At 62.9% G+C, this 55,421-nt stretch carries 56 protein-coding genes, 1 tRNA gene and 1 pseudogene (1 of these 58 running past the window's edge); 39 read left to right on the top strand and 19 right to left on the bottom strand.

What is annotated here, in order from left to right; all coding sequences use genetic code 11:
• Positions 1–47, top strand: partial view of a hypothetical protein gene (locus JQ558_RS13975; protein WP_249142459.1) — the 3' portion only. 211 nt of this gene lie to the left of the window's left edge; the window shows 47 of its 258 coding nt (coding positions 212–258); the start codon falls outside the window, past its left edge; it ends in the stop codon at positions 45–47.
• Here JQ558_RS13975 and JQ558_RS13970 read toward each other — a convergent pair.
• Positions 25–882 (bottom strand): LysR family transcriptional regulator, encoded by an 858-nt coding sequence (locus JQ558_RS13970; protein ID WP_212293969.1) that lies wholly within the window; start codon positions 880–882, stop codon positions 25–27. The genes JQ558_RS13975 and JQ558_RS13970 overlap by 23 nt on opposite strands.
• 110 nt (positions 883–992) lie before the next feature.
• Here JQ558_RS13970 and JQ558_RS13965 point away from each other — a divergent pair, with 110 nt between their 5' ends.
• The 5 genes from JQ558_RS13965 (at position 993) to JQ558_RS13945 (ending at position 5,803) form a co-directional block, all read left to right on the top strand.
• Positions 993–1,370 (top strand): tautomerase family protein, encoded by a 378-nt coding sequence (locus JQ558_RS13965; protein WP_212293968.1) that lies wholly within the window; start codon positions 993–995, stop codon positions 1,368–1,370.
• A gap of 126 nt (positions 1,371–1,496) precedes the next feature.
• Positions 1,497–1,784, top strand: a complete 288-nt coding sequence (locus JQ558_RS13960; protein WP_212294067.1) for a hypothetical protein — start codon at positions 1,497–1,499, stop codon at positions 1,782–1,784.
• A 56-nt stretch (positions 1,785–1,840) separates the two neighbouring features.
• A complete protein-coding gene (locus tag JQ558_RS13955) occupies positions 1,841–2,287 on the top strand; it encodes a PPC domain-containing DNA-binding protein (RefSeq protein ID WP_212293967.1) in 447 nt (148 codons plus the stop codon).
• Positions 2,288–2,310: 23 nt separating this feature from the next.
• On the top strand, positions 2,311–2,988 hold the full coding sequence (locus JQ558_RS13950) for a hypothetical protein (RefSeq protein WP_212293966.1): 678 nt from the start codon (positions 2,311–2,313) through the stop codon (positions 2,986–2,988).
• A 121-nt stretch (positions 2,989–3,109) separates the two neighbouring features.
• Positions 3,110–5,803: an EAL domain-containing protein gene (locus JQ558_RS13945; RefSeq protein WP_212293965.1), complete on the top strand. Its 2,694-nt coding sequence runs from the start codon at positions 3,110–3,112 to the stop codon at positions 5,801–5,803.
• A 16-nt stretch (positions 5,804–5,819) separates the two neighbouring features.
• Here the strand turns inward: JQ558_RS13945 and JQ558_RS13940 are convergent, their stop codons facing one another.
• Positions 5,820–8,273 (bottom strand): PAS domain-containing sensor histidine kinase, encoded by a 2,454-nt coding sequence (locus tag JQ558_RS13940; protein WP_249142458.1) that lies wholly within the window; start codon positions 8,271–8,273, stop codon positions 5,820–5,822.
• A gap of 67 nt (positions 8,274–8,340) precedes the next feature.
• A complete protein-coding gene (locus tag JQ558_RS13935) occupies positions 8,341–9,105 on the bottom strand; it encodes a thermonuclease family protein (RefSeq protein WP_212293963.1) in 765 nt (254 codons plus the stop codon).
• A 427-nt stretch (positions 9,106–9,532) separates the two neighbouring features.
• On the opposite strand from JQ558_RS13935, the gene JQ558_RS13930 reads away from it, so the two are divergent.
• The 5 genes from JQ558_RS13930 (at position 9,533) to JQ558_RS13910 (ending at position 13,439) form a co-directional block, all read left to right on the top strand.
• Entirely contained in the window at positions 9,533–9,742 is a 210-nt protein-coding gene (locus tag JQ558_RS13930; RefSeq protein WP_212272230.1) for a hypothetical protein, read from the top strand.
• A gap of 175 nt (positions 9,743–9,917) precedes the next feature.
• On the top strand, positions 9,918–11,933 hold the full coding sequence (locus JQ558_RS13925; RefSeq protein WP_212293962.1) for an acetyl/propionyl/methylcrotonyl-CoA carboxylase subunit alpha: 2,016 nt from the start codon (positions 9,918–9,920) through the stop codon (positions 11,931–11,933).
• A gap of 121 nt (positions 11,934–12,054) precedes the next feature.
• Positions 12,055–12,933, top strand: a complete 879-nt coding sequence (locus JQ558_RS13920; protein WP_212272232.1) for an oxaloacetate decarboxylase — start codon at positions 12,055–12,057, stop codon at positions 12,931–12,933.
• Positions 12,934–13,233, top strand: coding sequence for an acylphosphatase (locus JQ558_RS13915; protein ID WP_212208956.1), 300 nt, complete (start codon positions 12,934–12,936; stop codon positions 13,231–13,233). It abuts the gene before it with no gap.
• A gap of 65 nt (positions 13,234–13,298) precedes the next feature.
• A complete protein-coding gene (locus JQ558_RS13910) occupies positions 13,299–13,439 on the top strand; it encodes a hypothetical protein (protein WP_212034879.1) in 141 nt (46 codons plus the stop codon).
• A gap of 38 nt (positions 13,440–13,477) precedes the next feature.
• Here JQ558_RS13910 and JQ558_RS13905 read toward each other — a convergent pair whose 3' ends face one another.
• From JQ558_RS13905 to JQ558_RS13880, 6 genes are all read right to left on the bottom strand, one after another.
• Positions 13,478–14,293, bottom strand: a complete 816-nt coding sequence (locus JQ558_RS13905; RefSeq protein WP_212293961.1) for an RMD1 family protein — start codon at positions 14,291–14,293, stop codon at positions 13,478–13,480.
• 76 nt (positions 14,294–14,369) lie between these two features.
• Complete coding sequence (locus tag JQ558_RS13900; protein ID WP_212272234.1) at positions 14,370–14,594, bottom strand: MJ0042-type zinc finger domain-containing protein; 225 nt, start codon at positions 14,592–14,594, stop codon at positions 14,370–14,372.
• A gap of 190 nt (positions 14,595–14,784) precedes the next feature.
• Entirely contained in the window at positions 14,785–16,737 is a 1,953-nt protein-coding gene (locus JQ558_RS13895; protein WP_212293960.1) for a diguanylate cyclase, read from the bottom strand.
• Positions 16,738–16,909: 172 nt separating this feature from the next.
• A complete protein-coding gene (locus JQ558_RS13890) occupies positions 16,910–18,433 on the bottom strand; it encodes a PAS domain-containing sensor histidine kinase (protein ID WP_212208961.1) in 1,524 nt (507 codons plus the stop codon).
• A 145-nt stretch (positions 18,434–18,578) separates the two neighbouring features.
• The gene (locus JQ558_RS13885; RefSeq protein ID WP_212293959.1) at positions 18,579–18,863 is read right to left on the bottom strand and encodes a hypothetical protein; all 285 of its coding nucleotides are present in this window, start codon (positions 18,861–18,863) and stop codon (positions 18,579–18,581) included.
• Between the two features lie 32 nt (positions 18,864–18,895).
• Complete coding sequence (locus JQ558_RS13880; protein ID WP_212293958.1) at positions 18,896–19,039, bottom strand: peptidoglycan-binding protein; 144 nt, start codon at positions 19,037–19,039, stop codon at positions 18,896–18,898.
• A gap of 55 nt (positions 19,040–19,094) precedes the next feature.
• Between JQ558_RS13880 and JQ558_RS13875 the strand changes: the two genes are divergently transcribed.
• The 5 genes from JQ558_RS13875 to JQ558_RS13860 all read left to right on the top strand — a co-directional run bounded on the left by JQ558_RS13875 (position 19,095) and on the right by JQ558_RS13860 (position 22,886).
• Entirely contained in the window at positions 19,095–19,871 is a 777-nt protein-coding gene (locus tag JQ558_RS13875) for a bifunctional 2-polyprenyl-6-hydroxyphenol methylase/3-demethylubiquinol 3-O-methyltransferase UbiG (RefSeq protein ID WP_212293957.1), read from the top strand.
• A 39-nt stretch (positions 19,872–19,910) separates the two neighbouring features.
• Positions 19,911–20,045, top strand: coding sequence for a hypothetical protein (locus JQ558_RS37855; RefSeq protein ID WP_283814173.1), 135 nt, complete (start codon positions 19,911–19,913; stop codon positions 20,043–20,045).
• Positions 20,046–20,180: 135 nt separating this feature from the next.
• Positions 20,181–20,738, top strand: a complete 558-nt coding sequence (locus JQ558_RS13870; protein ID WP_212208962.1) for a GbsR/MarR family transcriptional regulator — start codon at positions 20,181–20,183, stop codon at positions 20,736–20,738.
• Positions 20,739–20,775: 37 nt separating this feature from the next.
• Positions 20,776–21,456, top strand: a complete 681-nt coding sequence (locus tag JQ558_RS13865; RefSeq protein WP_212293956.1) for a DUF4166 domain-containing protein — start codon at positions 20,776–20,778, stop codon at positions 21,454–21,456.
• Positions 21,453–22,886: a TIGR01777 family oxidoreductase gene (locus JQ558_RS13860; protein WP_212293955.1), complete on the top strand. Its 1,434-nt coding sequence runs from the start codon at positions 21,453–21,455 to the stop codon at positions 22,884–22,886. The genes JQ558_RS13865 and JQ558_RS13860 overlap by 4 nt, the downstream gene beginning before the upstream one ends.
• 13 nt (positions 22,887–22,899) lie before the next feature.
• Here JQ558_RS13860 and JQ558_RS13855 read toward each other — a convergent pair whose 3' ends face one another.
• The gene (locus JQ558_RS13855; protein WP_212272240.1) at positions 22,900–23,766 is read right to left on the bottom strand and encodes a LysR family transcriptional regulator; all 867 of its coding nucleotides are present in this window, start codon (positions 23,764–23,766) and stop codon (positions 22,900–22,902) included.
• Between the two features lie 106 nt (positions 23,767–23,872).
• Between JQ558_RS13855 and JQ558_RS13850 the strand changes: the two genes are divergently transcribed.
• Complete coding sequence (locus tag JQ558_RS13850; protein ID WP_212272241.1) at positions 23,873–24,301, top strand: 4-oxalocrotonate tautomerase family protein; 429 nt, start codon at positions 23,873–23,875, stop codon at positions 24,299–24,301.
• A gap of 8 nt (positions 24,302–24,309) precedes the next feature.
• On the opposite strand, the gene lipB is transcribed toward JQ558_RS13850, so the two are convergent.
• Positions 24,310–25,041 (bottom strand): lipoyl(octanoyl) transferase LipB, encoded by a 732-nt coding sequence (gene lipB, locus JQ558_RS13845; protein WP_212293954.1) that lies wholly within the window; start codon positions 25,039–25,041, stop codon positions 24,310–24,312.
• 74 nt (positions 25,042–25,115) lie between these two features.
• On the opposite strand from lipB, the gene JQ558_RS13840 reads away from it, so the two are divergent.
• From JQ558_RS13840 to JQ558_RS13825, 4 genes are all read left to right on the top strand, one after another.
• On the top strand, positions 25,116–25,358 hold the full coding sequence (locus JQ558_RS13840; protein ID WP_074276133.1) for a FliM/FliN family flagellar motor switch protein: 243 nt from the start codon (positions 25,116–25,118) through the stop codon (positions 25,356–25,358).
• 96 nt (positions 25,359–25,454) lie between these two features.
• Positions 25,455–25,539: transfer RNA gene (locus JQ558_RS13835), tRNA-Leu, on the top strand.
• 209 nt (positions 25,540–25,748) lie between these two features.
• Positions 25,749–26,135 (top strand): hypothetical protein, encoded by a 387-nt coding sequence (locus JQ558_RS13830; protein WP_212208967.1) that lies wholly within the window; start codon positions 25,749–25,751, stop codon positions 26,133–26,135.
• A gap of 74 nt (positions 26,136–26,209) precedes the next feature.
• Positions 26,210–27,616 carry an aspartate aminotransferase family protein gene (locus JQ558_RS13825; protein ID WP_212208968.1) on the top strand — a complete coding sequence of 469 codons (1,407 nt, stop codon included), beginning with the start codon at positions 26,210–26,212 and terminating at the stop codon, positions 27,614–27,616.
• Between the two features lie 96 nt (positions 27,617–27,712).
• Here JQ558_RS13825 and JQ558_RS13820 read toward each other — a convergent pair whose 3' ends face one another.
• Positions 27,713–28,927, bottom strand: coding sequence for a polysaccharide deacetylase family protein (locus JQ558_RS13820; protein ID WP_249142468.1), 1,215 nt, complete (start codon positions 28,925–28,927; stop codon positions 27,713–27,715).
• 226 nt (positions 28,928–29,153) lie between these two features.
• A complete protein-coding gene (locus JQ558_RS13815; RefSeq protein WP_212293952.1) occupies positions 29,154–29,957 on the bottom strand; it encodes a polysaccharide deacetylase family protein in 804 nt (267 codons plus the stop codon).
• A 102-nt stretch (positions 29,958–30,059) separates the two neighbouring features.
• Between JQ558_RS13815 and mgtE the strand changes: the two genes are divergently transcribed.
• A complete protein-coding gene (gene mgtE, locus JQ558_RS13810) occupies positions 30,060–31,493 on the top strand; it encodes a magnesium transporter (protein WP_212293951.1) in 1,434 nt (477 codons plus the stop codon).
• A 75-nt stretch (positions 31,494–31,568) separates the two neighbouring features.
• The gene (locus JQ558_RS13805) at positions 31,569–31,895 is read left to right on the top strand and encodes a DNA-binding transcriptional regulator (protein ID WP_212272246.1); all 327 of its coding nucleotides are present in this window, start codon (positions 31,569–31,571) and stop codon (positions 31,893–31,895) included.
• Here JQ558_RS13805 and JQ558_RS13800 read toward each other — a convergent pair.
• The gene (locus tag JQ558_RS13800) at positions 31,892–32,194 is read right to left on the bottom strand and encodes a DUF1127 domain-containing protein (RefSeq protein WP_212272247.1); all 303 of its coding nucleotides are present in this window, start codon (positions 32,192–32,194) and stop codon (positions 31,892–31,894) included. The two genes, JQ558_RS13805 and JQ558_RS13800, sit on opposite strands and share 4 nt — an antisense overlap.
• Positions 32,195–32,566: 372 nt before the next feature.
• On the opposite strand from JQ558_RS13800, the gene JQ558_RS13795 reads away from it, so the two are divergent.
• The 4 genes from JQ558_RS13795 to JQ558_RS13780 all read left to right on the top strand — a co-directional run bounded on the left by JQ558_RS13795 (position 32,567) and on the right by JQ558_RS13780 (position 36,161).
• Entirely contained in the window at positions 32,567–33,385 is an 819-nt protein-coding gene (locus tag JQ558_RS13795; RefSeq protein WP_212293950.1) for an aldo/keto reductase, read from the top strand.
• A gap of 64 nt (positions 33,386–33,449) precedes the next feature.
• Positions 33,450–34,256 (top strand): hypothetical protein, encoded by an 807-nt coding sequence (locus JQ558_RS13790; protein WP_212272249.1) that lies wholly within the window; start codon positions 33,450–33,452, stop codon positions 34,254–34,256.
• A gap of 98 nt (positions 34,257–34,354) precedes the next feature.
• Positions 34,355–35,176: a universal stress protein gene (locus JQ558_RS13785; protein ID WP_212272250.1), complete on the top strand. Its 822-nt coding sequence runs from the start codon at positions 34,355–34,357 to the stop codon at positions 35,174–35,176.
• Positions 35,177–35,483: 307 nt separating this feature from the next.
• Positions 35,484–36,161, top strand: coding sequence for a nitroreductase (locus tag JQ558_RS13780; RefSeq protein ID WP_212294058.1), 678 nt, complete (start codon positions 35,484–35,486; stop codon positions 36,159–36,161).
• Positions 36,162–36,170: 9 nt separating this feature from the next.
• Here the strand turns inward: JQ558_RS13780 and JQ558_RS13775 are convergent, their stop codons facing one another.
• Positions 36,171–36,836 (bottom strand): hypothetical protein, encoded by a 666-nt coding sequence (locus JQ558_RS13775; protein WP_212293949.1) that lies wholly within the window; start codon positions 36,834–36,836, stop codon positions 36,171–36,173.
• Positions 36,837–38,125: 1,289 nt separating this feature from the next.
• Positions 38,126–38,803, bottom strand: a complete 678-nt coding sequence (locus JQ558_RS13770; protein ID WP_212272253.1) for a DUF599 domain-containing protein — start codon at positions 38,801–38,803, stop codon at positions 38,126–38,128.
• A gap of 98 nt (positions 38,804–38,901) precedes the next feature.
• Here JQ558_RS13770 and JQ558_RS13765 point away from each other — a divergent pair, with 98 nt between their 5' ends.
• From JQ558_RS13765 to JQ558_RS13750, 4 genes are all read left to right on the top strand, one after another.
• Positions 38,902–39,558 (top strand): glutathione S-transferase family protein, encoded by a 657-nt coding sequence (locus tag JQ558_RS13765; RefSeq protein WP_212293948.1) that lies wholly within the window; start codon positions 38,902–38,904, stop codon positions 39,556–39,558.
• 275 nt (positions 39,559–39,833) lie between these two features.
• Positions 39,834–40,037 carry a hypothetical protein gene (locus tag JQ558_RS13760; RefSeq protein WP_192733742.1) on the top strand — a complete coding sequence of 68 codons (204 nt, stop codon included), beginning with the start codon at positions 39,834–39,836 and terminating at the stop codon, positions 40,035–40,037.
• A 200-nt stretch (positions 40,038–40,237) separates the two neighbouring features.
• The gene (locus tag JQ558_RS13755) at positions 40,238–41,266 is read left to right on the top strand and encodes a hypothetical protein (RefSeq protein ID WP_212293947.1); all 1,029 of its coding nucleotides are present in this window, start codon (positions 40,238–40,240) and stop codon (positions 41,264–41,266) included.
• A gap of 39 nt (positions 41,267–41,305) precedes the next feature.
• A complete protein-coding gene (locus JQ558_RS13750; RefSeq protein WP_212293946.1) occupies positions 41,306–41,743 on the top strand; it encodes a DUF1489 family protein in 438 nt (145 codons plus the stop codon).
• 6 nt (positions 41,744–41,749) lie between these two features.
• Here JQ558_RS13750 and panC read toward each other — a convergent pair whose 3' ends face one another.
• Complete coding sequence (panC, locus tag JQ558_RS13745) at positions 41,750–42,601, bottom strand: pantoate--beta-alanine ligase (protein WP_212293945.1); 852 nt, start codon at positions 42,599–42,601, stop codon at positions 41,750–41,752.
• 332 nt (positions 42,602–42,933) lie between these two features.
• Between panC and JQ558_RS13740 the strand changes: the two genes are divergently transcribed.
• The 5 genes and pseudogenes from JQ558_RS13740 to JQ558_RS13720 all read left to right on the top strand — a co-directional run bounded on the left by JQ558_RS13740 (position 42,934) and on the right by JQ558_RS13720 (position 47,434).
• Positions 42,934–43,857 (top strand): division plane positioning ATPase MipZ, encoded by a 924-nt coding sequence (locus JQ558_RS13740; protein ID WP_212293944.1) that lies wholly within the window; start codon positions 42,934–42,936, stop codon positions 43,855–43,857.
• A gap of 261 nt (positions 43,858–44,118) precedes the next feature.
• Positions 44,119–44,621: pseudogene (locus JQ558_RS13735) on the top strand (hypothetical protein).
• A gap of 258 nt (positions 44,622–44,879) precedes the next feature.
• Positions 44,880–45,764, top strand: a complete 885-nt coding sequence (locus JQ558_RS13730) for an alpha/beta fold hydrolase (RefSeq protein ID WP_212212425.1) — start codon at positions 44,880–44,882, stop codon at positions 45,762–45,764.
• Between the two features lie 109 nt (positions 45,765–45,873).
• Entirely contained in the window at positions 45,874–46,638 is a 765-nt protein-coding gene (locus tag JQ558_RS13725) for a VWA domain-containing protein (protein ID WP_212212423.1), read from the top strand.
• A 67-nt stretch (positions 46,639–46,705) separates the two neighbouring features.
• On the top strand, positions 46,706–47,434 hold the full coding sequence (locus tag JQ558_RS13720) for a DnaJ domain-containing protein (protein WP_212293943.1): 729 nt from the start codon (positions 46,706–46,708) through the stop codon (positions 47,432–47,434).
• 252 nt (positions 47,435–47,686) lie between these two features.
• Here JQ558_RS13720 and JQ558_RS13715 read toward each other — a convergent pair whose 3' ends face one another.
• Complete coding sequence (locus tag JQ558_RS13715; protein ID WP_212293942.1) at positions 47,687–49,534, bottom strand: D-alanyl-D-alanine carboxypeptidase; 1,848 nt, start codon at positions 49,532–49,534, stop codon at positions 47,687–47,689.
• A gap of 397 nt (positions 49,535–49,931) precedes the next feature.
• Between JQ558_RS13715 and JQ558_RS13710 the strand changes: the two genes are divergently transcribed.
• Positions 49,932–50,270 (top strand): phasin family protein, encoded by a 339-nt coding sequence (locus JQ558_RS13710; protein WP_212212413.1) that lies wholly within the window; start codon positions 49,932–49,934, stop codon positions 50,268–50,270.
• A 152-nt stretch (positions 50,271–50,422) separates the two neighbouring features.
• Here JQ558_RS13710 and JQ558_RS13705 read toward each other — a convergent pair whose 3' ends face one another.
• Complete coding sequence (locus JQ558_RS13705) at positions 50,423–51,781, bottom strand: pilus assembly protein (RefSeq protein WP_212212410.1); 1,359 nt, start codon at positions 51,779–51,781, stop codon at positions 50,423–50,425.
• Positions 51,782–52,278: 497 nt separating this feature from the next.
• On the opposite strand from JQ558_RS13705, the gene clpS reads away from it, so the two are divergent.
• Positions 52,279–52,611, top strand: a complete 333-nt coding sequence (gene clpS, locus JQ558_RS13700; protein ID WP_192733729.1) for an ATP-dependent Clp protease adapter ClpS — start codon at positions 52,279–52,281, stop codon at positions 52,609–52,611.
• 271 nt (positions 52,612–52,882) lie between these two features.
• Positions 52,883–55,297, top strand: a complete 2,415-nt coding sequence (gene clpA, locus JQ558_RS13695; RefSeq protein ID WP_212293941.1) for an ATP-dependent Clp protease ATP-binding subunit ClpA — start codon at positions 52,883–52,885, stop codon at positions 55,295–55,297.
• Positions 55,298–55,421 lie beyond the last annotated feature (124 nt).

Here is a 55,421-nt window from a genome sequence, read left to right as displayed (position 1 = left end):
TGCCCCATGAACCAGAGGCGTTGGCTAACCTCGGACCGCGCTCCTGAAGGCAGCCGAAAGCGCGGCAAGCGCATCGCGCGGCCGGCCGTCCTTGACCCTGGAGTGCAGCAAGACCGGCAAGCGCGGCAGATCGGGAAGCCCGAGCTTGGAGCCGACCTCAACGGCGCCGAATGGCAGCATGCGCGGCGCCAACGCCGCAACGCCGAGCCCGGCCATGACGGCGGCTGCGACCGCCGCAACGCCGCCGCCGACGAAGATTTCCGTCCAGGGCACGTTCGCCGCATCGAGCAGCCGCCCGGCCATTGCACGCACGCCGCAGGGCTCGGCCATCGTGGCAAGCGGCAAGGGCTCGCCCGCGCGGTACTGCCAGCCGGGTGCTGCGAACCAGCCGAATTTCTCTTCGGTAATAACTTCCCCGTCGTTCCGCCCGGCCTCGAGGCGGACGATCACCGTATCGAGCTCGCGCCGGTCGAAGCTTTGCAGCAGGTCGCCCGACGATCCGATCCGGATTTCGATCAACAGCTGCGGGTCTTGCGCGTTCATGCGTGCGATCAGCGCCGGGAGCTCCGGCCCCGCAACATGGTCGCTGATGCCGATGGTGAGGCGCTGCCGGGCACCGGCAAATACGGCGAGCGCACGATCGTGCACCGCCAGCAGTTCACGGGCGTGTTCGAGAAAGGCTGCGCCTTGCGTCGAAAGCTGCACGTAGCGGGGCGTCCGCTCGATGAGCCGGCAGCCGAACCTCTCCTCGAGCCGCTTCAGCTTCAGGCTGACCGCGGCCTGCGTCGTCCGCATGGCCTCAGCCGCGCGCGTGAAGCTGCCAAGTTCGGCGATGCGGACGAAAGCCCTGATGGCATCGAGGTCGAGGGGGCGTTCTGTCATTTCCAGCCATTATAGCTGATATCCGTATCCATAGCATATCAAAATAGTCCGGCGGCGTTTAGCGTTACGGCCAGTCCAAATGGACCAGCACGATATGGAAAGGATCAGCTGTGCCGCTGCTACACATCTCACTGCGCGCCGGAAAGCCGGAAGCCTACCGCCAGGCGATCTTCGACAGCCTTTATCGCGCGATGCGCGAAGCGTTGAACGTGCCCGAAGACGACCAGTTCATGACCATCACGGAGCATGACGCAGCGAACTTCCGTTACGGCGCTGCCTTTGGCGTCGTCCGGAGCGACGACCTCGTGTTTATCCAGATCACCGTGTTCGACAACCGCACCGCGGAACAGAAGAAAGTGCTGTTCCGGCGGATCGCGGAGTTGCTTGGCGAGCGCCCCGGCATACGGCCGGAGGATGTGTTCGTGAACGTGCTCGACGCCGCGAAGGAGAATTGGTCCGTCGGCCACGGGCTCGCGCAATTCGCTTGAGCAGAGGATCGTTAGTCAGCTCGGAACTGTCTCGTATGCAGACGGAACCCATTCGTATGCAGATCTTTGATCGGCTCCACCGGAAACTTTGCTGCTTTCAACCGTTCTCCATGAAAGGAGATTTGCATGAGCACCTTCAGAGAGAAAGCAGAGGCGCAAACCGAGCAGGTGATTGGACAGATGCTCGGCGATGAGTTGCTGGTGAGGGAAGGACAGTCGCGGTTGCGGAAAGCGGAGAGTGAGGCCGAACCCTCCGAGGATCGGGCCAAGGAACGAGACAAGGATCGTGCCAAGGGTGCGGATCAGGGCATTGTCCGTGATAAGCGCGGACAGGATCAGCCAAAGGACAAGGCGCGCGCCCAGCAGGTGAGCCGCGTGGATAAAGGCGGCGATCCGCCCGGCAAGAAGGCCTAGGCGATCGCTCGCCGATGAGAAGCCATGTACCGCGGCCGCAAACGCAGGATATCGATATGAAGAACCAGCTTGTTTCCGACGACCCCGGCGGGCGGATCCACGTCGTCATTCTGGAGTCCGGCGAAGAGGCGTTCGCGGCGCTGACGCGGTTTGCGAACGAGGCAAGGATGACGGCGGCGTCCGTGACGGCGATCGGCGCCTTCGAAAAGGCTGTCGTCGGCTGGTTCGATTTTGCAACGAAGACCTACAAGAAGATCGAGGTCAACGAACAATGCGAAGTGCTGAGCGCGCTCGGCGACGTTGCCGTCGGCGATGACGGCAAGGCCAGCCTTCACGTCCACATCGTGCTCGGACTGTCCGACGGATCGACGCGGGGCGGCCATTTGCTTTCCGGCACGGTGCGGCCGACACTCGAGGTGGTGCTGACCGAAGTCCCCGCCAGGCTGCGGCGGAAGAAGCGGGCGGATATCGGGATCGCGCTGATCGATATCGCTGCGGGCTAAGGCTAGCGCTTCAGTCGGAGGCGATGCTGCCCCGCGGCAAGGCGAGCCTGCGCCGACACCCCCGGCATCAACGAATCGTCACAAATGTTTGCCGCCGGACCCAGGCCGTAAGCAAACGTTTAGCCGAAGGCTATAAAATACCGGCGACCACGTCCTGTGTTAACCACCGGTTAATCATGCGCCTCCTGCCGATGAGCTCCGACAAGTCCTGGCGTTCGATCAAGGCGCAATGGAAGAAGGACGCTGAAAGCGTCGGCGAAGACTTTTCCACGTTTTCGAACGGTAGCTACGCGGCGTTCGACGCCCTGACCAAGGACGGCGACAACCCGACGCTGTATTGCCTTTCGGACGGAGAGAAGATTCACGCGGCTTGTCAGGTCAGCCGCCTGATGATGAGCAAATTTCCGACCCCGATCCTGCGCGCGCGCTTTGTCGTGGTCTCGCCGCTCTACGAACTCGGGGTCGCTACATCAGGCCAGTACGCGCAGACCATGGTCGCCCTGTTCTCCGGGATCGTATGGTTGTCGCGCGACACGCTGTCGGCGGGGCATGTCCGGTTCTTCCTCAAGAGCCCCGGCGATGCGCAGTTCTTCGCGGCGCTGCAGGTCGTGACGGAGCTTTCGCCATTCTCGGCATTCGCGATCGACGGGGCCTTGATCGAGTGCAGCTTGAAAGAGGCGGAAGTTCCGGAAATGGCCTGATCCGGGTGCGCGCTTTAACCCCGCAATAACTGATTTTGCTAACGCCCTCTTGGGTTGTCTTCCCGTACAAAAGCGACTGTGGGGGCGGACAAGAATGCCGGGTAGTGCATCGGATAGCGTCATGGCGGGGAGCCTGCGGTGGTCAATCGCCGGCGTGCTGTCCCGGATGCGCCTGGGCGTGGTGCAGTGGCTCATTCTGTGCGCCGCGGCGACGGTGATCGCGATCATGCTCGGCACCGGCTATTTCGCGCTGCAATTCCGCGAGCGTGCGCTGGACGTTGCCGAGCGCGAACTCAACAACACCGCGCTGCTGCTGTCGCGCCATTTCGACCAGCAGCTCAGCGATCTCCAGCACGTCCACGACGACGTCCTGAACTATATCCGGGCCGGTGGGGTCAACACACCAGACGAATTCGAAAGGAAAATGTCGACCTTGAGCGCGCATGAGATGGTGCGCACAAGGCTTGCGACGCTGCCGCATGTCGGCGCCCTGAACCTGTTCAATGCCAAGGGCTGGCTGATCAATACCTCCCAGATGTGGCCGGTGGGAGACGTGAACATTTCCGACCGGCGTTATTTCCAGGAATTCACCTCGGGAAAGCCGACGCCCGACGTGATCGTCGAACCGGTCGTCAGCAAGGTCACGAAAGTCTGGACCACGGTGTTTGCGCGCAAGATCGTCGGCCGCAATGGCGAGATCATCGGCTTTGCCAGCCGCGGCGTCGAGCCGTCGCATTTCGAAGCTTTTGTGGGCTCCCTGGCGCTGGACAGCGATACCGCGATTTCGATGATCCACCGCGACGGCACTATCATCGCCCGTTATCCGAAAGAAGCCAAGCTGCTCGGCGTGAACGTCGCCAAGTCGCCGTCGTTTCAGCGGGCGCTCGCCCTGAACGGCAACATCTCGGGACGCTTCACCAGCTCGTCGGAGAATGAGGACAAGGTTGGTGCGGTCCGCTCGCTCATGCATTTTCCGATCCTGATCGTTGCGACCACCAAGACCGAGACCGCGCTGGCCGATTGGCGGGCGCAGACCAAACTGCAGTTTTGCGCGGCGGCGCTCGCGATCATCGTCGTTGTCGTCATGATCTTCCTGATCGTGCGCCAGTTGCGCAGCCAGCATGCAGCAGCCCAGTACAAGCTGTCGGAAAAGACCCAGCATCTGGACGCCGCCATCAACAACATGACTCAAGGCCTGTTGCTGTTCGATTCCTCGGCCCGCCTCGTGGTCTGCAACCAGCAATATATCGACATGTTCGGCATATCACCCGAGATCGTCAAACCAGGTTGCCATTTGCGCGACATCATCCTGCATCGCCAGGAGCAGGGCTCCTTTGTCGGCGACGTCGACGCCTATTGCGCGAGATTTCTGAGCCCCACGGACGACGGCGTTCGGATCATCGAGACGACGACACCTGACGGGCGCACGATCCAGCTGATCTACCAGCGCTCGCCGGACGGCGGCTGGGCGACCACGCTGGAAGACGTGACCGAGAGGCGGCGCGTCCAGGCGAGGATCCAGCATCTCGCCCATTACGACGCGCTGACCAATCTGCCGAACCGCACGCTGTTCCAGCGCCATGCCGAAGCGCTGCTCGGGGAATCCGAAGCCGCGCAATTCGCGATCCTCTACATCGACATCGACGAGTTCAAGCGCATCAACGATTCGCTCGGGCATCTGATCGGCGACGAATTCCTCAAGGGCGTCGCGGATCGCCTGCGCCAGTCGGTCGGGCCCGAAGACTTCGTCGCCCGTCTCGGCGGCGATGAGTTCGCCGTCGTGCAGCGTCACGTCACGTGTGATAACGACGTCAGCATTCTGGTCGCGCGGATTTACGATCGGCTGCGGACGCCGTTCGATTGCAACGGCCATCGCCTTTCCAGCGACGCCAGCATCGGCGTCGCAGTCGCGCCGCGTCACGGCTCCGATCTGTTCGCGCTGCTGAAGAGCGCTGACCTGGCGATGTATGCGGCGAAGGCGGCGGGCCGCCGGACCTATCGCTTCTTCGAACCGAGCATGGAAAAGCAGGCCAATCGTCGCCGCGAGCTCGAGAGCGATATGCGCGCGGCGCTGGTCGATGGCGGATTCGAACTGCACTACCAGCCGCTGGTCGATTTGCGCAACGACGAGGTCAGGGGCTGCGAAGCTCTGCTGCGCTGGCGGCATCCGCTGCGCGGCATGGTTTCGCCCGCCGATTTCATTCCGGTGGCCGAGGAGACCGGCCTGATCGAGGAGATCGGACAGTGGGTGCTGCGGACCGCCTGCGCCGAAGCGACGACCTGGCCGGCGCATGTGCGCGTTGCCGTCAACGTCTCGCCGATCCAGTTCCGCTCGCAGTCGCTGTCGCTGAAGGTCGCCGCTGTACTCGCCGACACCGGGCTCGATCCACGCCGGCTGGAGCTTGAGATCACCGAAGCGGTCTTGATCGCGGACGATGACGCCGCGCTTGTGGCGCTAAATCAATTGCGCGCGCTTGGGGTTCATATCGCGCTCGACGATTTCGGAACCGGCTATTCCTCGCTGCAATATCTGCAGCGCTTCCCGTTCGACAAGATCAAGATCGACCGCAGCTTCGTCAAGGAAGTCACCTGCAATTCGAGTTCGGCCTCCATCATCAAGGCGGTGGTGAGCATCGCGGCCGACCGCGACATGATCACGACGGCCGAAGGTGTCGAGACCTTGCAGCAGCGCGAAACCGTGCAGAATCTGGGCTGCACCCAGATGCAGGGATACCTGTTCAGCGCGGCCCGGCCGGCGCATGAAATCCGCGCGCTGCTGGCCGCGTGCCCGACCGCGGTCGAGAATGCGGCGTAACGGCTGCCGATCGCCGCTAAAGCCGCGCGTCTGAAATCGCCTTCCGCAGGATGCGCGACAGCGACTCGACCGAATAGGGTTTCTGGATCAGCTCGAAGCCGCGATGGGCATTTTCCGCCAGTACGTTGCTGTAACCGCTGGTCAGCACCACGGGCAGGCCCGGATAACGTTCGCGAATGACACCGGCGAGCTCGACCCCGTTCATGCCGGGCATGATGACGTCGGAGAATACCAGATCGGCGGCAAACTCGTCCTCGGCCAGGATCGCCAGCGCGGTGTCGGCATTGTCGGCGCGGCGCACCATGTAGCCGAGGTCCTCCAACAGCTCGGTGGAGAACTGTCCGACATCGTCATTGTCCTCGACCACGAGAACGCGGTAGCCGCGTCCGCGCGGGCCGGGCTCCTGGCCAGCGGCCGCGGCTTCCGCCGCCTGGGTCGGCATCGCGGCCTGCGGCAGGTAGATGGTGAAGGTCGCGCCCTGTCCGGGCTCGCTGAGAACGGCGATATCGCCGCCGGATTGCTTGGCAAAGCCGAAGGCCTGGCTGAGGCCGAGCCCGGTTCCCTTGCCGACTTCCTTGGTGGTGAAGAACGGTTCGAAGATCGCCTCGATGTGCTCGGGGGTGATACCAAGGCCGGTGTCGGTCATGGCGATGGCGACGAAGTCGCCGCTGCGTGCGGTCTGGGCACGCAGGGCAGGGATGGAATGAGCCTTCCTGACGCTGATCGCGAGCCGGCCTTCGCCCTCCATGGCGTCGCGCGCGTTGACCGCAAGATTGATCAGCGCGGTCTCGAACTGCGCGATATCGGCAATCGCGAAGCAGTCGGGTGCTGATATATCGACCTCGATCCTGATCCTTGGGCCGACAAGCGGACGAACCAGCTGGGCGACGGCTTCGACCTGGGCACCGACATCGAACACCTGGGGCTTGAGCGGCTGCCGGCGGGCAAACGCCAGCAATTGCGCGGTCAGTTTCGAGGCGCGTTCCACGGTATCGGAAATCGCATCGATGTAACGCCGGCGTCGCTCATCCGGCAGGTCGCGGCGGCGCAGGAAGTCGGTGGCGGAACGGATGATGGTCAGGAGATTGTTGAAATCGTGCGCGACACCGCCGGTCAATTGGCCGACCGCTTCCATCTTCTGCGACTGCCGCAGCGCTTCCTCGCCCTTGCGGCGCTCGGTGATGTCGATGGCTTCCGGAACCGCACCGATGACGGCGCCGTGCTGGTCGCGCAAGGGGCGCATCGCGAAGTCGAAATAGCGCTCGCCGACCGGCAGATGCAGCCGCATCTCGGTCTTCACCTCGTCGCCCCTCATGACCGCGACGAAGGCATTGCGGACGGCGTCAGGCATGCCCTCGGTGGCGCCAAACCACGGCGTTTCCCAGAACGGCTTGCCAATGACGTCGGCGGCGTCGGCGCGAATGCCGTCCAGCGCCGTCTTGTTGGCGTAGAGCACATCGCCATGGGGATTGAGCAGCGCCTGGTACTGGTGGCTGGTCTCGAAAATCGCGCGCATCTGGGCTTCGTTGGATTCCAGTTGCGCCGTCCGCTCGGTAATCCGCAGTTCCAAGGTTTCGTTCAGTCTCCGCAGTTCGGTTTCGGCCTGCTTGGCGGCGGTGATGTCGTGGGCGACGCCGATGAAGCCGATGTGGTTTCCGGTCGGGTCCCAGCGCGGCTGGGATTCCGACCTCAGCCAGCGCCATTCGCCGTCTGCGCGCTTGTAGCGGGCCTCCAGCACGAACGGCTTCAGCGAGGCCTCGCCGGCAACCGATTCCTGCAGGATGCGCGGCAGGTCCTCCGGATGCAGCACCTTGCGCCAGTCGAACCCGATCGCCTGCTCGAACGGCAACCCGAGGAAATCGACATAGGCCTGGTTGGCGAAAGAGCGCGTGCGGTCGAGCTTGGTGACCCAGATCGGGACGGGGGCGCTGTCGGCGATCAGGCGGAAGCGCTCCTCGCTTTCGCGCAGCGTTTCCTGGGCCAGCATTTGACCTGACACGTCGAGATCGGCGCCGACCAGGCGCTGCGCGCGACCGTCGCGGCCGCGCTCGATCTTCGCAACGACGCGGATCCACCTGATGTTGCCGTCATTCGGCCGAATGATGCGGTATTCGGCCGAATAGTCCTCGCTCTCGCTCCGCAGCACGCCGAACAGATGTTTGACCGTCCGCTCGCGATCTTCGGGATGGATTCGACTAACCCAGTCCGAATAGGTCTCGCCGGCCGCCTCGGGCGGCAGCCCGTGAACGAGGAGGTATTCCGGAGAGCGGCGATTCTTGACGCCGTCGCGAAAATCGATCTCGAGGCCGCCGACACCGGCTATTCGCTGGATCCGCGCCAGCTCCGCCTCGCGTTCCTGCAGCGCGCGATGAGCCCGGTCGCGCTCGCGCGCGATTTCTTCGAGATGTTGACGCAGCCTTTCCGCAGCGGCTGCTTCAGGAAGTGGGTTGGAATGATCAGGAGGAGTCATACGCGCCCGCAAGCCTCTTGCCACACTCTCACACGAGAGGCGCAAGGTTTGCCAGCATCATTTGCTTTCATTTGCTCTTGGCGGGGGGCCGGCAATTATAGGCTCTGCGGAACCCGCCGGCCTGGGCGTCCTCTTCGGAACAAAACCACCGGTCCGGATTGGTCAGTCCCGGATAGCTGCGGCAGGCCTGCAGATGATAGATGCCGAAATTGCCGGTGACGCGGGCGCGCACCGCGAACTTGCCCTTAATGTTGCAGCCGGACGGCATCACGAAATCCTCGGGGAATAGGGCCTCGCGAATCTGGCGGTCGCGGTCGGCGCGGCATGCGGCGCCCAGCAGCGTGCCGTCCTTCAGGCCGCGGCGGAACTCTTGCGGCGCTGCGAAACAGCCTTTCCAAAGTCCCTGACGGTCGTCCCTGGCGCGGGCCTCGTCGGTCTTGAAACGCCCGGTTGCAGAGGCGTCGATATTCAGGGCGAAGCCCTGGCGGACCAGCAACTGGCTGAGGCTGGTGGTGTCGCCCTCGATCTTGCACACGCCGAGGCGCCGCTTTTTGAAGGTGGGATCGGGGCCGAGATCGTCGCAGCGGACCTGGCGGCCGCCGATCAGCTTGACCAGTTGATCGCGCGCCTCGATGCCGCAGGTCCAGCTGTCGGCATGTTCGTCGATGCAGAGCTGATCGAACGCCGGGGCGTCGATCCCGTCGAGCCGGTAGGTGACGTTGCCCAGTTGAAGCGTGCCGGCATCCTTGACGGTCGCCGTGGCGGCCCAAGCTTGGGATACGGGGGAGCATGTCACGAGCAGCATCGCGACAAAGAAAATCAGGAATCGCATTGTCTCACTTCAAATGCATTTCGGCGGGCACGACCTTCTAGCACGGGCCAGTGCTAGCGGAGGAATAACTATGGCACCTAGAAAAAGGCTGTGAGCAGCGCGTGAGGGTCGCAACTACACTGAAGAGCCAGGGAAAGCTGTACGCAGTCCAGCCGAATACTGCAGCGAGGAAAGCCGAAGGCAGCCATCCCAGCGCTAGGCCCAGGTGTGGTCGCTGCTGATCGCGACCGCATACATCGCCAAAAACACGATGACGGCCACCAGCCATCCGGTCCGCTTTCGAATCGGGGTCTTTCGCGATCTCGATATTCGGTTCCATTGGCCCCGGGGCCTCCCGGTGATTAGTCGGGGAAATCGTGGGCCGGTCGGGACTATCAGTTGACTTGTTTAGAACAAATAGAGAACATGGGGCTCAAGGATCATTTCCATGTCTTCTTCCTCCCAGCCAGCCACCGAACTGAATGACGAACTGGAAACGGCGGTGGATCAGGCCATTTCGGCCTGCGGCGGGGATATGCGCGCGACCGTCCGCGCGCTGGTCGTGGCCAATGAATATCTGGAAACCGAGGTCGGCGAACTGATGAAGGCGGTGTCGCACGCCTATGCGCGCGGCCGATTTCACAGCTATTCCGGCTGATGGGCTGCAGCGGGCCGCGGCCTGAGCAGGCGGCCTGAAACTGGACCGTTGCCTCGGTCGATTTTTGCTGTACGACGGGTTTGTTAGCCGCGTTCCCGCATGTCACATTGCGGGTGAGGATCCTGCCCCAAGCCTTAAAATCCAAGCCTTCAAGTAAAGCTCAAGCAAGAAGCACATGTTCAAACGAATTCTGATCGCAAATCGCGGCGAGATCGCCTGCCGGGTCATCAAGACTGCGCGGCGCATGGGGATCGAAACGGTAGCCGTATATTCCGAGGCCGACCGCGATGCGGTTCATGTCGAAATGGCCGATGAGGCGGTGCTGATCGGCCCGCCGGCCGCGGCCGAGAGTTACCTTGTGATCGAGAAGATCGTCGAGGCCTGCCGCAAGACCGGGGCGCAGGCGGTGCATCCCGGCTACGGCTTCCTGTCCGAGCGCGAATCCTTTCCGCGCGCGCTGGCCGAGGCGGGCGTCGTCTTCATCGGTCCGAACCCCGGCGCCATCGCCGCGATGGGCGACAAGATCGAATCCAAGAAGGCCGCCGCCAAGGCCAAGGTCTCAACGGTGCCGGGACATCTCGGCGTCATCGAGGACGAAAAGCATGCGGTCAAGATCGCCGACGAGATCGGCTATCCCGTGATGATCAAGGCGTCCGCCGGCGGTGGCGGCAAGGGCATGCGCATCGCGCATTCGAAATCCGAGGTCGCCGAAGGTTTCAACCTTGCCAAGGCCGAGGCCAAATCCTCGTTCGGCGACGACCGCGTCTTTATCGAGAAGTTCATCGTCGATCCCCGCCACATCGAAATCCAGGTGCTGGGCGACAAGCATGGCAACGTGATCTATCTCGGCGAGCGCGAATGTTCGATCCAGCGCCGCAATCAGAAGGTCATCGAGGAGGCGCCGTCGCCGCTGCTCGACGAGACCACCCGCCGCAAGATGGGCGAGCAGGCGGTCTCATTGGCCAAGGCCGTGAATTATGATTCCGCCGGCACGGTGGAATTCGTCGCCGGCCAGGACAAGAGCTTCTACTTCCTGGAAATGAATACCCGCCTGCAGGTCGAGCACCCCGTCACCGAACTGATCACCGGCATCGATCTGGTCGAGCAAATGATCCGCTCCGCTGCCGGCGAGAAGCTTATCATCGCGCAGAAGGACGTCACGCTGACCGGCTGGGCGGTGGAATCGCGCGTCTATGCCGAAGATCCGTTCCGCAATTTCCTGCCCTCGATCGGCCGGCTGGTGAAATACCGCCCGCCCGCGGAAGCGAGCCATGACGGCATCACGGTCCGCAACGACACCGGCGTGCAGGAGGGCGGCGAGATCTCGATCCATTACGATCCGATGATCGCCAAGCTCGTGACGCATGCGCCGTCGCGGGCGGCCGCAATCGAGGCGCAGTCGACGGCGCTGGATTCGTTCTATATCGACGGCATCCGACACAACATTCCGTTCCTCTCCGCGCTGATGAGCCATCCGCGCTGGCGCGAGGGCAATTTGTCCACCGGCTTCATCGCCGAGGAGTTCCCGAAGGGATTTGCAGCGCGGCCGCCCGAAGGCGAGATCGCGCGGCGGCTGGCTGCGGTCGGGGCTGCGATCGATCACGTGATCGGCGAACGCAAGCGACAGATTTCCGGCCAGTTGAACGGCCGGCTGGTGCAGCGCGAGCGCCGCCGCGCGGTGTGGCTCGACCGCGCGGAAATCGCGCTCGACGTCGCGCGCGAAGCCGATGGAATCGCGGTGCGCTTCATCGGCACCGACGATCTGCCGGGCAATCCGCATCAACTGGTCTCGAACTGGACTCCGGGCGAGCCGGTCTGGCAGGGCACCATCGATGGCCATTATGTGGCAATGCAGGTGCGCGCGATCCCGAACGGCATCCGCCTGGCGCATCAGGGCTTTGAAGTTCCGGTCAACGTCTTCACCGAGAGCGAGGCGGCGGCCGCCCGGCTGATGCCGGTGAACTCGGCGGCCGATACCGGCAAGAAGCTGCTGTGCCCGATGCCCGGTCTGGTGGTGTCGATCGCGGTTGCTGAAGGGCAGGAGGTCAAGGCCGGCGAAACGCTGGCCGTGGTCGAGGCGATGAAGATGCAGAATGTGCTGCGCGCCGAACGCGACGGCACCGTGAAGAAGATTCACGCCGCCGCCGGCGCCACGCTCGCGGTGGATGCGCTGATTTTGGAGTTTGCGTAACCCCCGGAGCAATCAAGCCGTCATTGCGAGCGCAGCGAAGCAATCCATAGAACAGCCAAGCAAGAATGGATTGCTTCGTCGCTAACGCTCCTCGCAATGACGAGACACGGAGGAAATCTCGATGGCCTTCCAACAACGCCGCGAAAAACTGCGGTCCATCCTCAACGGATCCGCCTGCATCCGCCCGGGTTCGGTTTACGATCCGGTTTCCGTCCGTATCGCCGAAGATCTCGGCTTTGAACTTGGCATGTTCGGCGGCTCGGTGGCCTCGCTGGCGGTGCTTGGCGATCCTGACATTGCGCTGATCACGCTCACCGAACTCGCCGAACAGATGCGCCGGATGTCGCGGGCCGCTTCATTGCCGGTGCTGGTCGACGCCGACCATGGTTACGGCAACGCGCTCAATGTCCGGCGCACCGTGCAGGAACTGGAAACCGCGGGTGCTGCGGGCCTCACCATCGAAGACACGCTGCTGCCGCAGGCTTTCGGCGTCTCGGAGCCGCAGCTAATCCCGCTCGAAGAGGGCGTCGGCAAGATGAAGGCGGCGCTGGACGGGCGCAGCGATCCCGCGCTGGTCATCATGGGCCGCACCGGAACACGCGGCGGTGGCCCGTCGGCGGCGAGCTTCGAGGAATGCCTGGTGCGCGCGAAGGCCTACAACGCCACCGGCGTCGATGCACTGTTCTTCACCGGGCTCACGACGCGCCGGGAAGTCGAGGCGATTGCCGCGGTGACGACGCTGCCAATCGTGCTCGGCAACCCCCAGGGCGAACTCGATGATGCGGCCTTTCTCGGAAGTCAGCGGGTGAAGATTGCGCTGCAGGGACACACGCCTTTCGCCGCCGCCACGCAGGCCGTCTACGAGACGCTGAAAGCACTGCGCGAGGGAGCCTCGCCGAAGAATCTCAAAGGCCTCGCATCGTCTGAGTTGACCGGCCGGGCCATGCGCGAAGCCGATGTGAAGGCGCGCAGCGCCGAATTTCTCGGGCTGAAGAAATAGATGACCGGCGCGATCCGCCATGTCACGGTCACGGGCCGGGTACAGGGCGTCGGCTACCGTGCCTGGGTCGCGGACGAGGCGATGACGCGTGATGTCGAGGGCTGGGTACGCAATCGCAGGGACGGCAGCGTCGAGGCGCTGTTCGCGGGGCCTGCGGATGTCGTCGCCGACATGATCGCAGCGTGCCGGCGCGGGCCGCCATTGGCGCGGGTCGACGCGGTAAGGGAAGAGGACGCCCATCCCGACGCGCTGAAACTGCTGCGGCCAGGGGAGCGGTTCTCGGTGTTGCCGACGATCTGACATTGGCGCGGATCAAGTTCGTTGCCATAGTCGCCACTGGCCGAAACCCGCCAACGAGGTGATCCATGAAACCGCCAACTTCCGAACGCGATTGGAGGCGTGTCCATCATTCGCCGATGTTCTGGGTCGGCCTCGTGCTGTGCCTGGCTGCGATCGCGATCTATCTGTGGTCGGATGATCTGTCGTGGCGGCCGGGGACGCGATAGCGTCCGCGCTGGCGAGGGGCGTGCGGCCAAGCCCGGGGTCAGTGACCCTTGCCCATGTAAAGCTGATAGATCGTGATGATGACTTCGAACGCGATCAGCCCGACGATGATGAGTTCGAGGCGCAGGGTTCGGCGCGTGTCGATGATATCGGCAAGGGTGTTGGCGGTCTCCGCGACCACGGCAAGCTTCCGGTTGAGGGCATCGAGGCGCTCCTTGAGTTCGTATTCGTCTTCAAGCCGGGCGTAAAGCCGCTCGAGGTCGGGACGATCCCACAGCACGTCAGGCTTCTCTCCGATCGCGACACGGCCGGATACCCTGTGCTGGACCAGCAGGGCGCTTCCGATCAGTTGCATGATCCCTTTTCGATCACGGCGGGTTCGTCCGTGATCTGCCAGCTCTTTGGCAAACGGTTCGATGATCTCGAATACCTTCGCCACTTCGCGTTCGTCGTGCGCCAGGACGACGCTCTTGGCCAGCACGTCGGCAACGACAAGGAACCTTGCCGGCGACATGTCGCGCAACTGTATGGGTCCGCCGGACTGGACCTGATCCTCGGCCTCGCCGGAAAAGGCGAGAATGGCGGCTTCCTCTTCGGGACGCGCCAGTTTGCCGTCGATCCGGCGTTTCAGCGTTTCCAGGAAGCGGCTGTGTTCTTCCGGCGCGAGGCCGATCAGCACCGCCACGCCGTAGCGAAACAGAACCGCGACGCCGCTCGTGCCAACCCTGATCGCGAGCGGGATCGCCGAGAGCGCCTCTTTTTCGAAGCCGATCGTATTGATGCGGTCGCCAACATGCAGCGCGTGCACCGTCACCCGCGTCCCGATTTCAGCGGGAATGAATTCGGGTTTGGTCATCTCGCCGTCTCCTCGAGGCCGATGCTGGCCGGCGGAGATTACGCGTGTTCGATGACAGGCGCGATGCGATATCGGCTTATGCGGTCGCGCGAATCGGAGAGGGCGGCGCATCGATGTGCCGGTACTTGTGTTCCGACGACATCACCAACCGATAGGCTCTCAGCTTGGGACCCTGCCAGGCATCGAGAAGCTGGCCGCAGGTCGTGCATTCAATCCGGCCCGGCCGTCCGATCGGTGAACTTGATTCCGCGACCTCATAAGCCGACGCGCAGGATGGGCAGGTGAAATCTGATATTTTCATGGGGAACCTGACAGTGTTTTCCGCAGCTGCGATTGTTCGGGATCAATGTGGCGCCACAAGGATTCAGCTTGACGCAAGCCGCATAAAATTTGGGCGCACGCGCTAAATCCGGCCGCTATGGCAGCAGGGCTGACATGCAGAACTATATGTGGATGGTCTCGCCAAAGACCTTGATGCGCACACGCGCGCGCTAATGCACCAGCTTCCGTTTGACGGGCGGCAGGTCTGGATCGTGCTGGATCGAACCGGTTTCGACATATCGCAGGTTCAGCGATGAATAGACGATGCTACGATTGCGGCCGAGACGCTTGGCTTCGTAAAGCGCGACGTCGGCTTCTCCGACCAGCGCAGCCTCACCAGGCGTCGAACCCGTCCGGCTGGCGATGCCGGCGCTGATGGTGACGAAGCCACGATTGGCGGCGGTGTTGGGAAGGCCGAGGGCGCGCACGGTCAGCCGGATCGATTCGGCGACTTTCAATGCATCGTCTTCGGAAATGTTCGGCAAAACGACGGCGAATTCCTCGCCGCCATAGCGCGCGGAGAGGCCCGATGTATTCGAGGTCGCATCGCCGATGGCGCGGGCAACGGCCTGCAGGCAGCGGTCGCCGGCCTGGTGTCCATAGGTGTCGTTGTAACCCTTGAAGTTGTCGATATCGAACAGCAGCACCGAAATCTCTTCGCAGGTCTCAAACTCGCGCGCCAGGAAGCCGTCGAAGGTGCGGCGATTGGTCAATCCGGTCAGACCGTCGGTGGCCGCAAGCCGGGTCAGGCGGCGGTTGAGCAGGTTCAGCTCATCTTCCATCCGCTTGCGTTCCGTGATGTCGCGCAGCACCCCGACAAACTCGGCCTCGGCGGGATTGTCGCGTTCCGATGCCTGCTTGAAGTTGCTTTCGACCCATACGATCGATCCGTCGGCACGGTAGGTCCGGAACTCGGTTGTGCTGACGGCGCCCGAACCGTTCAGCCGCGCGCTCGCGGCCATCACGCCTTGCTTGTCCTCGGCGTGAACCATGTCGAAGCAGGATTTGCCGACGAGGTCCTGCGGACGAACGCCCAGCATCTGTTCGACCGAGTGGGACACATAACGAAGCGTCCCGCGGCCATTGAGCAGGATCACGACGTCGGCGATATTGTTCGCCAGCAGGCGATAGTGCTGCTCGCTCTCCCGCAGCGCGCGTTCGGTCCTGACGCGAAAATTGAACTGCGCCGAGAGCAGGGCAGCGAGCAGGATGATCACGCACAGCAATACCACCGCCACGATCGCATCCGTGCGCAGGTCCATCGACCAACTGGCGAGCAGCCAGTCTTCGGACATCGCCACCGTGACGAGCAGCGGATAGCGCGGCGCCTGCTCGTAGCCGAAATACTTTACGATGCCGTCGAACGGTGACGTGATCTTGTAGTATCCGGCCGAGCTCCGTTTGAGGTGTGTCGTGAACAGGTCCAGTCTGGAAAGGTCGGTGCTCTGGTTCGAGAACGGCCAGCGGGACATGACGACGCCGTCATTTCGCAGCAGGCTGATGCCGCCGTCCGGGCCGAGCTGGAAGGCGCGGTAGAAGCCACTGAAATAGTCGCTTTCGATCGCGGCCGTCAGCACGCCGCCGAAACTGCCGTCCTCCTTGCTGATGCGCTTCGACAGCAGGATCGTCGGCCGCCCGGTGAGGCGCGACAGGATCGGTTCGCTGATGCGCAGCGTCCTGTCCGCACTGTCGCGATGATAGGCGAAGTAGCCTCGGTCGCTATTGTTATAGCGCGGCGTTTCCGGCAGCGACGAGTAGCGCCAATTGCCTTCGGTATCGAGGACGCCGATCTCGCGTATTTGCGGCAGCGCGGCCGCGGTGTCGGCCAGATGTTTGTTGAAACGTTCCGGCACCGGGTTTCGGTATTTGAGCAAGTCGACCATGCCGCTCATCGCGATGTCGACCGCCTGGATGGTGTGCCCGGCGTGCTCGGCCAGCGAGTGGGCGAGGTTTTGAATGTCGGTGGAGCCGCGCGACAGCGCCGCCGACTTGGCTTCGAGCGCCTTCCAGACCACGACGCCCAGGATGCATGCCGTCATGACCAGTGCAAAGAACACCACGACCATCCCCGGCGTGATCCGCCGCAGGAGGCCGCTTTGGTTTGCGAGGTGTCGGTCGGGCATCTTCCGCCTTGATGGGGGAGTGCCAAATCATTCTGACCGGCAAGCTAAATGCGTGGCCGGAATCTAGCGGCCAATAGGTGGCGATGCGGTTAATAAGCCGGTCAGGAAAACAACGGAGAAGCCGGCATTTCGGCCGGGATGCCGGTGGAACCGGGACGGCGCGGCCCGCCGGTCACCGCGGCAATTTTGCGATCGCCTGGCTCAATTGATGGATCTCATATGGCTTGCGGAGGATGGGAAAATCGCCGCGCACGTTCAAGGCGGCATCGCTATAGCCGGTCGCCAGCAGAATGGGCAGCTGGGGCCGCATTGCCTTGAGGCGGCGCGCCAGGCCGAGGCCGTCCAGTTTGCCCGGCATCACGATGTCGGTGAATACGAGGTCGATCCCGTCGTGCTCGATCTCGCGCAGGGCGGCCTCGGCATTCTCTACCCTGCGGACGGTGTAGCCGAGTTGTTCGAGCAGGCTGGTGCTGACCGCGGCGACTTCCGGATTGTCGTCGACCAGCAGCACGGTGCCGCTTCCACCGGATTCGACGACGCTGACCTCGTCAACCGGCAGACCGCCATGCTGTCGCGGCAGCAGAATGGTGATCTTCGTACCCTTGCCGAGTTCGCTGGCAACCTTGACCGTTCCGCCGGCCTGATGGATGAAACCGTGCACCTGCGAAAGACCCAGTCCGGTGCCCTTGCCGATCGGTTTGGTCGTAAAAAACGGATCGAATATCTTGCTCAGCACGTCAGGCGCGATGCCGGTGCCGGTATCCGTCACGGAGATGGCGACATAGTCGCCGCTATGAGCTTCCTCGATCAGCCTGGTGTTGTCGGCAGCGATCTTGATGATTCCTCCGTCGGGCATGGCGTCGCGCGCGTTGATCACGAGATTGACCAGCGCGGTCTCGAGTTCGGTGATATCGACCATGACCGGCCAGACGATGCGGTCGAGGTCGAATTGCAGTGTCACCGTGCCGCCGACGCCGGTGTGGAGAACATCGCGCACCGACTTGATTCTTTCGGTGACATCGACCGTTTGCGGATTGACGCTTTGTCGCCTGGCGAATGTCAGCAGCTGGCTGGTCAGGGCTGCGCCGCGCTTTGTCGCCCCGTCGATAGCGGCCAGTGCGCGCTGCATTTTGGGATCGTCGGAGACGCCCTTCCTGAGCGTATGAAGGCTGCCGCTGACGATCATCAGGAGATTGTTGAAATCGTGCGCCACGCCGCCGGTGAGCTGGCCGAGCGCGTCCAGCTTCTGCGATTCCGCCAGCTGCGCCTGCATCTGATCGAGCTTGAGCTGGGCCTCGCGGCGTTCGGTGATGTCGCGGGTAATCTTGGCAAAGCCGACCAGCCGGCCATCCTCGTAGATCGGGTCGATCACCACGCTCGCCCAGAAGAAGGTGCCGTCCTTGCGGACGCGCCAGCCGTCCTCCTCATAGCGGCCGGTTTCGCGCGCGATGCGCAACGCGCGCGTTGGCTTGCCGTTGGCGCGGTCGGGCTCGGTGTAGAAACAGGAGAAGTGCCGGCCCAGGATCTCCGCCGGCGAATAGCCTTTGATGCGCTGACCGCCGATGTTCCAGCTGGTGATGATGCCGGTGGGATCGAGCATGTACAGCGCGTAGTCGGCAACCCCCTCCACCAGAAGCCGGAAACTGCGTTCGCTCTCGAACAGATTCCGCTGCTGTCGTTGGTCTATTTCGGACATCTAAACCCCTAACCTAGTGGCCGAAACGCGCGGGGTGCCGGATGGTTCCGGGCAATGGACAAGTTTTAGGGACATTTTAGCTCGGGCGCGATCGGTCAGGGCACGTTCGGGAACGTGCGGGACGCCGCGGACGGATGGTGGCCCGTTACTCGCGTGGAGGGTCTGGGGCCGAAAAACGAATCATCACCGATTGCTTCGGCCATGCCGGGACACTCGACGGCGCGTTAACCTTGCTCGAGGTGATCGGCGCCGGCAGCGGCCGGGTCGGCACAGCCTGTGGCGCGGTTTCATCATTGCGCCAGTTTTCGATCACCGGGACCGGCTTGCCGCCGGCGGCCTTGGGCACGTCGAACACGCCGAACGCGTAGCGGCTTTGCGCGCCGACCAGGCCGTCGATCGCACCGGTGTCGATGCCGGCAAGCCGGCACACCAGCTGCTTGGCCGCGACCGGACGACGCGGCGTTAACCGATCGCGAAACTGGCGACGCCCTGCTGCAGCAGCGATGAGTTGACCGCGGCCCTAGTTTTCGTGCCGGGATCGCCGTCGATCTTGCCAGAATAAAGATGCGCGGCGGCCAGCTGCGATTGCACATCGGAAATGTTCATGGGGGACCGCCGGGTCAGGGTTTTCGCTGTGGCGCTGCGGTGCTAGAGGGAGGATATGCAGATCGATTATTCAAAGCGGCTTTCGCCAGCGATTTCCGATTTCGTTGATGCCGCAATGCCCTACAGCCATTGGGGCGTTAATTATTTCAACATCCGGCTGATGGAACTGGTGCTGATCGACAGCCTTTTGGGCGGAGCGATCAAGAAAGGCGGCGAACGGTTCCTGGACTTCGGTTGCGGTCTCGGCCTCGCCTGCGTCTATGCCAGCGCGTACTTCTCAGAAGTCGAAGGCGTCGACCTTGATGATCCCGGCGTCGCATTCAAAACTGACCGATCAGCGCCGGCAGTAGGAACGGACCTGATCGCTGCGATCGGAATCAACAATATCCAGCTGACGTCCGGCGACAGCTTTGCATATTTGAGAGACCGTAGAGACCGATACGATATGTTGCTCAGTGTCTTTTGCCTCGAGCATGTGGAAGACATTCAAGGCGCCTGCGACCTGTTTGCGGCCGCGCTCAAAGTTGGCGGCAGATCGGTCCATATCATCCCGAACACTCACGACACGACCAACCAGCTGCTGCAGACCACGCTCGGCCCGATCGAGGAGAACGAAAAGAACTCCGTCGCGGTCGGACGAGGCACCAAGAAAATGGGAACCATGTTCGCCCCCATAACGCACTCGGAATTCATTGACGATTACCGGCAGCAATTCGACGTGAACTGCCTTGAACGCTACATCTTTCCGATGATGCTTTCAGGACTCACGATCGAAAAGATCACCCCCATGCGGGAGCACTCCTATGCAGTCCTGGCGTCCAAGGTCAGCTAGAGCCGCCACCCCGATCATTGAATTCGGATCACTGTCAGCGTGCTATCCTTCGAATTCCCCGAAGAATTGAACCTGAATGATGAAGTCGCGCCTACTGCGTTAGACGTGCAGCTGATTTTGATGTTGGCCGCCGGGCAGGCCAGCACCCCGGACAAAGACATTGCCATCACCTGATTAGCGTCAGCGGCGGTTGTTCGACCGCTGCTGATCACGGTGGTCCCACAATTTACAGCCATACTGCAGCGCGCCGCCGTGTCATGCATCGTGACGGGGCTTGACGTCTGTCCAGAAATGTCTGATATTTCTGTCATGACAGAAACAACGGAAAAGAAGAAACTCCCGGCCGCCGTCGAGCGGTTCATCCTGCACTGGGGTGACATGGGGGACGAGTGGGGCGTCAACCGCTCGGTCAGCCAGATCCACGGCCTGCTGTACCTCGCCGAGGCGCCGATGACGGCCGAGGATATCGCCGAGACACTCGGCATGGCCAGGTCCAACGTCTCCAACTCCATCAAGGAGCTGCTGTCCTGGAACCTGATCCGCCGGGTGCCGATCCTCGGCGACCGCCGCGATCATTACGAGGCGGAGACCGACATCTGGGAAGTGGCGGCGCGGATCGCGTCCCGTCGCAAGGAGCGCGAGATCGACCCCGCGGTCGATGCGCTGCGCGCCTGCGTTTCCGATGCCGCCGATGATCCGACCATCAGCGAGGTCGCGAGCAAGCGGCTGAGGGAGATGCTGGAATTCACCGAGCTGGTCGACCGCTGGTACATGCAGATGCTGAAGGTGCCGCGGCCGAGATTGGTCGCCCTGATCAAGCTCGGCGAAAAGATCGTCAGCTTCCTGCCGATGGGAAAAACCAAATAGCGCGTAGGGCGAGGCGGGAGAGTAGCAGGAGCGTTCGATGGCGTCAGCGATCAGGATCTCAAGCCTTCCAGCGTCCAGTCGTTTCGAAAAACCTTCCAGCGACCTACTGCTCGACGATGACAGGTTCCACGCGCTGCTGTCCGACGCCGATTGGGGGCGATTGCCGCTGGCGGTCTGGCGGCGGTTTTCCAAGCGCCATGTCGACGGTGCCACGGTCGTCTATGTCGGCGAGGTCGAGGAGGCCTGGTTCAGCCGGATCGGCTGGTGGATGGCGCAGCTGGCGCGGCTGGTCGGCGGGCCGCTGCCGACCGGGTCCGAGACCGGCGTTCCGATGGTCGTGACGGTGACGGAGGACGCGGCAAGCGGCGGCCAGATCTGGACCCGCATCTGCGCCCGCTCACACGGATTTCCGCAAGTCATCCATTCCTCGAAGCGCTTCGCCGGGCCGACCGGGCTCGAGGAATATGTCGGCCACGGCATCAGCATGGCGCTGCGGATCTTCGTCGAGCATGAAGCGCTGGTGTTTCGCAGCGTCGGCTATGCCCTGCAGATCGGGCCGCTGCGGCTGGCGCTCTCGCCCTGGCTGACGCCCGGCGACATCACTGTGATCCATGCCGATCTCGGCGGCGGCACGTTCCGTTTCACGCTCGATATCGTCCATCCGCGTTTTGGCAGGCTCATTCGCCAGTCCGCCGTGTTCCGGGAGGCCGCATCATGACGTCGTTGCTATGGATCCTGATTGCCGTTCAGATCGCAATGGGCGTGTTCGACACGTTCTATCACCATGAGCTGACCGAGCGGCTGGCCTGGCGCCCGTCGCAGCGCTACGAGTTGCAGCTCCATGGCGTGCGCAACATGATGTATGCATTCCTGTTCCTGGTGCTCGGCTGGCTGGAAGTCTACGGCATCCTTGCGATGCTGATCATCGCGGTGCTGGTGGCGGAAGTCGTCATCACGCTGATGGATTTCGTCGAGGAGGACATGAGCCGGAAACTGCCGGCCAGCGAGCGCATCAACCATACGCTGCTGGCGATCAATTACGGCGCCATCCTGGTGCTGCTGCTGCCGGTTCTGATCGACTGGGCGATGCAGCCGACCGGGGTCAAGTCGGCCTATACGGGGTGGCTCAGCATTATCGCCGCGGCGGCCGCCGTCGGCGCGGCGCTGTGCGGATTGCGGGATTTTACCGCGGCCCGGCGTCTCGGACGGATGACAAGCGCGCCTGCGGCTGGCCTCGTGGAGAAATTGCCTGATAGCCAGACCGTGCTCGTCACCGGCGCCACCGGTTTCATCGGCAGCCGTCTGGTCGCAAGCTTGACCGCGTCAGGTCATCAGGTGATTGCGCTTGTCCGTAACCCCGCGAAAGCGGAACTGTCGCCGCCGATCACCCTGATCACGAGCCTCGATCAGATTCCAGCGGATGCCAAAATCGACACCATCGTCAATCTCGCCGGAGAGCCGATCGGCAACGGTCTGTGGACGGAGACAAAGCGCCGCAAGATCCTCGAATCCCGGATTCAGATGACCGGCGATGTCGTTGATTTGATTGGCCGTCTCGAACGCAAGCCAAAGGTGTTGGTCTCCGGCTCCGCGATCGGCTGGTACGGTCTGTGGCAGGATCAGGTGCTGACCGAGTCCGCCAAATCCCACGCCTGCTTCAGCCATGAATTGTGCGACGCCTGGGAGCGTGCGGCGAGCCCGGCGGCCGTACATGGCGTGCGTGTAGCCTATCTGCGAATCGGCCTCGTGATCGGAACCGATGGCGGCTTCATCACGCGCATGCTGACGCCGTTCGAGTTCGGTCTCGGCGGACCGCTAGGATCAGGCAAGCAATGGATGTCGTGGATCGAGCGCGACGATCTCGTGCGCCTGATCGCCCATGTGATCGCCAGCCCCGGCATCTCAGGGCCGATCAACGCCACCGCGCCGATCCCGGTCACCAATCTGAAGTTCACCGAAGAACTCAGCCGGCGGCTGCATCGTCCGGCCGTGTTCCGGATTCCGGATGCATTGCTGCGTTGGGTCGGCGGCGATTTTGCCAATGAGCTTCTGCTCGGCGGGCAGAGGGTGCTGCCGAACAAGGCCCTGATGAACGGATTCAAGTTCCGCCACGAAACGCTGCGCAGCGCGTTCGACGCGATCTTGTGAAATGCGCGGATACTTAAGTGCTTGCGCGGGAAACCGTAACCACACCGCGAAACGTCGCCGCCAATGTCCGCAGCGCGGCAAGCTTTGCCGGGTCGCTGACCTTCGAGTGTAACATCACCTTCGATGCGCCAAGTGCCGGCAGGTTCTGTGCTATTCCGATGTCGACCAGCCCAGCCGGCGCGATCCTCCGGGCCAGTGGCGCGACTGCCAATCCGGCTTGGGCCGCCGCGACCACCGCCGTGACGCCGCCGCCGACAAAGGCTTCGATCCAGGGGATGCCGGCCTTGTCGAGCGCGCGGACGGCGATGGCGCGGACGCCGCAGGGCGGTGCCAGCGTCGCCAGTTGCAGGGCGTCACCGCGCGGCCAGACGAAGCGCGGCGCGGCGAACCAGCCGAACTCATCCTCGGTCAGTTGCTCGCCGCCGCGGCGGCTGCCTTCCTGCCGCACCACGACGGCGTCGAGTTCGCCGGCATCGTAAGCATCGAGCATCGCCCGCGAAAAGCCGATCGTGACCGCCAGCGACATCTGCGAGGACATCGCATGCAGCCGCTCCAGCAGCGGCACCAGTTCGGGGCCGGCGGCGTGATCGCTGATGCCGAGCGACAATTGCTGCCGCGCCGGCGTTTCGCCCGATAGCGCGCGGTCATGCGCCTCCATCAGGACGCGGGCATGGTGCAGGAATGCCGTGCCGTCGGCGGTCAAGGTCACCGCGCGCGGCGAGCGCTCGACCAGCCGCTTGGCGAGCACGCCTTCCAGCCGCTGCAGCTTCAGGCTGACCGCGGCCTGCGTGGTGCCGAGCGCCTCGGCAGCGCGGGTAAAACTCTGCAGTTCGGCGACCAGCAGGAAGGCCTGAACGGTGTCGATATCCAGCGTGGCCATGGCATCATCACTAATAGTTATCACTGTTATGAAGATAGATAAGATACCAAAATGATGCGGACAGGTCTAGGTGTGGGGAACGCAAACGACACCACGGAGAACCATCATGCCGCTGATCACCGTCACTTATTCGAGCTTTCACAAGGCGCCTTCGCTAAAGGCGGAAATCGCTTCCGCCGTCAGCGATCTGACCGCAAAAATCCTGCGCAAGGATCCCAGGGTCACCGCGGTGATCGTCCGCGCGGTCGATGCCGCGGACTGGTTCGCCGGTGGGAAGTCGCTGGCCGAACAGAGCCTCGCCAGTTTCTGGCTCGACGTCCATGTCAGCGAGGGCACCAACACCAAGGACGAGAAGGCCGCTTATCTGGCCGCGGTGTTCCAGCGCATGGGCGAACTGCTCGGGCCGCTGCACCACGAGAGCTACGCGCATGTCGACGAAGTAAAGGGCGATGCTTACGGGTTTGGCGGCCTGACACAGGAGCGGCGCTACATCGCGATGAAGCTCGAGGTGTCGCCGCAGCAAGAGGCGGCGTAAGTCCTAGTCTAGACAGTCGCTTCCGGCAGGCGGGCCTTCGTTTCGCCGAACACGTCCTCAAAGGCCTGCCGGAGCGCGACGTCGACGTCTTCCATCGTCACGGGCAGGCCGAGATCGACCAGCGAGGTGACGCCGTATCTGGGATCGGCGACGCCGCAGGGGATGATCGCAGAAAAATGCGACAGCTCCGGCTCGACATTGATGGCGATGCCGTGGAACGAGACCCAGCGCCGCAGCCGCACGCCGATCGCCGCGATCTTGTCCTCATGGACGGGTCCCTTGTCCGGCCTGCTGACCCAGACCCCGACCCGGTCTTCGCGGCGTTCGCCGCGCACGTTGAAGGCGGCGAGCGTGCGGATGATCCATTCCTCGAGACCGGCGACATAGGCCCGCACGTCCGGCCGCCGGCGCTTCAAATCGAGCATCACATAGGCCACCCGCTGGCCGGGGCCGTGATAGGTGAGCTGGCCGCCGCGCCCGGTCTCATACATCGGAAACCGCGGGGCCAGCAGATCGCCGGCCTTGCCGCTGGTTCCGGACGTGTAAAGCGGCGGATGTTCCAGCAGCCACACCAGTTCGGGCGCTTGCCCGTCCGCAATCGCGGCCGCCCGCATCTCCATCTCGGCCACGGCCTCAGGGTAGGGCACCGGTTTGGCCGCAATCCGCCATTCGACCTCGCTGCCGCCAGGCGGTCGCGCGAATGTCGTCAAATCAAGGCCTTGGCGGTCGCTATTAACCATTGGCTAACCATAACGTGGTCAGGTGAAACCACCCAATTTTGTCCAAGATCCAGTCCAAGTTTGGCGGTTTCGTAGTGGCCACCCTCGATAAAGTCAGCGTCGATCTCATGGTGGTGCTCGGCACCACCACGATGCCTATCCACCAGGTGATGCGGCTGTCCCGCGGCGCCATCATCGAACTGGACGCCACCGAGGCGGACGAGGTCAAGATCCTCGCCAACAACCTTCCGGTGGCTTCCGGCGTCGTGCTGGTCGATCGCAACCGGATCGCGGTCGAAGTCAAGCAAATGCTGCCGAAATTACCGGGTGTTAGGTAGTTATTCGGTCGCAAAACCGCCTTGTCCCTGCATCTCTGATTTGTTACATCGGCGCCGTTGATCCGGCAGGCCGCATCCTTCCAGCCGGTATCCCAAGCGCTCGTGGCGGAATTGGTAGACGCGCTGCCTTGAGGTGGCAGTGAGTAAAATCGTGGGGGTTCGAGTCCCTCCGAGCGCACCACAAAATCGTGCAGTTTGGGCCCGACCCAATCGATTCGGTGAGATCAGCGTGATTCTTCGCAGCGCCGCAGGGGCGAAACAGTTGGGAATCGCCAGGGCAGGCGGAAGTAGCCTTGCTGTTACACCGTTCGCGTAAAACAACAGGGCATCGCCGGCTACCCGGTCCGAGGACCGCAATTCGGCACTTCCAAATCCATCCGGAGCACGTGAATGGTTTTCTTGGGCTACGCCTATCGATTCGTCTCCAACTTCGTGTTCCTGGCGCTGGTCTACTTCGCCCTTAACTTCCTGGACAAATATCCGCAGCGCGCGGTGGTGGCGATCCTCGTGCTGGTTTATGCCGCCATGCACGCGGCCTCGGCGCTGCGTTCGTTCTATTTCTTCCAGCGCATTGAGCGATTGGAGATCGAGGCGCGGCGTCTGGCCAAGGTCGCCGCCGAGGGGCCGAGCGCGGCCGCTGCCGCCGCGGCCTCGCGCAAGCAGATCGTCTCCGAGGTCAGCGGGCTTCGCCACGCCGGCGAGATCAAGGCCTATATCGACCTGCTGTTCCTCGCCCTCGTCATCCTGCTCTGCATCGCCAAGATCGTCACCAACTAGCCGCTTGCGCCTTCGGGCCACCGCTTTTTTGTGCTCTATTCCGTCAGCATAATAAAAACCGGAGCACTAATCCAATGACGGGCAGACCCAACTCCCTGGCGGCTCGCGATGTCGCCTCGCTCATCCATCCCTATACCAATCTCGACAAGCACAAGACCGACGGGCCGCTCGTCATCGCGCGCGGCGAGGGCGTTTATGTCTACGACGAAACCGGCAAGCGCTATCTCGAGGGCATGGCCGGGCTGTGGAGTACCTCGCTGGGCTTCAGCGAGCCGCGCCTGGTCGAGGCCGCGCGCCGCCAGATGGAGCAATTGCCGACCTACCACATCTTCAACAGCCGCTCGACCGAGCCCAGCATCGAGGCCGCCGAGGAACTGCTCAAGATCGTGCCCAAGGGGCTCGGCAAGGTGCTGTTCGCCAATTCCGGCTCGGAGGCGAACGACCAGGCGGCGAAAATCGTCTGGTTCTACAACAATGCGCTGGGCCGGCCGCGCAAGAAGCGCATCATCGGCCGCGTCCGCGGTTATCACGGCATCACGGTGTTTTCCGGCAGCATGACCGGGCTGGCCGCCAACCACGTCGAATGGGATCTTCCGGTCGGCGGCATCCTGCGCACCGACTGCCCGAGCCACTATTTGTACGGCCGCCCGGGCGAGAGCGAGGCCCAGTTCGTCGATCGTCTCGTCGCCAATCTCGAGGACATGATCATTCGCGAGGGGCCGGATACGATCGGCGCCTTCATCGCCGAGCCGGTGAACGGGGCAGGCGGCGTCATCGTGCCGCCGGCCGATTATTTCCCGCGCATTCAGCAGGTGCTGCGCAAATATGACGTCCTGATGATCGCCGACGAGGTGATTTGCGGCTTCGGCCGCACCGGAGAGATGTTCGGCTGCGATACGTTCGGCATCGAGCCCGACATCATGACCGTCGCCAAGGCGCTATCCTCGGCCTATTTGCCGATCTCGGCCACCATCATCAGCGACACCATCGCCGAAACCATCACCGCCCATGCCGGCAAGGTCGGCAATTTCGCCCATGGCTTCACCTATGCCGGGCACCCGGTCGCCGCCGCCGTCGCGCTGGAGACGCTGCGCATCTACAAGGAACGCGACATCGTCAGCCAAGTGAAAGCGCTGGCGCCGCATCTGCAATCGCGGCTGCGCGCGCTCGGCTCGCATCCGCTGGTGGGCGAGGCGCGCGGCGTCGGACTGATCGGCGCGCTGCAGCTGGTTGCCGACAAGGCCACACGGCGGCCGCTGCCGCCGGCCGAAGGCATTGGCGCATTGATCCAGCAAGGGGCGATGGCGCGCGGCGTCATCGTGCGCGCCGGTCCCGATGCGGTGTTCGTCTGCCCACCGCTGATCATCACGGCGGAGCAGATCGACGAGATGATGGACGCGGTGGCGGCGGCGCTCGACGAAGCGCATGCGGTGGCCGAGCAACGCGGCTTGCTCGGCCGTGCGCAGTCGGCGGCGGGGTAGAGCGTTTTCGAGCGAAGTGGATACCGGTTCGCGTGAAGAAAACGCGTCAAAACAAGAATCTAGAGCTTCGGTTCTGATTTCATCAGAGCCGGGGTTCTAGCGCTTTTTCAGGCCGGCCATGCGGACCGCGTTCTTCTTGGCCGGCTTGACCTGCGCCGCATGTTTGGCGGCGCCCTTGCCGCCATGTTTTGCGTGCTGGCCGGGGCGTGCGGCCTGCTTGGCGGACACTTCGTGCGCGGCGGGCGCGGTCGGCTCGAGCTTGCGTGCGGACGGCGGCGAATACAGCATCGTGACGCGGATCGATTCCGGAAGCTTGAACACGCTGGACGCCGGGACCGGCAGCGCGGGCGGGTCAAGCACCAGCGTCACCTGCTGCGACCACAACGCATCGCGCAAGGCGCGCCGTTGCACGCGGTCCGCAGGCGCCGTATTGCGCCAATCGGAATGAGACAGCGCGGGCGCGGGCAGGGCCGCGGTCGCGGTATAGGCGAAATTCGGAATTTTGGGCCAGCGTGACGTCGCCACCTGCTCCGATACCGGATGCAGTTGCCATTGCGACGGCTCGGTCGGCGTCGCCGGCCGGTCCGGCGTCGCAGGCACGACATGGACCAGGCGGTAGCCGCGGGCTTTCAGATCGCTCAGGATTCGCGGCAGGGCGGCGACGGTGCGCGCCTGGATATCGTGCAGCAGCAGGATGCCTTTGCCCTTGGCTTCGAGCCGCTGCATCGCGAGATCATAGACGCGCTGCGACGAGACCGGGCGCCAGTCGTCGGCGGGAAAATCGGCGCTCCAGATTTGCAGGCCTTTTGCTTCGGCATAGGCCTCGATGACGTCGGAACGGCCGAGGCCCGGAATGCGATAGAACGGCGCCGGCGCGGTGCCGTCGCCGAGCGCGGCCGTGATCGACGCAATGCCGTCCTCGATTTCCTTTTGGGCGCGATCGAGCGGCAGCTGGTTCATGTTCCCAGGATGGTTCTGGGTATGGGTGGCGATGGTGTGGCCGGCATCGCGCATCTTGCGCACGCCTTCGGGATTGGCGTTGGCCTGCCGTCCGACCAGGAAGAAGGTCGCCTTCGCGCAATGGGCGGCGAGGATATCGAGGATCTGGTTGCTATATTTCGGCAGTGGACCGTCGTCGAAGGTCAGCACCACCTCATGGTCTTCCAGCGGCAGCGTCTTGGCATATTGCATGGTGCCGATCAGGGGATATTGCCGCGGGTCGACCACCAGCGTGCGCGACGTGCCCAGCGCATCGGGATGCCCAGGACAATTGGCGGCGGGCGCGGCCTGCGCCGTGGTGCCGGTCAGCATTCCCAAGAGAACTGCGGCTGAAATTGTGGCTGAAACGGCGGCTGAAAAAGTAATCGATGCCCGCTGACGGAGCCCCATACCTGCGTTAGCGATCATAAAACCCCGGCTTCATTCCCAATCGAATGTTGGTCCCTGCGGACCGGTATTCGGTTCACTCGAAAAATGCCTTGTTTGCAATCCTTAACGGCGGGCCATGAATGCCGCCTTAATGGCCGAAATACCACACTTATTTCGGGTTTTGGACAGCTCTGGCGGTGGCCGCTGAGGCTGCCGGGACCAGATGGACCACGCGGTAACCGTTGTCTCTCAGATAGCGCAGGAACGCCGGCAGCATGGCCGCGGTTTGCGCCTTGGGATCGTGCAGCAGGATGATTCCCTTGCGGGCGGCCTGCAGCCGCTCGATGAGCAGCTTCAGCTGCTGGGCCGGTTTCATCGGCTCCCAGTCGCTGGCCCAGAGGTCGGCGCCGAACACGGATATGCCGCGGTTCTGCAGCAGGTCCAGCGTCGCCGGCGTCATCTCGAAATAGGGATAGCGAAAGAACGGGGTAGTCGGGGTCGTTGTGCTGGTCCCGTGCAGCGCCTTTTCGACCGCCGCAAAGCCCTTGTCGATCTCAGCCGTGGCCGCATCCGGCTTGAGGTATTTGATATTGGGATGCGACCAGGTGTGGTGCCCAATGGTGTGGCCCTGTGCGGCCATCCTGCGCACCAGCTCGGGGTGCGCCGAAGCAGACCTGCCGATCAGGAAAAAGGTGGCGAGCACGCATTCGCGCGCGAGCGCGGCCAGCACCCTCGGCGTCGTGCCCGGCCACGGCCCGTCATCGAAGGTCAGGACCACCTCACGATCTCCAAGCGGCAGGGTCTGCGGAAAGCTCTTCAGCCCGACGCGCGGTGAGGTAGCGGCATCGACGCGCAGAACCCGTGAGGTGCCGAGCCCGTCCTTGTGCGGGCATTCGGCGGCCTTGGCTGCAGCCGTCCACACCGTCGCGGCCGCGATGGCTGTGCAGAGCGTCCTGGTGAATCCTGGGGTCATCAGCCGTTGTGCATCTTTGGCATTGCGCTTGGCGTTGCCGATTGGGTAATGCGTGCAGCGATAACTCAAACGCAAGTTCTGTCAAACCCGGTGAGGCAAGGCATGGCCGAGGATATCGACGTTGCCACCGCCGCCGCGCGGCCTGTTGACGGGTCCGCGCTCGATCCCGCCCTGATGCGGGATGAAGAGGGCCACATCCGACACGAATTCGTCGAGGAAATCACCCGCGCCATCAAGGCCGCCGATCGCCCGTCGCTTTCCGAGTTCGTGGCCGAACTGCACGAGGCCGATCTCGGCGATTTGATCGGCGCGCTCGAACCCGACGATCGCGTGGCCCTGGTCGAATTGACGGGGACCGATTTCGACTTTTCCGCACTCAACGAGGTCGACGAAACCGTTCGCGAGGAAATCCTCGAAGAGCTCGAACCGGAGACGGTCGCCGAAGGCGTTCGCGAACTGGAATCGGATGACGCCGTCGAACTGCTCGAAGGCCTCGACGAGGAGGACCAGGAAGAAATCCTCGAAAAGCTGCCGCCGTCTGAGCGCGACGCGCTGGAGCGCAGCCTGCTGTATCCGGAAAACTCCGCCGGCCGGCGGATGCAGTCCGAATTCATCGCGGTGCCGCCGGACTGGAACGTCGGGCAGGCGATCGACTACATGCGCGACACCCCGGACCTGCCGGACCGGTTCTATGAAATCTACGCGGTCGACGCCAACCAGCACTGGCAGGGCGCGGTCTCGCTCGACACGTTGCTGCGCGCAAGGCGGCCGGTGCCGCTCGCCGACCTGATCGAGGAAGACCGCCGCCGCGTCTCCGTGCTCGACGACCAGGAAGAGGTCGCGCGGATGTTCGGCAAATACAATCTGGTCGCAGCCCCCGTGGTCGACACCACCAACCGGCTGGTCGGCGTCATCACCATCGACGACGTCGTCGACGTGATCGAGGAAGAGGCCGACGAAGACCTCAAAGCGCTCGGCGGCGTCACCAGCGACGAAGAATTGTCCGACAGCGTCTGGACTATCGCGCGCGCCCGATTCAACTGGCTCTTGGTCAATCTGGCGACCGCGTTCCTGGCATCCTCGGTGCTCGGCCTGTTCGAAGGCCAGCTGGAAAAGATGGTGGCGCTGGCCGTGCTGGCGCCGATCGTGGCGAGCCAGGGCGGCAACGCCGCGACCCAGACCATGACGGTGGCGGTGCGGGCGCTGGCGACCCGCGAACTTCATTCCAACAACGCGCTCCGCGTGGTCCTGCGCGAGGCGATGGTCGGTCTCGTCAATGGCCTCGCCTTTGCCGTGATCACCGGCGTCGCCGCGGTGGCGTGGTTCAAGATCCCCGGCCTCGGCGTCGTGATCGGCCTTGCGATCGTCGTCAACCTGATCGCCGGCGCGCTGGGCGGCATCCTGATCCCGATGGTGCTGGAGCGGGTGCGCGCCGACCCGGCGGTGGCCTCCGGCACCTTCGTCACCACGATCACCGACGTGGTCGGCTTCTTCTCGTTCCTCGGCATCGCCACGCTGTGGTTCGGGCTGAAGTGAGCGCTCGGCACGGGAAAGTATCGTTAATCGGTCCTTAACGGGCTTCGCCGATGATTCCCATATTGGGAATCGAACATGCAGCGCTTGCGGCTCAAGGCAGACGGACGGATCGTGGAACTGCGGGATGGGCAGGAGTTCCCGCTCGCGCCTGCGCATCCGGAGCAAACTGCCGCCCCAGCGGCGGACCCAACGCCGCTGCCGGCGGTTCGCGACCTGCGCCGACGTTCGCGCCTGACCCAGCTCGAATTCGCCGCACGGCTCGGGGTGCCGGTCGAGACCATCCGGAACTGGGAGCAGGGCAAACGCGCGCCGCGCGGACCGGCACGGGCGCTGCTCGCCGTCATCGCCCATTCGCCGGAAACGGTTTTCGCCGCGCTCGCCACGGAATCGGCCACCATCTAGCCACCACGGCTCAACAGGTACATCGCGCTATCTCTAATCCTATCGCGTTGAGGTGTGATGTAGTCGATCTCATCGCGCGTCAGGCCGAGGTCCATCAGCTCTCTGTCGCTCAGGTAAGCCAAGCCGGCTCGCAAGCTCTGGCGTTGGCGCCGCTCCTGAAACGCACGCCAATATCGCTTGAGCAAGCCGAGGACGTTCCGCGTCGACGTTGCCGTTGGTAATGCGATGGGCAGGTCGAGGCCGAGCCCTGCGGCATCGCGCTCGGTCCCGGATGTGATGTTCGTCTGTTGGGGTGGCATCGGATGCTCCTGCTGTTGCGCCGGCAGGGAGCATGGCCAAACAAAAGGCCCCGTCCGATGCCGGCGGGGCCTGGTGAAAAGATCGCGTCGTCGAATTTCTAGCGCACGACTCCTTCCACGGCCCAGCGAGAGCGGGTTACGTTTTTACGGTTCGCGGTGCGCACGACGTTGATCATGAAGCGTAGGTACCACGGAGATCGCGCCAAATCAAGGGATGTGCCGGTGTGGCTCGCATCCTGGAGGCGAGTGGACGTGGCCGTCGCCGCATCACCGCCGCCCGGTCTCTTCTGACGCGTTTTCTCGACGCGAACTGCACTTCGCACGAAAACGTTATGTGTTGGCACTGACCTGCCGGCGGCCCATAATGAGCGTATGAACTTTATTGAGGCCAATGGCGCAAGGATCCCGGCGATCGGGCTCGGCACCTGGGAACTGCGCGGACGAACCTGCGCGCGGCTGGTCGAGCAGGCGCTGCGGCTCGGCTATCGCCACATCGACACCGCGCAGGTCTACGAGAACGAACGTGAAGTGGGCGAGGGGCTGCGCGGCTCCGGCGTCAAGCGCGGCGAGGTGTTCGTCACCACCAAAATCTGGACCACGCATTTCGCGCCCAACGATCTCGAGCGATCGGCAAAGGAAAGTCTCGCCAGATTGCGCCTGACCGAGGTCGATTTATTGCTGCTGCACTGGCCCAACCCGCAGGTGCCGCTGTCGGAGACGCTGGGCGCGCTGGCGCGGGTCAAGCAGCTCGGGCTTGCCCGGCATATCGGCGTGTCCAATTTCACCGTGGCCCTGATCGAGGAGGCGGTGGCGGCGTGCCCGGAGCCCTTGGTCTGCGACCAGGTCGAATACCACCCCTATCTGGACCAGGCCAAGGTGATGGAAGCCTGCGCGCGCCACGGCATGGCGCTGGTGGCCTATAGCCCGGTTGCCAAGGGCCGCGTCAAGAACGACCAGGCCTTGCTGCGGATCGGCGACCGCTATCGCAAGACATCAGCGCAAGTGTGCCTGCGCTGGCTGGTGCAGCAGAACGTGGCGGCGATCCCGCGCACCTCGAAGCTGGCGCGGCTGTCGGAAAATATCGAGATCTTCGATTTCGAACTGTCGGACGCCGACATGCGCGAGATTTCCGACATGGGCAGCGCCGGCGGCCGGCTCACCGATTTCGGCTTCGCACCGAAATGGGATTGAGCCGCGGTCGCGCCGGGCGTTATGCTCAAAGCCCATCGCAAGGCCCTTGGATTGTCTTGGTACGATGAACCTGCGCCAGATCATACCTTCGGACATGACGGCTTCAGTGATTGCCCATCTGTCGCTGCTGGCGTTGCTGCTTGTGTTCTCCGACGTGCATCCGTTCGGCGCCGCCACGCCTGAATCGATCGCGGTCGATATCGTCGCGCCGCAAGACATTCCTGCCGAGATCGAGAAGGCGTCCGAACCGGCTGCGACGCCGCCGCCGCAACCTGATTTCACCGCGCTCGACAAGCCCGCGGCCGCGGCGGCGCCTGCGGTTCAACAGCCACCTCCGCCGCCGCCACAGAAGCAGGCGGCAGTGGCGGCACCGAGCCCGGCGCCGCAGCCAGCCGCGCCACCACAGGGAGTGACGCAGGCGCCGGCCTACAAGCCGCCCGAGCCCGATCTGTCGGTCAAATACAACGTCATGCTCGGTCTCCCGCCGGCCCTGCTGCCCAGCGCGCCGGCATCCGGCGACAAGGGCAAAGACAATTTCGACGCGCCCGCGACCACGTCCGCCGACATCGATTCAAGCGTCGTCGCGGCGTTCCGGCGGCACTTGCGGACCTGCTCGAAACTTCCGCCCGCGTTGAAAGGCTCCGACGACGTCAAGGTCAAGCTGCGCGTGTTCATGAGCCAGGACGGCAAGCTCGCCGCGGAGCCGCAGCTGATCGAGGCCAGCGCTTCCGCCAAGGGCCCGCTCTTGATGCGCAGCGCCATCAGCGCGCTGGAAGCCTGCCAGCCCTACGCGATGCTGCCGGCCGACCGTTACGGCGAATGGAAGGTGCTCGACCTCAGCTTTACGCCGCAGGATTTCGCGGGTTCGTGATATTCTTCGATGCGTTTTCTTGACGCGAACTAACGGGAGTAGCCGGCCCGGGATAAATGAACTGGTAGATGCGCGATCACCTAACTGGAGGCAGAGCCATGATCAAAGATATTCTTGTCAACCTGTCTTACGGTAAATCGCAAGATGGCGTTTCCAATTACGCGCTGTCGGTTGCGGAAACATTCGGCGCGCACATCATGGGGACGGCCTTCTATCCGGCAGTGGTCGGTGGCTTTGACCTGTCAGCCAACTTTATTCGAGCCCAGCAGGCTGAAGCTCGACAACGCGCAGAGTCCGTGGCCACCGTGTTTGACGAGGCGACGCGTCGCGCTGGCGTTTCAGCCGAAACACGCAGAATTGAAACTGACGTCGGCGACGGACCAACCCAGTTTGCGCAAATCGCAAGACGGTTCGATCTTTCCGTCATTGGCCAATTTGAAGGGGACCGGGATCATCGAACCACGAATGTCGTCCTTGAGGCCGCGCTGTTCGAATCCGGAAGACCGGTGCTCATCGTACCTTTTATTCAGAAGGAGCGCCTCAAACTCGATCATGTCATGGTGTGCTGGGATGGCAGCCGGGCAGCCGCCCGAGCGGTCGCCGATGCCATGCCGTTTCTTATCCGCTCCGGCAAGGCGAGTATTGTTGTTGCGGACGCTCAGAGCGCCAAGAGCGCAGACCTTCCGGGTGTGGATATCGCGACCCATCTGGCCCGTCACGGAGTAAACGCCACGATTGAGCGCATCCCCGTCCGCAAGATCAATGTTTACAATGCAATCCTGTCATATGCAGCCGATACAGGTGCCGACCTCATTGTCATGGGCGGGTACGGGCATTCCCGGCTGCGGGAGTTTATTCTTGGTGGGACGACGCGTGGTATGCTTGCCTCGATGACCAAACCGACATTGATGTCGCATTGATCGGATCTTGGAGTCTGGCGAGCGACGCGAAGCAGGCCGTAGGGCGGATTGGAGCCGAAGGCGTAATCCGCCATTCCGGCTTAGCCGTAGCGCAATCTTCTTCGCCGCAATCGCCGCTCGCAAATCGCACGCGCGACGATTGTTCGGCACCGGGTACATAGCACGGATATATTGGCACTGTAGCGGGGCGGCGGATTACGCCTTCGGCTCCAATCCGCCCTACGGGCTTGCGCGGGAGCGAAGAAACCGCGAAAATCCAGCCTTCAAAAATCGGGCCTTCAAAAGTCATGTGGGGAATCTTGGAAAAATGAAGTTTGATGACGTTATCCTTGGTCGCCGAAGTATCCGCGGTTACAAGCCCGATCCGGTACCCAGGGCGCTGATTGAGGAAATCATCGCTCTGGCGATGCGCGCGCCGTCGTCGATGAACACCCAGCCCTGGAATTTCTACATCGTCACCGGCGAACCGCTGAATCGAATCCGCGCCGGCAACACCGAGCGGATGGTGGCGGGCATACCGCAGTCGCGCGAATTCCGCACCGGTCAGGCCTTTGCCGGTCCTCACCGCGACAGGCAGGTCGGCGTAGCCAAGCAATTATTCTCCGCCATGGGGATCGCGCGCGATGACAAGGACAAGCGCCAGGACTGGGTCTTGCGCGGCTTCCGTCAATTCGACGCGCCGGTATGCGTGATCGTGACCTATGACCGCGTGCTCGATGGCAGCGACGACACGCCCTTCGATTGCGGCGCCGTGGCGACCGCCCTGGTCAATGCAGCCTGGTCTCGCGGGCTGGGCGCCGTGATCAACAGCCAGGGCATCATGCAATCACCTGTGGTGCGCGAGCACGCCGGCATAGCCGACGATCAGGTCATCATGAAAAGTATCGCACTGGGCTGGCCGGATGAAAGTTTCCCGGCAAATGCGGTCGTGTCCGAACGAAAGTCCGTCGAGGAAGCCACGGTGTTCGTCGGTTTCGAGAATTAGGCGCCCAACTCAATCCACCTTGCGGGCATTTACCGGCTTGATCTCGGAAAGAACCGTGCTGAGACCATCGACGATGGGCTCCGCATCGGTTGCCGTGGCGGATATCTGCAGTTCGGGAAAGTAGAGTTGAAAGGTACGGCGGGTGCGGCCGGCATCGTTGGTGTTTTCGCTCTCGCCACGGATCACCTGGAGAACGCAGGCTCCAACCGCGACTGTTCCTTCTGATTTGAACTTGTAAGCGATCGTACTGGTTTTCTCTTTCGTAATATTCTCACCGTCCGTCGATACCGTACGCATCTTGTAGGTTATGTCAGATCGACGATCAAAATGCTTGGGGAGTCCATCAGGCGCATACTTCCATGTGTGATGCGAGTATTTGCCGGCATAAGGTGTAGTCCATTCAGCCGATGCGATGGTCCCATCGACATAAACTGCCTTCGTCACGAAGACGGGTGGGTTTGGGCGGGTGGATGGCTGTGTCTGGTGAGTCCATACAACCCTGCCGCCCGATGTGTCTCGATGGGCCTGAACGACTGTCCTTGTCCCGTCCTGACCATGATAGGCCAGTTCAACGGGAACCGTGGAGTTCTTGATCGCGTCGCAGTCGACGGCGGGCGCGGGTTGCGCGGACGCAGTACTGGCAAACAGCAAAAGGAAGAGCGAAAGAAGACGCATGGATTGTCCAGTATGCGGTTGGCCATCCCAACCCAATATTATCCGTTAGCGTCTGTCGCTCATGACAGCTTGAAAGTTCAATCGCTGCTCCAGAGTCGGTAGGGCGGACAGGTCGGTTCAATCCGCCCTGCGAGCTGCCCAGCAACTTCTGCATCGAACGTTGGTTAGGGGTTGACGCTTGGCGCGGCATTTCGGGCCGGGGCCACGCATGTAGTGCAGCTCCGGCCGGTAGCTGTCGCGGACGTCCATAACCAAATCGTGAACGATGCTGGCAATGTCGGATACGGTCTCAGCCGTCTTGCGAGCAAAACCAGACATTGCGGACCGGCGCGCAGAAGCCGGTGCGGTCGCACGGGGGCTGACGATGCTTTTCCAGGCCATCTCTTTTCTCCGTCCGTTGGATGTGGGCACCGTGATCATCTAGCGGATCGGAGCTGCGGCTGCGCCAGAGGCGATTGGCTTACCTGTTGAGCGATTGCGGCTAACGCCTGCACCTCAATCCGTCGCCGACGTTGCTGCGTCGCTTCCTACGCAAGCGAAATCTCGCAGGCTGCGTGCGACAAAACAACCCGACGGGCAAATCAATTCCGATTTACAGAAATCGTGTCAAGTAGAAAATTTCTGTAAATCAAAATATTTCTGTTGTCGTCCGACCCAAATCAGTGCGCATCTATCGCCATCCCGTCCCACTCTGAGGGCGTTGGCCATCGTCACAACGAGGGGCGGGTTGCGGTGGACGCCGAGGTTGCGATTGACGGTCGCGGCTGATGCGTACGGCGAAAGCGTGTGGTCCTGGCGCCCGTAACGGCGTCAAGTCCTGCGGGAGCCAACGCTTCCGGGGGGCGACGGTGGCAATAGAGGCCGTCTCACCGGGGAGAGCGCGTCATAAGCCGTAAAGCCATTGCGCAGGGAATGTCGGATGTTCTCCGCTGCCCTGTATGCTCGTGTGCAGCTTTCTTAGCACAATCGCACACGAGACCGCGGGTGCAGCGCGCATCCGGCATTCCCTGCGCCCTCTGATTGGAGAGGGCGAATGAATTTGCAAGCCTCGGGCGCAATGCGTCGCGAGAAAGCGAACGTACGTTTACCCGTCATCCTGAGGTGCGAGCCTAGCGGTGCACTTGCACCGCTGGGCGAGCCTCGAAGGATGAATCGGCCACAGACCGGGCCGTCGCCCTTCGAGGCGCGCAAGAGCGCGCACCTCAGGGTGACGGAGCTGAGATAAGGCGCGCGGCTCGATGGATTGCTTCGCTTCGCTCGCAATGACGTGGAAAGAGCCTTTGTCCCCCTCAACTCCCCATCGCCTTCCACGCATTGGACGCGAACTGCCGGCGCCAGGTCACGATCACGACCATCGCTGTCGTGACGAACAGCACCCATGGACTGACGAACCAGCCGAGATAGCCGAGCGCAAAGAAGAACGAACGCTGGCCGCGATTGAAATGCTGGCCGGCGGATTCGAACAATCGCGTGGTGCGGATGACATGGGCTTCCGCTTCCGGCGTGCCTTTTTCCGAGGCCGGCGGCATCGCGCCGAGCAGGATGGCGACATAGTTGAACAGGCGATAGGCCCAGGAAAATTTGAAGAAGGCGTAGATGAAGATCAGGATCAGCCCGACGCATTTGATTTCCCACAGAGCGGGCGAGGGGCTGAGATCGATCGGCAGCGCGCCCAGCACCGCCAGCGCATCATTGGTGGCGCGCAGCAGCGCCAGCCCGCCGCCGATCGCGATCAGGCTGCTGGAGGCAAAGAACGCCGTGCCGTTCTGCAACGAAGCCATGATCTGCATGTCGACCATGCGGGTTTCGCGATCGAGCAGGTTTCGTATCCAGACCTCGCGATAGACATGCATGCGGGCGGACAGGCTGTCCCGGCCGTAGGCGGTACGTTCGAGGGTGAAGGCATAGACGGTCCACTCCACCACGAAGAACGTGATGGCCGCGATGTCCACCCAGTAACCAGCCATGCTGCATTTCCCGTGATCGCTCGGTCACACGAGATGTACAGGTTGAACGGTTGCCGTGCACTATGTCATGATGGCGTCCCCAACAGGATTTCCCGCAAATGTTGAAGCTCGTCATCGGCAACAAGAACTATTCGTCATGGTCGCTGCGGCCGTGGCTGGCGCTGCGCGCCAACAATATTCCGTTCGAGGAGGTCGTGATTCCCCTGTACACGGACAACCCGGCCGACAAGCAACGCATCCTGAGCTTCAGCGATGCGGGAAAAGTGCCGGCGCTGGTCGATGGCGACGTCACGGTGTGGGATTCGCTGTCGATCATCGAATATCTCGCCGAAAAATTCCCGCAAGCGAAGCTGTGGCCGGAAGACCGCGCCGCCCGCGCCCATGCGCGTTCGATCTCGGCGGAGATGCATTCGGGCTTCATGGCGCTGCGCAACGAATGCGGCATGAACCTGCATCGCCCGATCCGTGCGGTGGCGCTGTCGGATGACGCGAAGGCCAATGTGGCGCGAGTCCAGGCGATCTGGGCCGAGTGCCATCAGCGCTACGGCAAAGCGGGGCCGTTCCTGTTCGGCGCCTTCTGTGGCGCGGATGCGATGTTCGCACCTGTCGTGCATCGTTTCCGCACCTATGCGATTCCGGTCGCCGGTGAGGCGCGGCACTACGTCGATGCGATGGAGGCGCTGCCGGCGTTCCAGGAGTGGACCCGCGACGGGCTGGCCGAAACCATGCTGATCGACCGGTTCGAGACGATCTGAGGCGGGCTGCGTCAGCCCGTCCGGTTCCAATAGTCCTGACCGCACCCGCCCTGACTGCGGCATGGAGCCGGGCGAGGGGAGATCGCGGCCGGAATAGCGGCTATGCAAATTCCCCCAAACGGGCATTTAACGCACTGAAATATCTGTAAAATATCCGTTCTCGGGAGGCCTCGATGTTACTGGATTTTTGGGCCCGTGGTGTGCTAGGTTGACGCAGGGTTCTCAAGTCGGCCGATCGCTAGCGGGACAACTAAGCGCCGCCGACAATCTTGCGTATGGAGAGGGCGTTGAAGCACAAGTTCACCGTTGGAGAGACTGTCTATTTCACTGCCAGCAACGTTGCCCGACCGGCCGCCAGCGGCACCTATGAGGTGATCCGGCTGCTTCCGACCGACGGCGACGACTGCCAGTATCGCATCAAAAGCTCGACCGAAGCTTTCGAACGGGTAGCCAAGGAAAGTCAGCTCGCGGTCTCCTGAGCCGCACTTGCGGTCTCCTGAGCCGTTTACGGTCTCCTGAGCAGCTTGCGGTCTCCTGAAGCTGTGCGCAAACCTGCGGTTGACGCGGTTCCATATCGCCCGCCGTCAAAAGGCCCCGTTCGCAGGACCATTCTGTCGGAAGCGAGTGCGGGCAAACACGCATTCGCTGATCGCGTTATGCTGCGTGAGGGACACCGCGCATGAGCTGGGACTGGGCTTCTTCGCTGGATCAGATCTGGCGCACACCGACCTTTCCGATGTGGCTGACGCTGGCCGCGGCGGGATTTTTGGGAATCATCGTTTTGATCACGCTGCTGCGCGCGGAGAAATCCGTGGCCAATGGCGTGCTGACGGTCATGACGCTGCTCGCGATCGTCGTCGCTGTCGCCGCGACCATCCGCAGCTTCGGGCCGGATGGCGCCGTCTCCTCCGCTGCGACCCCGGTGGCTTCGGTCAGTGCAGCGTTGCCGCAGCTCTCTTGTATCGACGATCTCGCCGGCGATGCCGTCCTCAATGCCTGCGAGAAGACGCTGTTCGGGTCCGCCGACTCGGTCGCTGCCGCGGTCACCTATGCGGCGTCCCAGATCACCCGCCTGACCGGGTTCGGCGATGCTGCCACAGCCGACAAAGCGACGAGTTCCGACCTGCAGGCACTGCGCCGCGCCGTCGAGCGCGACCGCTACGGGCTGATGGCCTATGTGCTGATGGCGCGCGACCAATGCACGCCGGCTGCATGCGCGGCGTTCGCCGCGCTGGCCGACAAGCGCCAGGTCGTCGCCAATATGGACGAGCGCCTCTACGAGAACCTGATCACGCGCTATGCACCTTCATGGAACGCGCCGCCCCTGGCTGCGACATCCCCGGGGCTGCTCGCGGGGCTGCCGCCGTCGATGCCCACCGGCAAACCCACCAATGCCGAGTTCCCGAGCGCGGCCAATACCCCGCCCATCAGCATCATGAACCCGGAGCCGCCCGCCGCTCGTGCCGCTCCGGCGCCAGCTGCTGCCAATCCACCGGCTTCACCACGTCCAGCCCCGGCCGCAGCAGCACCAACGACCGCCGCACCAGCCACACCAACCACAACGGCGTCGCCAGCGCTGGCGGCAGCTAAAAAACAACCGCCGGCGCCGAAACGCACACCGGCCGCGCCGGTCCAGCTATCGCCGGCACCGGGGGCACCGGGAGCACCGACGGTGTCATCCACAGCTGCTGCGCCCGCCAACGAATGATCGTTTTCAAACGGCGCGGGGCCCGCTAAACCCGGATCCATGCCGCTTCATCTCATCAAGCTCGCCGTTGGCTGCGAGTCGGTCAAAGAACTCAAGGGCTGGGTTGCCGAACGGATGGCAACCGCCAGGAAAAAGGGTTTGCCGCTCCGCCATATCCACGTCACCCGGATGATGCCGAAACGCGACGAGGAACTGCTTGCCGGCGGTTCGCTCTACTGGGTGATCAAGGGAGAGATCGCGGCGCGCGAAAAGCTGATCGCGATCGAGCCGTTCCGCGACAAGGACGGTATCGGACGGTGCCGCCTGGTGATGCAGCCCAAGGTCATTGCCGTCTCGCCGCGGCCGATGCGCCCGTTCCAGGGCTGGCGCTATCTGACCGAGGACGGCGCGCCGGCCGATCTCGGCAAGTCCGCCGCGGTCGTGGCGTCGATGCCGGAGCCGATGCGGCGGGAACTGCGCGACCTCGGGCTGCTGTAGCTACGTTCAGACCGCGATATTGTCGATCAGCCGCGTGGTTCCGATCTTGGCGGCGACCAGCATCCGCATCGGCCCCTCCTTGAGCGAGGCGACCGGCGCCAGCGTTTCGGCGTGGCGCACCTCGAAATAGTCCAGCGCAAAACCCGCGTTCTCGATCAGCTCGGCGCCGGCCTGCATGACGGCGTCGACAGGCTCGCCAGCGCGAAGGCGGGCCGCGCTTTGCTTCATCGCGCGATAGAGCTCGGGCGCCGCCTGGCGCTGTTCGGGCGCGAGGTAGACGTTGCGCGAGGACATCGCCAGCCCGTCGCGCTCCCGAACCGTGCGCGACCCGATCACCTTGACGCCGAGATCGAGATCGCGCGCCATCTGCGTCACCACCCGCAATTGCTGAAAGTCCTTTTCGCCGAAGATCGCGACATCCGGCCGGCACTGGGTGAACAGCTTGCCGACCACGGTGGCGACGCCGCCGAAGAAGTGCGGGCGGAAGCGATCTTCCAGCCCGGCAGTGGCCGGACCTTCGGGTACGATCCGGGTGGCGAAGCCTTCCGGATACATCGCCTTGACGTCCGGATTCCAGATCAGGTCGACCTTCTCGGCCGCGAGCCTGGCGACGTCGGACTTCCAGGTCCGCGGGTAGGAGCCGAAATCCTCCGTTGGCGCGAACTGGGTCGGATTAACGAAGATCGAGACGACGACTTTCTGTGCGCGGCGTTTGGCGAGCCGAACCAGCGACACATGGCCGTCATGGAGCGCTCCCATGGTTGGCACCAGCGCGACCGTGGCCTTTCTGGCGCGAAGGCCATCAAGCGCGCGGCGCAATGCGGGGACGGTACGGACGACCATAGGGCTTCGCGGCATCTGGGCTCGATCTCTTGCACGATGTTTTGGGATGAGGGGGCTGTTAGCCGCGGCCTCTTGGCGGGCGATGCGACCTTATAAGGCCGAGGCATTGCCGCCAAGGTGATCAACCCGTGCAACTCATCACGGCAGTCCGACGTAGCTGCATGGGTCATGTATCGCCAGAGGGGCCGACGCGTGGAAACGTGCGCTCGATCACAGTTGAACGCGACGTCGCCAAGCGGATTCATGATTAAGGCACGCAGGCAGTGATTCAAAAGTGTTATCACGCATTTTGCTTGACCACAGCCGCGCGTGATTTGAAGATATCAAACGGGGGTTGGGGTTGAGTCATGTTGGTTCAGGCTAGTCAGGGTCAGTCCGGTTCGGCGCACGTCGTCGTGCTCGGCAACGAGAAGGGCGGTTCGGGGAAATCCACCACCGCGCTGCATATCGCTGTCGCCTTGATGAAAGCCGGTCAGCGGGTCGCCACCATCGACCTCGATTGCCGCCAGCAAAGCTTCACCCGGTACGTCGGCAACCGTACCGCGTGGGCCCGCCGCACCGGCCTCGATCTCGAGGTTCCCGTCCACTTTTGCATCAAGCTCGGCGAGACGATGCAGATCGCCGACAATGAAAATTCCGAGTTCCAGCAGTTCATGGAAGCGGTGAGTTCGGTCGAGCGCGCCTTCGACTTCATCGTCATCGATACGCCGGGTTCGGATTCCTATCTGATGCGCCTGGCCCATTCGATGGCCGATACGCTGGTGACGCCGATCAACGACAGCTTCCTCGATTTCGACGTGCTCGGCACCGTCGACCCCGCCACCTATTCGGTGACCGGCGAAAGCCACTATGCCGAGATGGTGCGCGACACCAGGCGCAAGCGCCGCCAGCTCGACGGCGCTTCGACCGACTGGATCGTGGTGCGCAACCGGCTGTCGATGATCGGCTCGCGCAACAAGCAGCTCGTCGCCGACAGTCTGAAGGATCTGTCGTTGCGGCTGGGCTTCCGTTCGATCGACGGCCTTGCCGAGCGGGTGGTTTACCGCGAATTCTTCCCGCGCGGGCTGACTGCGCTCGACGACATCGATGAGGCCACCCTCGGCACGCGGCCGAGCATGGGCCATGTGACGGCGCGCGAGGAGGTGACGAGCCTGCTCCGCCAGTTGAAGCTGCCGCTCGACGAGCGGGGCCGGCGGCGGGCCGCCAACCGCGCCGAATGGTTCAGCCAGGTCGACAAGCCGCTCGAAGTCCACGACATCCTCGGCGCCTGACCCAGGCGCTCGATCCTCGGCGCCTGATCGCCGCGGCCTCAGCGCGATCTCGGTGGCTCGATCACCGTCATCCGGAACGGACCGCTGTTGCCTGCCGCATGCGCGACCGCGGCGTTGGCGTCGTCGAGTGCAAACGCCGTGACCTCGAGTTGATCCAGGCTGACCAGGCCCGCGCCAATAAGCCCAGGCCATCAACAGGGCCGCGTGCGGCGGGTACATCCATTGGCCTCGAAGTGTGATGCAGTTCCGCATCATCCATGAATAGGGCAGTTCGGGACCGGCGCCATCCAGCATGCCGAGGCCGCCCATCAGCACCACGCGTCCGTAAGGCCGAACCGCGCGGCCGCGGATGAAATCTTTGCGTTCAGCCGCCTGCCGGAAGGCGACCGCAACATTCTCCTCACGGTGCTGACCAACCGCGCGACACGAAAGTTATTCGGCGCTTCATGGGAAGAAGAGGCCCGGCGCATCGTGGCGCAATTCCGCGCCACGCATGATTGTGGGCCGGCGATCCCGCGTTCCAGGAATTGCTTGCACGGCTGCGGCAGGGCTGTCCCGAATTTTCGGGCTGGTGGGAGGCCCATGATATTGGCGGCGCCGCAGCCGGCCAGAAATCCCTGAGCCATCCGAGAAAGGGGCGGCTGAAGCTGGAATACGCGAGCTTCCAGGCCAATGACGATCCGGCGCTGAAGCTGATCATTATACCGCCGGCTGAATCCGGTGGTTTTCCGGGATTTCCGGGGCAGACCCGGCGTGCGAAATAAGGGAACGAACTGCCTACAATACCGTTTTCATTAGACTTTTATCGATCGGTCGAACCGAAGCTTGGTTGGGACCGTCATATACAGGCAATAGGAGATGATCGCCGGGTAGTGAGCAGCTGCACAATAGATGGGTGCATCGCACAACGATCAGGCGGTCAATTCACAACATTTGGACTTTATGTCACGCCGCTGTGACATATATCATCAAGAACGAGGCCGAAGAGTCTCCACATAGCCCGCCGGGCCCCGAGGACGCCGATGAAACGTGGAATTGCCGTTCTGCTTTCACTTACCGTACTGGTTGCGGTCGCGTATTTTACCGCGAGCAAGTGGGCGATCCGTCACGAGACCATCGCGTTCCATGATCCGGCGCGGGACAATCGTCTGGTTGCGGTGAATATCGCCGTTCGGCGCGACAAGGAAATGCAGGCCAATGCCGGCATGATCAGGCTGCCGGTTGCGGTCATCAACCACGGCAACACCGTCAAGCATACCGAGTACTCGTTCCTCTCCAACGCCTTTGCGGCGCGCGGCTATCTTGCGGTCAGCCCCCAGCACGATCTGCCGACCGATCCGCCGATGGTGACCAAGGTCGGCGAACTCTATGTCGGCCGCCTGCCGCAAATTCAGCGCGGCGTCGCCAACATCCATTTTGCCATCGACGAAATGAAGAAGGTCCAGCCCAACGCCGACTACGCCAGGGTGACCATGGTGGGGCATTCGATGGGCGGCGATATCTCGATGTATTTCGCCAAGCAGTATCCCGACGAGATCAAGAAGGTGGTCACGCTGGACAATCTGCGCGTGCCGTTCCTGACCGACGGCAAGTTCAAGATCCTGTCGTTCCGTTCGAAGGATACGCAGTTCAAGCCGGACCCGGGCGTGGTGCCGGATGACGACCAGTGCGAGCAGGCCGGTATTACGGTTGTGAACACCGGCTACCAGCACAACGATATGCGCGATACCGGGCCCGATGCGGCAAAGTCGTCGATCCAGACGATGCTCGACAAGTTCATCGCTGACAACAGCGACAGCAGCACACTGAAGCCGGTACCGACCAAGGTGCCGGATCCGCTCGTGAGCAATCCGGGACCGGTGCCGCTGGCCAGCAACCCACCGACCATCAAGTCGGCGACCAACTAACGGCGCAGCTGTTAAGCTTCCGCTGCCTGATCCCGGCGGATCACGACCGGGTGCATTGACGCCCCGTATGGACAGTCCCACATAGAGCTTGCTGTAATTGCGAGCGCTCATGGCCGGCGAACCCACCAAACCGAAATCTTCCGCCGACATCTTCTCGGCGCAGAAACCCCAATCGCGCAGCGCTCCGTTGCCGGAAGCGCGGCCCTCGGCGGCCGAAGACATCGCTGCCTTTGTCGCCAAGGCTCGCGCCATGTCCCCGCACCGGACCGGCGCGAAGGGCAGGCTGGTGTTCGCGCTCGACGCCACCATGAGCCGGCAACCGACCTGGGACATGGCCTGCGCGCTGCAGGCCGACATGTTTCGCGAAGCGGCTTCGCTCGGCAGCCTCGACATTCGCCTGGTCTACTACCGCGGCCTCAATGAATGCCGCGCGACGGGATGGATCTCCGACTCGGCGCAACTCGCTAAATTGATGACCAAGATCGATTGCCAGGGCGGCAATACCCAGATCGGCAAAGTGCTCTCGGAAGCCCGCCGCGAAGCGGTCGCTTCCGCCGTGCGCGCCGTGGTGTTCGTCGGCGACGCCATGGAGGAGTCGGTCGACGACCTCTGCGCCAAGGCCGGTGAACTCGGCCTGCTCAAGGTGCCCGTGTTCATGTTCCAGGAAGGCCACGACGTTACGGCCGAGCACGCGTTCCGTGAGATCGCGCGCCTCACCGGCGGGGCATGGTGCAGGTTCGATCCCGGCGCCGCAGCCCAATTGCGCGAGCTGTTGCGAGCTGCCGCGGCCTATGCCGCCGGTGGACGCGAAGCGCTGCTGCGGCTGTCGAAGACCGGAAGCGGCGCGGCCAAGCTGATCGGCCAGATGAAATGATCGCCAGCTTGGCTCTTCCGGTGCGGATCGCCATGCTTTTTGCCGCCGGGGCGACTATATTGGGCCCATGCCAACCCTGATTGCCGGTGTCGTCGCCGTTGTCCTGCTATATTTGCTGCTGCAGATGTTTCGTGCAGCCAATCCGGTCGTGCTTGCGCGGCTGCTCAAGATCGGCGGCGGAATCATCGCGCTGGCGGTCGCGGCCTTCACCGGGCTCAGGGGCGAACTGGCGGTGGCGATCCCGCTCGGCATCTTCGGAGCGGGACTGCTCGGCTGGTCGCCGTTCGGCCCGTCCGGCTTCAGCAATATCGGCGGGATCTTCGGCGGCGGCGCGCAGCGCTCGCCTGGACAGACCTCGCGCGTGCGATCGCAGTTTCTCGACATGAGCCTCGATCACGACAGCGGCGCCCTGTCGGGCCAGATCGTCGACGGGCCCTATGCCGGCCGCTCGCTCGACGAGTTCGACCTGGTGCAGCTGACGACGATCATGTCCGGCTTCGACGCCGAGAGCGTAGCCTTACTTGAAAGCTATCTGGACCGCCGGTTTCCCGCCTGGCGTCAGAACGCGCAGGGCGACGCGGCAGGGGGGCAGCGCCGCGCGCCGCCGAGCGGTAAAATGACGGACGAGGAGGCCTATCAGATCCTTGGCCTGCAGCCGGGGGCGGGGCGTGACGACATCAGCCGGGCGCACCGCGCCCTGATGAAGAAACTGCATCCCGACCAGGGGGGCTCGACGTACCTCGCCGCCCGTGTAAACGAGGCCAAGGATACTCTGCTTCGCGCGCATCTCAGCTAACTCCGGCAAACGCTACCAAACGCTACAAACCGAGAGCTGCCGCTGCCCTATTCTCTGGTTGATGCCCCGTGTCGCCCGCCGTTTTCCGGCGTGGTCGATCCTTCATTCCGGAAAACTTAACCGTAAATTCTTGACGAGAAGTTTGCGCAGGTTCGATTTGCCGCCGGCGACCGAACGGCGTCTGCAACTGTGCTCTGGAAACAACAAAGCCGGCGCTTGCGGCGCCGGCTTTGCGAACAAAGAGAGAGAAGGTCAGTTACGAACGGTGATGCAGGAGATGTCGGCGCGCTTCAGCGTCTTGCAGACCGCCTCGGCCTGATCGCGCTCGAGGCCGGCGAAGCGGGCGCGGAACAGCTTGCGATTATCCTTGGCAACGACCGGCTCGGTGAATGAGTCAGCCTTGCCGAGCAGGCCACGGGCCTGATTGCGAGCCTGATCGAGGCGGGCGCGGGCTTCGCTTTCGCTTTCCAGTGCGCCGACCTGGATGATCCAGCCGGTATGGGTAACGGCGGCCGCGGGCTTGATGGCGCCGTTCTGCTGGACCGTCTGTGGCTGGGCATAGGCGAGTGCCTGCGGGGCGGCGGCCGGCACGCTGGAGGCGGGCAGCACGCCGAGTACGCCATGCCCGGTACCGTGATTGGCGGGCTGCGGCGGCAGTTCGGCACGGGCCATTTCGGGCCTGATCACTTCAGGCTTGACGGCTTCAGATCGGGGCTCGGCCCGCGCCACGACGGCGCTGGAGGTCTCCGCCACTTCCGGGCGGGAGGGCGCAATCGTGCTGGTGATCGGCGGGGCAACAGGCTGGGACGGGCTGGCGGAAGCCAGCTTCATCACGCCGGCCTTGACCTGAACCGTCTTGACCTTGACCGGCTTCATTGGTTCGGCCGAGCCGGGGATCGCCGATATCGCCTGGGTCTGAATCACGCCGCTGGTCAGCGGAGCCGGTTCGGGCTTGGCCTGCGCTACGAACTTGGACTGTTCGGGTTTCGGTTGCGGCGCCGGCAGGGCGGCCGCGGCTGCGGCCATCAACGAGGGCCTGGCCGGGGCGACGCTGCGCGTTGGCTGCATCGCGGCCATGCTGGGCTCGGAGGCTGCGACGGCGTTGTTGGCCTGGACCGCCTCGGTCGGGCGCGGCGTGCTGGCGACTTCGGCCACCTCGACGCTGGCCTCGGCGGAATTACGTTCGGTAACGGCGGCGGCGGTGCGGATGGTGGCACTCTTGTCGAGGTTTTCCGCGAGCAGGGTGCGCATGGTGGCGTCGCGCGATCCGCCGCTGCGGCCGCCAAGCACCACGCCGATCAGATGGCGGTTGCCGCGCCGCATCGAGCTCACGAGGTTGAAGCCCGACGCGCGGGTGTAGCCGGTCTTGATGCCATCGACGCCTTCGACATTGCCGAGCAGCCGATTGTGGTTACGGATCGCCTGGCCGCGATAATAGAATATGTTGGTCGCGAAGTAGCGATAGTAGCGCGGAAAGCGTTCCTGGATCGCGCGGCCCAGCGTTGCCTGGTCGCGCGCGGTCGTGAGCTGTTCCTCGTTGGGCAGGCCGTTGGCGTTGCGATAGACCGTCTTGGTCATGCCGAGCGCGCGCGCCTTGCGCGTCATCAGCTTGGCGAATTCATCTTCATCGCCGGCAATGGCTTCCGCGATCACGACGGAGGCGTCGTTGGCGGAGCGCGTCACCAGTCCCTTGATGGCGTCTTCGACCTTGATGGTCTGGCCGGGCTTCAGGCCGAGTTTGGTCGGCGCCTGTCGGGAAGCATACGCGGACACTTCCAGTTCGGAATCCAGCTTCAGCTTGCCGCGCTCGAGCTGCTCGAACAGCAGGTAGAGCGTCATGATCTTGGTCAGCGAGGCCGGACGACGGAGGGCGTCGGGATTGTTGGAGGAGAGCGTGGCGCCGGAATTGCCGTCGACGATGATGGAAGCGAATTGCGGGCTATAGCTCGCCACGGCGGCGTGGTGCCGGGCATGGTGGCGTTGGCGGTAGCGGCGGGCTTCTGCGCTGTCGCTGGTGTAGATGATTGCAGTGGTGAGAGTGACCAGCCCGAGAACGCAAACTCGCAACGTGCGCGAGGAAGCTAAGGTTGTACGAAGCATTTACTTCCCCGTCCCAATTTCTGTCTTGATCACCGGTTCGTGAGGCGAAATTGTGCCCATCGGCCCGGTGACGCTGCCTGTTCGAAGCGGTTAGCCTGGTTGCAATTTGGCCCCGGCTGGCCGATCAGGTCGCTGTTCTAGCTAAGGTATTGTTCACAAACAGCATTCAGGCTGTCTGTCGGAAGGCGAACACGTCCGGGAATCAGGTTAGGCGGCGCGAGTTTCCAAAAGGTTAAGTAACCGTTGCGTAACACTCCGGGGTTTGGCGCTAATCGTCGATATTTGTGCGTCGCACAAGATTCCTTGACAGTCATTGTGCGGTGCACTATAAGGGAGGGGTGGTCAGGGAGCCGGGACCTCCCGGCGAATTACATTCAGTCTGGGAAAGGACTCCAAGATGGTCAAGGTTGAAGACATTCAGAGCTACGGAAAAGAGCATCTCGAAACGGTCGCCGCGTCCGCGAGCAACCTGCAGAGCGGTGTTCAGGCGATTGCGACCGCTTATGGCGACTACGCCAAGAAGTCGTTCGAAGATACCAAGTCGTTTGTTGAAAAGCTGTCGGGCGTGAAGTCGGTGGACAAGGCGATTGAAGCCCAGACCGAATTCGCCCGCTCGTCCTACGAGACCTTTGTCGCCGAGTCGCAGAAGATTGCCGGCCTCTATACCGATCTGGCCAAGCAGACCTTCAAGCCTTACGAAGGCCTGGTCGCGAAGTTCGCTCCCGCCACGCACTAAACTCTTTGTTTGACGCGTTTCCTTTACGCGAACCGGTATCCACTTCGCTCGAAAACGCTTTAAGCGCTGCGCGATACCTTCCAAAACAAAAAAGCCCGGCCGTTGCGGCCGGGCTTTTTTCGTTTGCTTTGTTCGTGCCGGTTGCGACGCGATTATTTCGCGACGCGCAGCTTGGAGAGCGACGTGCCGATCGCGCTAAAGGCCGTCGCGATCTGGCTCGAGGACGTCACGGTAGAGAACTTGTCCGAGCCGCTGGCGCAATACTGCAGGACTGTGGAGGTCGGATCGCCGTTGGTGTTGACGTGCATCGTGTAGATGACGATGCCGTCGGCCTTGATGTTGTCGCACTGGATGCGCTGGCGGGCGTCGATGGCGCCGTTGTATTGGACTTGGCCGTTGCCGTATGACGGCCAGCGATCCTGCGTGTTCAGACCGTCGGACATCACGATCAGCACCTTTTTATAGGTGTAATTGGCATCTTCGGGCGGTGCGTTGAGCGGCGCGCCCTGGGTCAGAGACTGCCATCCCCAGGCGATGCCGATCGGCTGGTTGGTGCCGCCGTTCGGGGTCAGCGAGTCGACCTTGGATTTGGCGGAGGCGAAGTCGGTCGTCAGAGGCAGCAACTGCGCCGGGCATGCGTTGTACTGCTCGGCATAGAACTTGGTTGCGGGATCGGAAGTCGGCGTCGTGTTCTTGGTATCGTAGTCCTGATCGCGGTCGGTCACACAGCCGTTCCAGGTATCGTGGTTCTTCGCCGTCCAGGTCCTGCCGGCCGATTCACAGGAGCTTTTTGTAGGGTAGTTCCCGGAGTTCTTGCCGCTGCACTTGCCGTTCGCAGCCTCCCACTCGCTCCACTCGATCCACGACTGTTCGTAGTTGCTGGCGCCGACGTTGACGTCCTTGGCGAAGGGAATGATCGAGATGTAGATGTCGCCCGTGTTCTTGGCGAGGGCGCCGATCTGGTCGATCAGGGCCTTTGCAGCCGGCTTCATCGCGGTCATTTTGCCGTCATCGTTCATCGATCCGGTGACGTCGAGCGCAAGCGCGACGCGCATGCGGACGTTGCCCCAGAGCGAGGTTGAACTGGTGTCGAAGCCGATTTGCGGAAAGCCGGCGACCTTCATGAACTCCGTCGGCACGTTGCCGGAGCCATTGATCTTGATGGTCGAGCCCTTGCCGGTGTTGGCGGTATATTCCGCCGTGACCGTCACCTCCCTGGCTTCGGTGTTGGTGTAGAGCGCCTTGAAATAGTCCTGCGCCTTGGTGTTGATATCCGAGGCCTTGATGGTTCCGTCCGACAGGTCTTTCGCCACCATCAGGGCGGTGGAATCGAGGGCAGCCTGCATCGACGACCGGGCGCTGTTGGCACGGGTATAGTCGATCGCGGCGCCGACGAAGCTCAGGATCGGGACGGCGGCGATGGCAAACAGAACCGCGATGTTGCCCTGATCGGCCTTGGCAAAACGCCCGGCGGCCGTACGCACCCGACTGAAAATGGCTGTATTGAGCATGGCTCTCACCGAAATAGTGGTTTCAAGCGGTATTTCGGCCCGGGCGGCTAAACAGGCGGTAAATTGGTTCCCGCAAAAACGGGTCAAAGCCCATGTATCGGGAAACCGGTGGCCAGAACTGCCGCCTATGCTCAAGGACCGCTAAACGGGCAGGGGCCTTCCTTTGTCAAATCCGCCAGAAACGATTAACCTTGCCTGGATTGCCGGACCGGGATTCGGGGCCGGTTGCGGGCGCGGCAGGGCAGCGTTGATGCGCTTGCGGTGGTCTCCAACTGGACCCATATTCCAATAGCCGATCCGCCGCTGGATCGGACCGGGAGCGGCGATCTGGAAAGCGTTGCTGGGTACCTTGTGGTGGTCGTTTTGGGGCCTTCGCGAGCGTGCGACGATGCGCTGTCCGGTTTCCCATGGGAATGTCGAACGCCTGAGCCATGTTGCAGTTTAACTCCAAAGCCTATTCGTCCGCGCCCGCCGCGACCGCCGTCTCTGCTCCCCGGATGAGCAATGACGAAAACCGCAATGCGGGGACGAACGGTCCGTCGACCTCGGTCATCACCAAGGTCAAGCCGAAGACCAAGCGTCCGAATCTCTATCGTGTCCTGATCCTGAACGACGATTACACGCCGATGGAGTTCGTGGTTCATGTGCTGGAGAAGTTCTTCCAGAAGGACGCGGAAGCCGCCACCAAGATCATGCTTCATGTCCATCACCACGGTATCGGCGAGTGCGGCGTTTTCACTTACGAAATCGCCGAGACCAAAGTGACGCAGGTGATGGATTTTGCGCGCAAGCATCAGCATCCCCTGCAATGCGTGATGGAAAAGAAATAGCCGCTGCACCCGCCTCGACCGGCTAAAAGGCGACCGGCTAAAAGGAACGGGTCTTGCATTGTTCCGCCCCGGAGGAAGTAGGCGGCAACCCAGTAGTTTTTCGGGTTGGTTCTCGTATCGCGGTGGTGCGAAAGTTTAGAGAAAAACCACTGTTCACGGAACCTGTCTTTCGCCACGATCGTGCGTAACTATATGACACGGGACGACGAAGGTTGTTGTTGCCTGACCGGGTAATGGCGATCATGATGACCGGGGGCCACAGAGGACGCGAATGCCAACTTTTTCCCAAAGCCTTGAACAATCCCTGCATCGTGCGCTGGCGATTGCAAACGAGCGGCATCATCAATACGCGACGCTCGAACACCTGCTGTTGTCGCTGATCGATGACTCGGATGCTGCCGCGGTCATGCGTGCCTGCAGCGTCGATCTCGACAAGCTGCGCACCAGCCTCGTCAATTATCTCGAGACCGAATTCGAAAATCTGGTGACGGACGGGGCCGACGACGCCAAGCCGACCGCCGGTTTCCAGCGCGTGATCCAGCGCGCGGTGATTCACGTCCAGTCGTCCGGTCGCGAAGAAGTGACCGGCGCCAACGTACTGATCGCGATCTTCGCGGAGCGCGAAAGCCACGCCGCCTATTTCCTGCAGGAGCAGGACATGACGCGGTACGACGCGGTTAATTACATTAGCCATGGCATTGCCAAGCGTCCCGGCGTTTCCGAGGCGCGGCCGGTTCGCGGCGTCGACGAGGAGACCGAGACCAAGGGCAACGAGGACGCCAAGAAAAAGGGCGAGGCGCTCGATACCTACTGCGTCAACCTCAACAAGAAGGCGCGCGACGGCAAGATCGATCCCGTCATCGGACGAAACTCCGAAATCAACCGGGCGATCCAGGTGCTGTGCCGCCGGCAAAAGAACAATCCGCTGTTCGTCGGCGAAGCCGGCGTCGGTAAGACCGCGATCGCCGAAGGCCTTGCCAAGCGCATCGTCGACTCGGAAGTGCCGGAAGTGCTGGCCGCGGCGACCGTGTTCTCGCTCGACATGGGCACGCTGCTCGCGGGCACGCGCTATCGCGGCGATTTTGAGGAGCGGCTCAAACAGGTTTTAAAGGAACTGGAGGCGCATCCGAACGCGATCCTGTTCATCGACGAGATCCACACCGTGATCGGCGCCGGCGCCACTTCCGGCGGCGCGATGGATGCATCCAATCTGCTCAAGCCGGCGCTGGCATCGGGCACGATCCGCTGCATGGGTTCGACCACCTACAAGGAATACCGTCAGCATTTCGAAAAGGATCGCGCGCTGGTGCGCCGGTTCCAGAAGATCGACGTCAACGAGCCGACGGTGGAAGACGCCATTGCGATCCTCAAGGGCCTGAAGCCATATTTCGAGGACTACCATCGGCTGAAATACACCAACGAGGCGATCGAGGCCGCGGTGCAATTGTCGTCGCGCTACATCCACGACCGCAAGCTGCCGGACAAGGCGATCGACGTGATCGACGAGTCGGGTGCGGCGCAGATGCTGGTGGCCGAGAACAAGCGCAAGAAGACCATCGGCATCAAGGAGATCGAGACCACGATCGCGACCATGGCGCGGATTCCGCCCAAGAGCGTATCGAAGGACGATGCCGAGGTGCTCAAGCATCTCGAGCAGACCCTGAAGCGCGTGGTGTTCGGCCAGGACAAGGCAATCGACGCGCTGTCGGCGTCGATCAAGCTGGCGCGTGCCGGCCTGCGCGAGCCGGAAAAGCCGATCGGCTCCTACCTGTTCTCCGGTCCGACCGGCGTCGGCAAGACCGAAGTGGCAAAGCAGCTGGCGGCGTCGCTTGGCGTCGAGCTCATCCGCTTCGACATGTCCGAATATATGGAGCGGCACACGGTGTCGCGCCTGATCGGCGCGCCTCCGGGCTATGTCGGCTTCGACCAGGGCGGCCTGCTCACCGACGGCGTGGACCAGCATCCGCATTGCGTGGTGCTGCTCGACGAAATCGAGAAGGCGCATCCGGATCTCTACAACGTGCTGCTGCAGATCATGGATCATGGCCGGCTCACCGATCACAACGGCAAGCAGGTCAATTTCCGCAACGTGATCCTGATCATGACCACCAACGCGGGTGCGGCCGACCTCGCGCGCCAGGCCTTCGGCTTCACGCGCAGCAAGCGGGAAGGCGACGACCACGAAGCGATCAACCGGCAGTTCGCGCCGGAATTCCGCAACCGCCTCGATGCCATCGTCTCGTTCGCCCATCTCAATGCCGATGTCATCGGCATGGTGGTGGAGAAGTTCGTGCTTCAGCTCGAGGCGCAGCTGGCGGATCGCGACGTCACCATCGAATTGTCGGAGCCCGCCAAGGCCTGGCTGATCGAACATGGTTACGACGAGCAGATGGGCGCGCGTCCAATGGCGCGCGTCATCCAGGAGCACATCAAGAAGCCGCTCGCCGATGAAGTGCTGTTCGGCCGGCTCAAGGGTGGCGGCCATGTCCGCGTCGTGCTGGTCAAGGACGAGGCGGAAGACAAGGACAAGATCGGCTTCGAATTCGTCGAAGGGCCGGTGACGCCGAAGCCGGAGAAGCTGCCCGGTGCGCGCAAGCGCGCCACGCCGCGGAAGCCGAAGTCGGGTCCCAATGGCGGGGGCGGCTCCAATGGGCCGGCCTCGCGGGGGCCGCTGGTCAAGGTCTGAGCGGCGAGGATTTACGCATCAACGAAGCCGGCGCGTCGCAAGACCGCCGGCTTTTTGCTGGGCGATTGCCGGCTTCAATTGCCGTTAACTGGTCGTTAGCAATGGGATGAGGCTGGCGCCCGTA

The organism is Bradyrhizobium sp. AUGA SZCCT0160 (assembly GCF_018130105.1).
Classification (GTDB): Bacteria; Pseudomonadota; Alphaproteobacteria; order Rhizobiales; family Xanthobacteraceae; genus Bradyrhizobium.
This window is presented reverse-complemented; position numbering and strand designations above follow the sequence as displayed.

Excerpts from the sequence above, each read along its gene's own strand:
- JQ558_RS13875 (WP_212293957.1), top strand. The coding sequence starts at position 19,095 with ATGCAGATCGATTATTCAAAGCGGCTTTCGCCAGCGATTTCCGATTTC.
- JQ558_RS13725 (WP_212212423.1), top strand. The coding sequence starts at position 45,874 with ATGGCCGGCGAACCCACCAAACCGAAATCTTCCGCCGACATCTTCTCG.
- JQ558_RS13775 (WP_212293949.1), bottom strand. The coding sequence starts at position 36,836 with ATGCGTCTTCTTTCGCTCTTCCTTTTGCTGTTTGCCAGTACTGCGTCC.
- JQ558_RS13740 (WP_212293944.1), top strand. The coding sequence starts at position 42,934 with ATGTTGGTTCAGGCTAGTCAGGGTCAGTCCGGTTCGGCGCACGTCGTC.
- JQ558_RS13720 (WP_212293943.1), top strand. The coding sequence starts at position 46,706 with ATGCCAACCCTGATTGCCGGTGTCGTCGCCGTTGTCCTGCTATATTTG.
- JQ558_RS13830 (WP_212208967.1), top strand. The coding sequence starts at position 25,749 with ATGGTTTTCTTGGGCTACGCCTATCGATTCGTCTCCAACTTCGTGTTC.
- JQ558_RS13955 (WP_212293967.1), top strand. The coding sequence starts at position 1,841 with ATGAAGAACCAGCTTGTTTCCGACGACCCCGGCGGGCGGATCCACGTC.
- JQ558_RS13825 (WP_212208968.1), top strand. The coding sequence starts at position 26,210 with ATGACGGGCAGACCCAACTCCCTGGCGGCTCGCGATGTCGCCTCGCTC.
- JQ558_RS13970 (WP_212293969.1), bottom strand. The coding sequence starts at position 882 with ATGACAGAACGCCCCCTCGACCTCGATGCCATCAGGGCTTTCGTCCGC.
- clpA (WP_212293941.1), top strand. The coding sequence starts at position 52,883 with ATGCCAACTTTTTCCCAAAGCCTTGAACAATCCCTGCATCGTGCGCTG.
- JQ558_RS13760 (WP_192733742.1), top strand. The coding sequence starts at position 39,834 with ATGGAGAGGGCGTTGAAGCACAAGTTCACCGTTGGAGAGACTGTCTAT.
- JQ558_RS13870 (WP_212208962.1), top strand. The coding sequence starts at position 20,181 with ATGACAGAAACAACGGAAAAGAAGAAACTCCCGGCCGCCGTCGAGCGG.
- JQ558_RS13940 (WP_249142458.1), bottom strand. The coding sequence starts at position 8,273 with ATGACTCCTCCTGATCATTCCAACCCACTTCCTGAAGCAGCCGCTGCG.
- JQ558_RS13905 (WP_212293961.1), bottom strand. The coding sequence starts at position 14,293 with ATGACCAAACCCGAATTCATTCCCGCTGAAATCGGGACGCGGGTGACG.
- JQ558_RS13935 (WP_212293963.1), bottom strand. The coding sequence starts at position 9,105 with ATGCGATTCCTGATTTTCTTTGTCGCGATGCTGCTCGTGACATGCTCC.
- JQ558_RS13850 (WP_212272241.1), top strand. The coding sequence starts at position 23,873 with ATGCCGCTGATCACCGTCACTTATTCGAGCTTTCACAAGGCGCCTTCG.
- JQ558_RS13800 (WP_212272247.1), bottom strand. The coding sequence starts at position 32,194 with ATGCCACCCCAACAGACGAACATCACATCCGGGACCGAGCGCGATGCC.
- JQ558_RS13790 (WP_212272249.1), top strand. The coding sequence starts at position 33,450 with ATGAACCTGCGCCAGATCATACCTTCGGACATGACGGCTTCAGTGATT.
- JQ558_RS13755 (WP_212293947.1), top strand. The coding sequence starts at position 40,238 with ATGAGCTGGGACTGGGCTTCTTCGCTGGATCAGATCTGGCGCACACCG.
- JQ558_RS13750 (WP_212293946.1), top strand. The coding sequence starts at position 41,306 with ATGCCGCTTCATCTCATCAAGCTCGCCGTTGGCTGCGAGTCGGTCAAA.
- JQ558_RS13710 (WP_212212413.1), top strand. The coding sequence starts at position 49,932 with ATGGTCAAGGTTGAAGACATTCAGAGCTACGGAAAAGAGCATCTCGAA.
- lipB (WP_212293954.1), bottom strand. The coding sequence starts at position 25,041 with ATGGTTAATAGCGACCGCCAAGGCCTTGATTTGACGACATTCGCGCGA.
- JQ558_RS13895 (WP_212293960.1), bottom strand. The coding sequence starts at position 16,737 with ATGCCCGACCGACACCTCGCAAACCAAAGCGGCCTCCTGCGGCGGATC.
- mgtE (WP_212293951.1), top strand. The coding sequence starts at position 30,060 with ATGGCCGAGGATATCGACGTTGCCACCGCCGCCGCGCGGCCTGTTGAC.
- JQ558_RS13925 (WP_212293962.1), top strand. The coding sequence starts at position 9,918 with ATGTTCAAACGAATTCTGATCGCAAATCGCGGCGAGATCGCCTGCCGG.
- JQ558_RS13770 (WP_212272253.1), bottom strand. The coding sequence starts at position 38,803 with ATGGCTGGTTACTGGGTGGACATCGCGGCCATCACGTTCTTCGTGGTG.
- JQ558_RS13860 (WP_212293955.1), top strand. The coding sequence starts at position 21,453 with ATGACGTCGTTGCTATGGATCCTGATTGCCGTTCAGATCGCAATGGGC.
- JQ558_RS13805 (WP_212272246.1), top strand. The coding sequence starts at position 31,569 with ATGCAGCGCTTGCGGCTCAAGGCAGACGGACGGATCGTGGAACTGCGG.
- JQ558_RS13785 (WP_212272250.1), top strand. The coding sequence starts at position 34,355 with ATGATCAAAGATATTCTTGTCAACCTGTCTTACGGTAAATCGCAAGAT.
- JQ558_RS13855 (WP_212272240.1), bottom strand. The coding sequence starts at position 23,766 with ATGGCCACGCTGGATATCGACACCGTTCAGGCCTTCCTGCTGGTCGCC.
- clpS (WP_192733729.1), top strand. The coding sequence starts at position 52,279 with ATGAGCAATGACGAAAACCGCAATGCGGGGACGAACGGTCCGTCGACC.
- JQ558_RS13880 (WP_212293958.1), bottom strand. The coding sequence starts at position 19,039 with ATGAACATTTCCGATGTGCAATCGCAGCTGGCCGCCGCGCATCTTTAT.
- JQ558_RS13705 (WP_212212410.1), bottom strand. The coding sequence starts at position 51,781 with ATGCTCAATACAGCCATTTTCAGTCGGGTGCGTACGGCCGCCGGGCGT.
- JQ558_RS13900 (WP_212272234.1), bottom strand. The coding sequence starts at position 14,594 with ATGAAAATATCAGATTTCACCTGCCCATCCTGCGCGTCGGCTTATGAG.
- JQ558_RS13920 (WP_212272232.1), top strand. The coding sequence starts at position 12,055 with ATGGCCTTCCAACAACGCCGCGAAAAACTGCGGTCCATCCTCAACGGA.
- JQ558_RS13795 (WP_212293950.1), top strand. The coding sequence starts at position 32,567 with ATGAACTTTATTGAGGCCAATGGCGCAAGGATCCCGGCGATCGGGCTC.
- JQ558_RS13945 (WP_212293965.1), top strand. The coding sequence starts at position 3,110 with ATGGCGGGGAGCCTGCGGTGGTCAATCGCCGGCGTGCTGTCCCGGATG.
- JQ558_RS13765 (WP_212293948.1), top strand. The coding sequence starts at position 38,902 with ATGTTGAAGCTCGTCATCGGCAACAAGAACTATTCGTCATGGTCGCTG.
- JQ558_RS13730 (WP_212212425.1), top strand. The coding sequence starts at position 44,880 with ATGAAACGTGGAATTGCCGTTCTGCTTTCACTTACCGTACTGGTTGCG.
- panC (WP_212293945.1), bottom strand. The coding sequence starts at position 42,601 with ATGCCGCGAAGCCCTATGGTCGTCCGTACCGTCCCCGCATTGCGCCGC.
- JQ558_RS13715 (WP_212293942.1), bottom strand. The coding sequence starts at position 49,534 with ATGCTTCGTACAACCTTAGCTTCCTCGCGCACGTTGCGAGTTTGCGTT.
- JQ558_RS13930 (WP_212272230.1), top strand. The coding sequence starts at position 9,533 with ATGTCTTCTTCCTCCCAGCCAGCCACCGAACTGAATGACGAACTGGAA.
- JQ558_RS13910 (WP_212034879.1), top strand. The coding sequence starts at position 13,299 with ATGAAACCGCCAACTTCCGAACGCGATTGGAGGCGTGTCCATCATTCG.
- JQ558_RS13820 (WP_249142468.1), bottom strand. The coding sequence starts at position 28,927 with ATGCTGACCGGCACCACGGCGCAGGCCGCGCCCGCCGCCAATTGTCCT.
- JQ558_RS13950 (WP_212293966.1), top strand. The coding sequence starts at position 2,311 with ATGCTGCCCCGCGGCAAGGCGAGCCTGCGCCGACACCCCCGGCATCAA.
- JQ558_RS13865 (WP_212293956.1), top strand. The coding sequence starts at position 20,776 with ATGGCGTCAGCGATCAGGATCTCAAGCCTTCCAGCGTCCAGTCGTTTC.
- JQ558_RS13815 (WP_212293952.1), bottom strand. The coding sequence starts at position 29,957 with ATGACCCCAGGATTCACCAGGACGCTCTGCACAGCCATCGCGGCCGCG.
- JQ558_RS13960 (WP_212294067.1), top strand. The coding sequence starts at position 1,497 with ATGAGCACCTTCAGAGAGAAAGCAGAGGCGCAAACCGAGCAGGTGATT.
- JQ558_RS13915 (WP_212208956.1), top strand. The coding sequence starts at position 12,934 with ATGACCGGCGCGATCCGCCATGTCACGGTCACGGGCCGGGTACAGGGC.
- JQ558_RS13780 (WP_212294058.1), top strand. The coding sequence starts at position 35,484 with ATGAAGTTTGATGACGTTATCCTTGGTCGCCGAAGTATCCGCGGTTAC.
- JQ558_RS13890 (WP_212208961.1), bottom strand. The coding sequence starts at position 18,433 with ATGTCCGAAATAGACCAACGACAGCAGCGGAATCTGTTCGAGAGCGAA.